The 57,671-nt window shown below is 57.2% G+C and carries 50 protein-coding genes (2 of these 50 running past the window's edge); 45 read left to right on the top strand and 5 right to left on the bottom strand.

Translation table 11 applies throughout. The annotated features are described in order from the left end of the window. Both A3709_RS18700 and A3709_RS18705 read right to left on the bottom strand, forming a co-directional pair. Nucleotides 1–823, bottom strand: partial view of a S8 family peptidase gene (locus tag A3709_RS18700; protein WP_066058121.1) — the beginning only. Its footprint begins 1,148 nt before the window's first position; the window shows 823 of its 1,971 coding nt (coding positions 1–823); its start codon is at nt 821–823; the stop codon falls past the left edge of the window. 8 nt (nt 824–831) lie between these two features. After that, nucleotides 832–2,643: a bifunctional diguanylate cyclase/phosphodiesterase gene (locus A3709_RS18705; protein ID WP_082850214.1), complete on the bottom strand. Its 1,812-nt coding sequence runs from the start codon at nt 2,641–2,643 to the stop codon at nt 832–834. Nucleotides 2,644–2,773: 130 nt separating this feature from the next. Between A3709_RS18705 and A3709_RS18710 the strand changes: the two genes are divergently transcribed. Then, nucleotides 2,774–4,018, top strand: a complete 1,245-nt coding sequence (locus tag A3709_RS18710) for a diguanylate cyclase (RefSeq protein ID WP_066058126.1) — start codon at nt 2,774–2,776, stop codon at nt 4,016–4,018. Here A3709_RS18710 and A3709_RS18715 read toward each other — a convergent pair whose 3' ends face one another. Next, nucleotides 4,019–5,725, bottom strand: a complete 1,707-nt coding sequence (locus A3709_RS18715; protein WP_066058129.1) for a bifunctional diguanylate cyclase/phosphodiesterase — start codon at nt 5,723–5,725, stop codon at nt 4,019–4,021. A 250-nt stretch (nt 5,726–5,975) separates the two neighbouring features. Between A3709_RS18715 and A3709_RS18720 the strand changes: the two genes are divergently transcribed. Continuing rightward, nucleotides 5,976–6,800, top strand: coding sequence for an enoyl-CoA hydratase/isomerase family protein (locus tag A3709_RS18720; protein ID WP_066058630.1), 825 nt, complete (start codon nt 5,976–5,978; stop codon nt 6,798–6,800). A gap of 50 nt (nt 6,801–6,850) precedes the next feature. Here A3709_RS18720 and A3709_RS18725 read toward each other — a convergent pair whose 3' ends face one another. Further along, on the bottom strand, nt 6,851–7,339 hold the full coding sequence (locus A3709_RS18725; protein WP_066058132.1) for a nitroreductase family deazaflavin-dependent oxidoreductase: 489 nt from the start codon (nt 7,337–7,339) through the stop codon (nt 6,851–6,853). Nucleotides 7,340–7,446: 107 nt separating this feature from the next. Between A3709_RS18725 and nadA the strand changes: the two genes are divergently transcribed. Beyond that, nucleotides 7,447–8,520, top strand: coding sequence for a quinolinate synthase NadA (gene nadA, locus A3709_RS18730; RefSeq protein ID WP_066058134.1), 1,074 nt, complete (start codon nt 7,447–7,449; stop codon nt 8,518–8,520). 13 nt (nt 8,521–8,533) lie between these two features. Here nadA and A3709_RS18735 read toward each other — a convergent pair whose 3' ends face one another. Then, a complete protein-coding gene (locus A3709_RS18735; RefSeq protein ID WP_229801666.1) occupies nt 8,534–10,021 on the bottom strand; it encodes a M48 family metalloprotease in 1,488 nt (495 codons plus the stop codon). 168 nt (nt 10,022–10,189) lie between these two features. On the opposite strand from A3709_RS18735, the gene A3709_RS18740 reads away from it, so the two are divergent. The 42 genes from A3709_RS18740 to A3709_RS18945 form a co-directional block, all read left to right on the top strand. After that, nucleotides 10,190–10,420 (top strand): sulfurtransferase TusA family protein, encoded by a 231-nt coding sequence (locus A3709_RS18740; protein ID WP_066058137.1) that lies wholly within the window; start codon nt 10,190–10,192, stop codon nt 10,418–10,420. A gap of 15 nt (nt 10,421–10,435) precedes the next feature. Further along, on the top strand, nt 10,436–11,533 hold the full coding sequence (locus tag A3709_RS18745; RefSeq protein WP_066058139.1) for an AI-2E family transporter: 1,098 nt from the start codon (nt 10,436–10,438) through the stop codon (nt 11,531–11,533). A 3-nt stretch (nt 11,534–11,536) separates the two neighbouring features. After that, nucleotides 11,537–14,401, top strand: coding sequence for an insulinase family protein (locus tag A3709_RS18750; RefSeq protein WP_231871245.1), 2,865 nt, complete (start codon nt 11,537–11,539; stop codon nt 14,399–14,401). Nucleotides 14,402–14,631: 230 nt separating this feature from the next. Then, nucleotides 14,632–17,283, top strand: coding sequence for a pyruvate dehydrogenase (acetyl-transferring), homodimeric type (gene aceE / locus A3709_RS18755; RefSeq protein WP_066058142.1), 2,652 nt, complete (start codon nt 14,632–14,634; stop codon nt 17,281–17,283). 15 nt (nt 17,284–17,298) lie between these two features. After that, complete coding sequence (gene aceF / locus A3709_RS18760; RefSeq protein WP_066058146.1) at nt 17,299–18,921, top strand: dihydrolipoyllysine-residue acetyltransferase; 1,623 nt, start codon at nt 17,299–17,301, stop codon at nt 18,919–18,921. A gap of 95 nt (nt 18,922–19,016) precedes the next feature. Then, nucleotides 19,017–19,913, top strand: coding sequence for a hypothetical protein (locus tag A3709_RS18765; RefSeq protein WP_066058148.1), 897 nt, complete (start codon nt 19,017–19,019; stop codon nt 19,911–19,913). After that, nucleotides 19,910–20,740, top strand: coding sequence for a mannosyl-3-phosphoglycerate phosphatase (locus A3709_RS18770; RefSeq protein ID WP_066058151.1), 831 nt, complete (start codon nt 19,910–19,912; stop codon nt 20,738–20,740). The genes A3709_RS18765 and A3709_RS18770 overlap by 4 nt, the downstream gene beginning before the upstream one ends. Nucleotides 20,741–20,756: 16 nt before the next feature. Beyond that, nucleotides 20,757–21,986, top strand: coding sequence for a glycosyl transferase (locus tag A3709_RS18775; protein WP_066058153.1), 1,230 nt, complete (start codon nt 20,757–20,759; stop codon nt 21,984–21,986). 8 nt (nt 21,987–21,994) lie between these two features. Then, entirely contained in the window at nt 21,995–23,770 is a 1,776-nt protein-coding gene (locus A3709_RS18780; RefSeq protein ID WP_066058156.1) for a sugar phosphorylase, read from the top strand. Between the two features lie 73 nt (nt 23,771–23,843). Then, complete coding sequence (fabV, locus tag A3709_RS18785) at nt 23,844–25,034, top strand: enoyl-ACP reductase FabV (RefSeq protein WP_066058159.1); 1,191 nt, start codon at nt 23,844–23,846, stop codon at nt 25,032–25,034. 2 nt (nt 25,035–25,036) lie between these two features. Next, nucleotides 25,037–25,873, top strand: coding sequence for an MBL fold metallo-hydrolase (locus A3709_RS18790; protein ID WP_066058162.1), 837 nt, complete (start codon nt 25,037–25,039; stop codon nt 25,871–25,873). Between the two features lie 161 nt (nt 25,874–26,034). Further along, entirely contained in the window at nt 26,035–27,612 is a 1,578-nt protein-coding gene (locus A3709_RS18795) for a FadD3 family acyl-CoA ligase (protein WP_066058638.1), read from the top strand. After that, on the top strand, nt 27,609–28,103 hold the full coding sequence (locus A3709_RS18800) for an Lrp/AsnC family transcriptional regulator (protein WP_066058164.1): 495 nt from the start codon (nt 27,609–27,611) through the stop codon (nt 28,101–28,103). The genes A3709_RS18795 and A3709_RS18800 overlap by 4 nt, the downstream gene beginning before the upstream one ends. Then, on the top strand, nt 28,093–28,557 hold the full coding sequence (locus tag A3709_RS18805) for an Lrp/AsnC family transcriptional regulator (RefSeq protein ID WP_066058167.1): 465 nt from the start codon (nt 28,093–28,095) through the stop codon (nt 28,555–28,557). The genes A3709_RS18800 and A3709_RS18805 overlap by 11 nt, the downstream gene beginning before the upstream one ends. A gap of 14 nt (nt 28,558–28,571) precedes the next feature. After that, entirely contained in the window at nt 28,572–29,444 is an 873-nt protein-coding gene (locus tag A3709_RS18810) for a CoA transferase subunit A (protein WP_066058170.1), read from the top strand. 17 nt (nt 29,445–29,461) lie between these two features. Continuing rightward, complete coding sequence (locus A3709_RS18815) at nt 29,462–30,262, top strand: CoA-transferase subunit beta (protein ID WP_066058173.1); 801 nt, start codon at nt 29,462–29,464, stop codon at nt 30,260–30,262. A gap of 3 nt (nt 30,263–30,265) precedes the next feature. Then, the gene (locus A3709_RS18820) at nt 30,266–31,330 is read left to right on the top strand and encodes a nitronate monooxygenase family protein (protein WP_066058176.1); all 1,065 of its coding nucleotides are present in this window, start codon (nt 30,266–30,268) and stop codon (nt 31,328–31,330) included. Between the two features lie 12 nt (nt 31,331–31,342). Further along, complete coding sequence (locus A3709_RS18825; protein ID WP_066058179.1) at nt 31,343–32,098, top strand: enoyl-CoA hydratase family protein; 756 nt, start codon at nt 31,343–31,345, stop codon at nt 32,096–32,098. 9 nt (nt 32,099–32,107) lie between these two features. Continuing rightward, nucleotides 32,108–33,274 (top strand): acyl-CoA dehydrogenase, encoded by a 1,167-nt coding sequence (locus A3709_RS18830; protein WP_066058182.1) that lies wholly within the window; start codon nt 32,108–32,110, stop codon nt 33,272–33,274. 3 nt (nt 33,275–33,277) lie between these two features. Beyond that, nucleotides 33,278–34,324 carry an acyl-CoA dehydrogenase family protein gene (locus A3709_RS18835; protein ID WP_066058185.1) on the top strand — a complete coding sequence of 349 codons (1,047 nt, stop codon included), beginning with the start codon at nt 33,278–33,280 and terminating at the stop codon, nt 34,322–34,324. A gap of 15 nt (nt 34,325–34,339) precedes the next feature. Further along, nucleotides 34,340–35,488, top strand: a complete 1,149-nt coding sequence (locus A3709_RS18840; protein ID WP_066058188.1) for an acetyl-CoA C-acetyltransferase — start codon at nt 34,340–34,342, stop codon at nt 35,486–35,488. 14 nt (nt 35,489–35,502) lie between these two features. Continuing rightward, nucleotides 35,503–36,390 (top strand): SDR family oxidoreductase, encoded by an 888-nt coding sequence (locus tag A3709_RS18845; RefSeq protein WP_066058190.1) that lies wholly within the window; start codon nt 35,503–35,505, stop codon nt 36,388–36,390. 74 nt (nt 36,391–36,464) lie between these two features. Continuing rightward, on the top strand, nt 36,465–37,637 hold the full coding sequence (locus tag A3709_RS18850) for an acyl-CoA dehydrogenase family protein (protein ID WP_066058193.1): 1,173 nt from the start codon (nt 36,465–36,467) through the stop codon (nt 37,635–37,637). Next, nucleotides 37,634–38,836: an acyl-CoA dehydrogenase family protein gene (locus tag A3709_RS18855; RefSeq protein ID WP_066058196.1), complete on the top strand. Its 1,203-nt coding sequence runs from the start codon at nt 37,634–37,636 to the stop codon at nt 38,834–38,836. The genes A3709_RS18850 and A3709_RS18855 overlap by 4 nt, the downstream gene beginning before the upstream one ends. Further along, nucleotides 38,833–39,624, top strand: coding sequence for an SDR family oxidoreductase (locus tag A3709_RS18860; RefSeq protein WP_066058199.1), 792 nt, complete (start codon nt 38,833–38,835; stop codon nt 39,622–39,624). Before A3709_RS18855 ends, A3709_RS18860 begins: the two co-directional genes overlap by 4 nt. Nucleotides 39,625–39,650: 26 nt before the next feature. Then, entirely contained in the window at nt 39,651–40,853 is a 1,203-nt protein-coding gene (locus A3709_RS18865) for an acetyl-CoA C-acyltransferase (protein ID WP_066058202.1), read from the top strand. Between the two features lie 106 nt (nt 40,854–40,959). Continuing rightward, on the top strand, nt 40,960–42,696 hold the full coding sequence (gene gspE / locus A3709_RS18870) for a type II secretion system ATPase GspE (RefSeq protein ID WP_066058205.1): 1,737 nt from the start codon (nt 40,960–40,962) through the stop codon (nt 42,694–42,696). 3 nt (nt 42,697–42,699) lie between these two features. After that, nucleotides 42,700–43,908, top strand: coding sequence for a type II secretion system F family protein (locus A3709_RS18875; RefSeq protein WP_066058208.1), 1,209 nt, complete (start codon nt 42,700–42,702; stop codon nt 43,906–43,908). A gap of 11 nt (nt 43,909–43,919) precedes the next feature. Then, nucleotides 43,920–44,363 carry a type II secretion system major pseudopilin GspG gene (gene gspG / locus A3709_RS18880; protein ID WP_082850217.1) on the top strand — a complete coding sequence of 148 codons (444 nt, stop codon included), beginning with the start codon at nt 43,920–43,922 and terminating at the stop codon, nt 44,361–44,363. Nucleotides 44,364–44,386: 23 nt separating this feature from the next. Beyond that, entirely contained in the window at nt 44,387–44,851 is a 465-nt protein-coding gene (locus tag A3709_RS18885) for a Tfp pilus assembly protein FimT/FimU (protein ID WP_066058211.1), read from the top strand. After that, nucleotides 44,841–45,218, top strand: a complete 378-nt coding sequence (locus A3709_RS18890; protein ID WP_082850218.1) for a prepilin-type N-terminal cleavage/methylation domain-containing protein — start codon at nt 44,841–44,843, stop codon at nt 45,216–45,218. The genes A3709_RS18885 and A3709_RS18890 overlap by 11 nt, the downstream gene beginning before the upstream one ends. Beyond that, nucleotides 45,215–45,820, top strand: coding sequence for a prepilin-type N-terminal cleavage/methylation domain-containing protein (locus tag A3709_RS18895; protein ID WP_066058214.1), 606 nt, complete (start codon nt 45,215–45,217; stop codon nt 45,818–45,820). The genes A3709_RS18890 and A3709_RS18895 overlap by 4 nt, the downstream gene beginning before the upstream one ends. Beyond that, on the top strand, nt 45,817–46,674 hold the full coding sequence (locus A3709_RS18900) for a general secretion pathway protein GspK (RefSeq protein ID WP_066058217.1): 858 nt from the start codon (nt 45,817–45,819) through the stop codon (nt 46,672–46,674). The genes A3709_RS18895 and A3709_RS18900 overlap by 4 nt, the downstream gene beginning before the upstream one ends. Before the next feature lie 13 nt (nt 46,675–46,687). After that, nucleotides 46,688–47,698: a PilN domain-containing protein gene (locus A3709_RS18905; protein WP_066058220.1), complete on the top strand. Its 1,011-nt coding sequence runs from the start codon at nt 46,688–46,690 to the stop codon at nt 47,696–47,698. A gap of 11 nt (nt 47,699–47,709) precedes the next feature. After that, nucleotides 47,710–48,267: a type II secretion system protein GspM gene (gene gspM / locus A3709_RS18910; protein ID WP_169843887.1), complete on the top strand. Its 558-nt coding sequence runs from the start codon at nt 47,710–47,712 to the stop codon at nt 48,265–48,267. Continuing rightward, nucleotides 48,264–48,968, top strand: a complete 705-nt coding sequence (locus A3709_RS18915; RefSeq protein ID WP_066058223.1) for a hypothetical protein — start codon at nt 48,264–48,266, stop codon at nt 48,966–48,968. The genes gspM and A3709_RS18915 overlap by 4 nt, the downstream gene beginning before the upstream one ends. A gap of 29 nt (nt 48,969–48,997) precedes the next feature. Continuing rightward, nucleotides 48,998–51,193 (top strand): type II secretion system secretin GspD, encoded by a 2,196-nt coding sequence (gene gspD / locus A3709_RS18920; protein ID WP_066058226.1) that lies wholly within the window; start codon nt 48,998–49,000, stop codon nt 51,191–51,193. A gap of 252 nt (nt 51,194–51,445) precedes the next feature. Then, nucleotides 51,446–51,886, top strand: coding sequence for a hypothetical protein (locus A3709_RS18925; protein ID WP_156507852.1), 441 nt, complete (start codon nt 51,446–51,448; stop codon nt 51,884–51,886). A gap of 97 nt (nt 51,887–51,983) precedes the next feature. Then, nucleotides 51,984–53,492: a hypothetical protein gene (locus tag A3709_RS18930; protein ID WP_066058229.1), complete on the top strand. Its 1,509-nt coding sequence runs from the start codon at nt 51,984–51,986 to the stop codon at nt 53,490–53,492. Between the two features lie 85 nt (nt 53,493–53,577). Continuing rightward, nucleotides 53,578–54,498, top strand: a complete 921-nt coding sequence (locus A3709_RS18935; RefSeq protein ID WP_066058231.1) for a peptidylprolyl isomerase — start codon at nt 53,578–53,580, stop codon at nt 54,496–54,498. 2 nt (nt 54,499–54,500) lie between these two features. Then, a complete protein-coding gene (locus A3709_RS18940; protein WP_066058657.1) occupies nt 54,501–55,421 on the top strand; it encodes a glycosyltransferase family 2 protein in 921 nt (306 codons plus the stop codon). 69 nt (nt 55,422–55,490) lie between these two features. After that, nucleotides 55,491–57,671, top strand: partial view of a glycosyltransferase gene (locus A3709_RS18945; RefSeq protein ID WP_066058234.1) — the 5' portion only. Its footprint extends 1,428 nt past the window's final position; the window shows 2,181 of its 3,609 coding nt (coding positions 1–2,181); it begins with the start codon at nt 55,491–55,493; the stop codon falls past the right edge of the window.

Below are 57,671 nucleotides of genomic sequence, written 5' to 3' on the forward strand. Positions count from 1 at the left end.
CCCGGGGTTGTCCCTGGGTGTTCAGTGACAGACGATCGTGTTCCCAAAGCCCTGAGTCGAGCACGGCAACGGTGACACCCGCGCCGCGAATATCGTGCAGATGCAGGCTGTCTGCCCCTGCTACGGTCGCGTAGTAGAAGTCATTGTGGTTATCCGGGTACGCGGGCGGGCTTTCAACTTTACAATTCTCACCAAAGTGGATGGCGGCGCTTACTTTGTTCTGGCGCTCAGGGGAGGGGGCATCATCTTTATTGGCGAATTCGATCTCCAGGTGAGCCATGCCCGAAAAGGGGGTAGTAGTGGTTTGGCTGAGGGCAAGTGACATTTTGCCTGGCGTGTTGGGCAGCGTGTCGGCAGCTACGTTACTGTCACCGACGCTCGCGCGGGTGATGACTCCCCAGGCGGCAGGCCAGGTCATGTCTATCTGCGTTGCTTTCGCGGGGGCGTCACTTTTGTTGATTAAGCGCCAGCGCATGCTGTCAGGTGAAAACTCGAGCTGCAGGTAGCCGGCTACGTTACAGTCCGAAGAAGGCTCGGTGTCCTCATCGGGGGGATCGAACGCCAGGTCATCGATGTATCGATGTACTTTGTCTGAAACCAGTATGGCTTCCAGTTGCTGGCGATGAAGCTGCGCCCCAACGGCATCAATGATGGGTAGATGATGGGTGATCTCGCCCTTATGGGTAGCCACCAATGCAGCCATGGCGTCGGCGGATTCGCCCTGCAGCATCACGTCCAGAGGCTGTTCTTCGCTATTGGCGGTGAAGCTCACAGCACATGTCATGGCAATCAATGTCGCCCGCATCGGCGCCAAATATTTCATGCCGTGAATCAGTCTTGTGGTTTGGGCGTCAGGTCAGCAGAGAAGTCTTGCTGCAGCGTGTCGGGAACATCTTCGGGGTACAGCGGTCGGGCGAAATAGTATCCCTGGAGCAGATGGCAGCCTTTGGCCACGAGGTAGTCGAGCTGGTCTTTCTGTTCAATGCCTTCTGCGATCACGCGTAAATTGAGGGTGTTCGACAAGGCAATAATGGCGTCGACTATCGCGGCACCATCGGTGGTGTCGAGGTCAGCGACAAAGCTCTGGTCGATTTTCAATGTGTCGATCGGGAAGCGCTTCAAATAACTGAGCGAGGAATAGCCGGTGCCGAAGTCGTCTACCGCGACTTCCAGTCCAAGCTCCTTGAGCTCGCTCAGCTTTTTAATGTTGGCTGGCGCATCGTTCATGATGGCGCTCTCTGTGAGTTCCACTTCCAGGCGATTGGCGGGTATGTGAGCGCTTTCGAGGAAAGCGCGCATGCGCTTGGGTAAATCGTCCTGATTGAACTGAATCGGTGAGATATTCACGCACACCCGAAACGGGGTGAGTCCCAGTGAATCCCAGTAGCGACAGTGGCGGTTTATCTCACCGAGCACCCAGTCGCCAAGCTCTATAATCTGGCCGGTACGTTCGGCCACCGGAATAAATTCCAGGGGTGAAATCATCCCCCTGTCGGGGTGCTTCCAGCGTACCAGGGCTTCCATGCTGACCACGGTGCCAGTCGCGGTATCAATCTGGGGCTGGTAGCGCAGTTCCAACTGGTTGCTGCTCATGGCGTAGCGCAGCTCTTCTTCCATCTTGAGCTGTTCGACTGCCCGGGCGTTCATTTCTTCATCATAGAAGCGAAAGCAGGCTCGACCTGCCGCCTTGGCTACATACATTGCGGTATCCGCATTGCGAATCAGTGCATCAGGATCCTGGCCATCTTGCGGGAAGACAGCTATGCCAATGCTGGGAGTAACCACCGGGTTATGTGATTGCAGAGCAATGGGTTCGGACAGCGTGTTGAGAATGCGCTTAGCCACTTTCTCGATATGCGCGCTGTCTTTTACATCCGATAGCACAACCGTAAATTCGTCGCCACCCAGGCGCGCTATTTCGGTGTTGCTGGTGTATTCGTGTTCGTCGTTGGCGCTGTTCTCAGTGTAGTAGTTGATCGCATCATCTTCGCGCAACTCCACGGTGAGTCGCTTGGCGATCTCTACTAGCAGACGGTCACCGCGACTGTGGCCGATGGAGTCGTTGATGCGCTTGAAGTGGTCGAGGTCGATAAACAACAATGCAGCACCGGTATCGTGACGGCGACAACGCTTGAGAATTCGATTGAGCTGCTCGTTGAAGCTACGTCGGTTGGGCAGGCTGGTCAGTGGGTCGTAGTAAGCCAGATAGCGCAGCCGGTCTTCCTGGCGCTTGAGCGCGTTGAAGGCGTCTGAGGCGCGCAGCATGTACTGCACATCCCGGCCCAGCAGTGACCAGTTCACAGGTTTGGTTTTGTACTGAGTGGCGCCCGCCTGGAATCCCTGGTCAATAGATTCGCGATCGTCCGAACCAGTGACGATCATGATAGGGATGGATTCCCCCTGGGGCATCTGGCGAATTCGCTGGCACACTTCCAGGCCCGTCATGCCGGGCATTTCTACATCCAGGAAAACAAGGTCGGGTCGCTCGCGGGCGAAGACGTCGATCGCTTCGGTACCATCGGCGGCTTCAACCACCACCATGTCTTCTGCCTCAAGGCATTGGCGAGTGAGCAGACGAACATTGAAGTCGTCATCGCATACCAGAATTTTCGCGCGATAATGCGCTCGATCTTCACTGATCATTATCAGAAGCAGAAAAATTTTTGAGAGTGCGGTAGGCTATCATCACTGACTACGTCCGCCTAGCCCGAATCATAAATGCAGTGGGTTTATTGGCGGAAAGGGACGATCAAGGGGGTGTAACGGACTGGGCATGCGAGTACATCTGTCTGCGGTATACAGGCTGGTGGTTCCTTTTATGCTCGTTGCCTTGGCAATGTGGGCGCGTGGTTTCGCTCCCTCGCTGGATCATGAAGCCAGCATTCTGCTGGAAAATCTTCCCTACCTTTTGTGTGCTATCTGCTGCGGTCTGGCGTGGATGTTCAATCGTCTGCGATTGGCCCTGGCGGCGTTGGCCTCCACGGGTTTGTACCTGCTTATCAAATTGCACCTTCAGGTCAGCCTTTCCGAGTCGCCCGCGGGTGAATTGTACCTCTTTGCTGGCCTCGCCCTCGCAGTGGGAGTGGCCTACCTCCTGGTCGTGCGCGATTACGGCTTGCTGACGCTGCGCAGTTTGTTGATGGTGATCATATTTGCGGGGCTGTTGGGTCTTTGTTATGGAGCCGCGGAGTGGATTGGCGCGACGGATGCCGCATGGTCTGCGCGTTTCGCTGCGCCCACCCACGACGATTATATTCTGTCCCATGCGGTGTCGTGGCTGATCGCCGGTGCGGCGCTGCTGGCTATCTTTTTGGTGCTGGCGCGCGATGATGAAACGGAGGGTGCGCTGTTTGGCGCGCTGTTGGCAGGGTTTTGTGCGCTGGCGTTTTTGCACCTGGAGCAGATCTCTGTGGTGATGGCCTGTGCGGGCCTGCTCAGTGTGGGTTGGGGGCTGATCCGCGGCTCGCACGCGATGGCTTATCGCGATGATCTCACCAGCCTGCCGGGCCGGCGGGCCTTAAGCGAGCGCTTGCAGAGCCTGGGGCGGCATTATGCTATTGCCATGCTCGACGTGGATCATTTCAAGAAATTCAATGACACCCATGGCCACGATGTGGGCGATGAGGTGCTGAAACTGGTTGCGTCGCGCATCCGGCAGGTGGGTGGTGGCGGCACTGCCTACCGCTACGGCGGCGAGGAATTTTGTGTTGTGTTCCCGCGCAAGTCCGCGGAGGAGTGCGCGGAGGTACTCGATCAGACGCGCGAGCGTATCGCTAACTATGAAATGTCCATTCGCGACCAGGGCAGGCGTCCGGTCAAGGCGAAGGAGGGCACACGACGTCGTGGCGCCACTCGATTGTCCGCGGCGTCCGTTTACGTCACCGTCAGTGCCGGCATAGCGGAACGGGATGACAAGCTGCAGACGCCGGAGGAGGTTATGGCCGCCGCAGACAAACAGCTTTATCGAGCCAAGCGCGGTGGCCGCAATCGGGTGGCATGGCCGGGCTCTAAAAAGTAGTCAAGAAAATAGTGGGTCGTTGCGCTTGAGGCGCTGTTCTTCGACAAAACGGGGAAGTTGCTGCAGTGGAATGGCCGGGCTGTAGTAAAAGCCCTGCACTTGCTGACAGTTTTTCTCGCGCAGGAATTCCACCTGCTCGTAGGTCTCGGCACCTTCTGCCACCACCAGCATACCGAGACGGCGAGCCATCTCGATAATCATGGTGCACACCGCCTCCTGGTGTGCGTTGTGCGGCAGGTCGCGCACAAAGCAAGCGTCGATCTTGAGTGCGGAGATCGGTAGTTCGGTCAGGTGTGAGAGCTGTGAGAAGCCGGTGCCGAAATCATCCAATGAGAAGGACACACCCAGCAGTCGCAATTCGTCCATGCGGGCTTTAATGGCCGCCGGGCTCTTGAGAATGGTGCTTTCGGTCAGTTCCAGCTCCAGCCTCGAAGCATTGGTGCCGGTGCGGCTGATGATGTCTTTGACGATCTCAACAAAGCGGTCGTCCTGGATTTGCGAGAACGAAATGTTCACCGCCACATCGACGTTGCGAATGCCCTGTTCTTCTATCCATACCTGCGCTGCACATGCGTGCTGGATAACCTGGTAGCCGATCGTTTTCATCAGCCCCATATCTTCGCAGGCTGACAAAAATTCGCCGGGGCATAGCAGGCCACGCTCGGGATGGTTCCAGCGCAACAGGGCTTCAAGGCCCACCAGTGCGCCGGTGTTGAGATCTACCCGGGGCTGGTAGTGCAGTTCGAACTGATTTTTGCGCACAGCGGTACGCAGTTCCGCGGCCAGTGAACTGGCACCAGAGTCGTCGAAACTGATCTGGTTGGAGTAGCGGATAAACTTGTTGCCATCGACGGTCTTGGCCTGTTGCATGGCGCTGCGTGCGCACTCAACCAGTTCGGCAAAGTCTTTGCTGTCGTCGGGGAACATGGCGGCGCCGATGCTGGCGTCGATCGAAACCTGCTGTTCGCTCAGAATCATCGGTGCCGCAATCGATTTGAGCATCTTCTCCGAGATGAGCTCCACGTCGGCGAAAGAGCTGACATCTTCCAGTACCACGGCAAACTCATCGCCACCCAGTCGGGCGATGCTGTCGGTGCTGCGCATCTTGTTCAGTAGACGCCGCGAAATAGTCTTGATCAGCAGGTCGCCGTCGGCTTCGCCGTAGTGATCGTTGATGTTGGCGAACTGATCCATGTTGATGTAGAGCAGTGCGGTGTTGAAACCGTAGCGTGATGAGCGCTCCATGGCCCGCTCCAGGTGAGCGCGAAAGCCTACCCGGTTCAGCGCGCCAGTGAGTCCATCGCGGTTCGACAGTTGCTGGATCTTATCGCGTGCCTGCTTGAGCTGGATGCAGTAGTCCAGAATGCGGTGAACCAGTGCATCCTGAATCTGGCCGCGCACCAGGTAGTCCTGAGCGCCCAGATCATTGAGTTGTTCCAGCGTGGTTTGCTCTGCGTCATCTAGCAGCAGAATCAGGGGAACGGTGGCGTTGTTCTTTTGCGCCAGTCGCAGCAGGTATTCGGTTTGTGGGCCGTAGGCCATGATGACAGCATCAATGGCAGGATCCAGCAGGGCTTCCAGTGGCCGCTCCATCGACTCCGAGCTCGCCAGTTGGAACTGCTGCAGCGGCGCTCGCTCAAGACAAGCTGACAGCACCAGATGATCTGCCTGGTGTTCAGAAATAATGAGTACGGTGTTTTGTTCCACCTATTCGCCCTGGGTGCCCGACAATGGTCTTGGCAGTCCGCGTCAGGGGAATCCCCAATGCCTGACTGCTTATTCTTTATATAACATGAAGTTATACGGAATAACTCATAGGAATTCTAGTGCTTGTTTATGAAATATTTCCGATCTTGGGGCTGGTGAGCTTTGGCGATAGCGATTCGTAGCCTGCCCAGGCATTGCTGCGGGCCGGCTGTGTATTATGCTGAGCGAGTCTGTCCCTGTAGAAATCAAAATGACCCAAGAATTACTGCTCGATGTGACTGAGGGCGTTGCTCTGATCACGCTCAACCGCCCTGAAGCCCACAATACCCTGACCTCAGGGCTCATCGCGGGACTCGGCGCCGCCTATCAGGAATGTGATCAAAACGATGCTGTGCGTGTTGTGGTGGTCACAGGTGCCGGCAAGAGCTTTTGTGCCGGCGCTGACATGAGTGGCGGAGGGACGACGTTTGACAGCGAGGCGGTGGCGATGGAAGTGGACTCCTGCCCACTCAGCATGCAGGCCTGGGATGTGCGCAAGCCTGTTATTGCAGCGTGTAACGGCCACGCGGTCGGCGCAGGTCTGGGCATGGCAATGCAAACCGATATGCGGGTATTCGCGGATGAGGGCAAATACGGCTTTCTCCAGGTGCGCCGGGGTGTGGTGACAGATTTTGCGATGGAGTACGTGCTGCCGCGGGTCATCGGCATGGAGCGCGCATTGGAGTTGCTCATGCGCGGCCAGCGGCTGACCGGCCAGGAGGCAGTTGAGTGGGGCCTGGCCGGACGCAGCGTGCCGGCTGATCAGGTCCTCGATACGGCCATGGACATTGCCCGGGATATTGCCGTTAACAGCGCGCCGTTGGCCATGGCGTTCCACAAGCGCCTGCTTTGGCGGGGCATGGATATGTCTCTGAGCGACTTTGCGGGGTTGGAGAGTCGGGCACTTAACCTGAGCATGACGCGCCCCGATGCCATCGAGGGCGGCATGGCCTACTTTGAGCGACGCTCCCCCGATTGGCAGGGCTCGGTAAGCTCAGAATGGCCCGACTGGATGGCGGAAGCAGGGGACGACTAGCTCAACCCGGTTTAGTCGAGGCTGGCACGTCCACCTGCCGGGCGCGACGCTTACAGCGGCTCGCAGCTGAACACCGGGATATTGCGATCCGTCCTGGCCTGGTACTCATCAAAGTCTGAGTATGTCTCTACCAGCAGGGGCCAGAGCGCGGCTTTTTCTTCGTCGCTGACCTGGCGGGCCACGTACTCTCTCTCTTCACCGTCCGCCATGATCTTGATTTGGGGGTGCGCCTTGAGGTTGTAGTACCAGACCGGGTTCTTTGGCATGCCGCCGCAGGAAGCCACCAGCACCTTGTTCTCGCCGTCGCAAATATGAATCAGCGGAATCTGGCGAGTCTTACCGGTTTTGGCGCCGGTCATGGTGACCAGGCATACCGGGCCACCAAGAAAGCTTTTCATGAGTCGGCCTTTGCTAAGGCGGAAGATCTTCGCCTGCGCCCGGCTGCCAAATTTCAGAAAAGCCTTAATCATTGGCAGCTGGCTTTCCTTATACTGAACCACGTCTTCGCGGCGAGTTTTTACATAATCGTATTTTGTCATGGTGAGCTGTTCCCCTGATTCGAGGGCACAGCTTATCGGACGATTTCCCCGGTGCCAATCTGTGCTAGAATCGCCGCCTCTTTTTGCCCCACCATGCCCAAGAAAGTATGAGTATAGCGACCGACAAACTGGAAACGATTCGCCAGCAGGTACAGCATCATCTGGACCACGCCGAACAGCATCGTCTGGATCCTGCCCGTGAGGCTGCATTGATTGAGCAGATCAAAGCGCGGCTGATCGAGGAAAACGCTGTAATAGTGGCCCACTACTACACATCCCCCGTCGTGCAGGCCCTGGCTGAAGAAACCGGTGGTTGTGTCTCGGATTCCCTCGAGATGGCACGCTTCGGTAATGAGCATCCGGCGGACACGCTTGTGGTCGCTGGGGTCAAGTTCATGGGCGAGACCGCGAAAATCCTGACGCCGGAAAAGCGCGTACTCATGCCCACACTGGAGGCCACTTGTTCTCTGGACCTGGGCTGTCCCATCGATGAATTTTCCGCATTCTGCGACCAGCACCCCGATCGCAAGGTTGTGGTCTACGCCAACACCTCGGCGGCCGTAAAGGCCCGCGCCGATTGGGTGGTCACTTCCAGCATTGCGCTTGAGGTGGCGGAACATCTGGCCGAACAGGACGAGAAAATCATTTGGGCGCCGGATCAGCACCTGGGTGACTATGTGCGCCGGGAAAGCGGTGCCGACATCATTATGTGGGACGGCGCCTGTATCGTGCATGAAGAATTCAAGGCGCGCGGTATCGCCGATCTTAAGGCGGTGTACCCCGACGCTGCCGTGCTGGTGCATCCAGAGTCACCGGCAGCGGTGCTGGAGCACGCTGACCGAGTGGGCTCTACGACCCAGATCATTCGCGCGGCCATGGAGATGGACAACAAGCAGTTCATCGTGGCAACGGATCAGGGCATCTTCTACAAGTTGCAGCAGATGGCACCGGACAAGGAATTCATTATTGCACCCACTGCGGGTGAGGGCGCTACGTGCCGCAGCTGTGCCAATTGCCCGTGGATGGCCATGAATGATCTGGAAACACTCGCAAGGGTGTTTGATCAGTCAGACAACGAAATCTTTGTCGACCCGGCACTGGGTGAGCGGGCCATGGTGCCGCTGACGCGAATGCTGGATTTCGCCGCCGACCTCAACCTGAAGGTCAAGGGCAACGCCTGATCCGTAAACCGGGTTAGAAGCTTTCCATCTGCTGGCGCAGTAGCGCCACATCCCGCAGGCGCTGTTGCACCTGCGCTGTGGTGTGGTAGTCGTTGCGAGTGAGCTTCAGGGCGTAGCTAAGCTGCCGTTCTGCCTCGTCGAGAATACCATTGAGAATAAAGTACTCTGCACGCGACTGGTGGAGGCCCGCGATATTGCCCGACAGTCCCTGAACCTCTGCCAATAGATACCATAGCCCCGGGTCAGTGGGCCGGCGCGTGCTCTGCGCCAGCAGTACTTCTTCGGCAATGTGCGCTTCACCGTTGGCCATGAGTGCCTTGGCGTAGGTCATGGTGAGCGGGTGGTTGCCGGGGCTGAGCGCCAGGCGCTTACGCAGTTTTTCCGCCGCTTTCTCCGGCGTATTGCGCGCCATGTCGATCTCGGCATCGGCAATGACATATTCCAGGCGATCGGGATTGCCCGACCAGATGCTGTCCAGGGCCAGCGCTGCCTCATCGGCGCGGCCAGCTTCGGTCAGCGACAGCACCAGCCCGTACTGTGCCGCCTCACGCGAGCGGGGTGTGCCGCCAAGCTCACCCTTGAAACGCTGTACCGCTTCTTCGGGTGTATTGGCCAGCTGTACATAGGCTCTGGCGCGCATCAACTGATAATCCAGGCTTACCGGGCGAATGGTTTTCGGGTACTGGCGAGCGCGGTTGCGGGTGTCGGCTATCCGGTTTTCAGACAGCGGGTGAGTGCGCATGAACTCTGGTATGCGTTCGCTGCTGGAGTAGCGCGAGGCTTGCAACATGCGCTCGAACATGGCCGGGGCAGCGTGGGGGTCCATGCCGGCCTCTACCATGGTCTGCATACCGATTCGGTCGGCTTCCTGTTCGTTGCCGCGACTGTAGCGCAAGGCATTGTTCTGGGCCGCGGCCTGGCTTGCCGCCAGAGCCGCCATGCCGGCATCGCCGCCGGCGGTGGCCATTAATACCAGGCCGGCAAGCATGCCTGCCAGGTTCATGGGCGTCTGGGATTTCTGAAACTCCACGCCCCTGGAGAAGTGACGCTGGCTCAAGTGAGCAATTTCGTGGGCCAGAACGGTGGCGAGTTCATCTTCTGTCTGGGCGTATAGCAACAGCCCGTTGTGTACCCCGATAACGCCGCCCGGTACCGCGAATGCGTTAATGGTCGGATTGTCGACCACCACCAGTTCCAGTCGTCGATCTTCGAGTTTGCTGTGTGTCGCCAACTGGTAGGTCAGGTTCTCAATGTAATCGAACATCAATGGGTCGGTGACGGTGGACACCTGGCTGCGAAAAATCTTCAACCAGGTGCGGCCCAATTGGTGTTCGAATTCAGCGGAGAAAAGGCTGGTGCTGGATTCGCCTAGATTGGGCAACTTGAGCTCTTCGGTATTGGCCCGGGCAGGCGCTGCCAGCAAAGACGCGGTCAGCAGCGCGCAGAGGAGCGTTGCCGTGGCGCGCAGCGAAGGAGTTGCCGGTTGGCGATTAAATTGCACTAACACAGACCAGATATCTTGTGAACTACAGTTGCCGAGCATTGTACTGCAATCAGTTACCCTTGGGGCAATGCTCCCCTTGAGCAACTTAGAGCACATCGAGGGAGCGAAGTTCATTCGCACTTGCGTAATGCGTATACTTGGCCATCCTGAAAGTGTGGAACAAACATGACGGCAACAATAGAACTGGACGCAAAGGGGCTGGATTGCCCGATGCCACTGCTCAAGGCGAAGCGCGCCTTGAACAACATGTCGACGGGCGAGCGGCTGCGAATTACGGCGACCGATCAGGGGTCCATGCGCGATTTCAGGGTGTTCGCCGAGCAGTCCGGTCATCGACTGTTATCGTCGGAGGAATCCGCCGGCGGCGTTTATATCCACCTCATCGAAAAGGCCTAGGGACGGAACTGACGAATGTTCGACACTTTCAACAAATGGTATAAGCGCTACCTGTTTGAGGAGGAGGCCATCCTCCTGCTGGTAATGCTGGTGATTTCCGTCACGCTGGTAGTGACCATTGGCGATATTCTCGCGCCGCTGCTGGCGGCCATGGTGCTGGCGTTTCTGATGCAAGGTCTGTCGTCCAAGCTGCAGGGCTATGGGTTGCCTAAATGGGTTGGTGTGAGTGTCTCATTCCTTGTTTTTGTCGGTGCCTTCTTCGGCGTTACCCTGGGGCTATTGCCGCTGGCCTGGCGACAGTTCTTAAGCCTCGCTTCTGAATTACCCGCCATGTTGGGGAAAGGCCAGCAGCTGCTGGCGGTGTTGCCGGAGCAATACCCCGAGTTGTTCAGCAAGCAACAAATGAGCGACTTCGTCAGCATGGCGCAGGCGGAGGCTGCAACGCTGGGACAATTCGTGGTGACCCAGGGGTTGGCCGGTATCAGTGGCCTGTTCGCATTTATGGTTTACATGATTCTTATCCCGATTCTGGTGTTCTTTTTCCTGCGTGACAGAGAACTCATCCTGAGTTGGCTGGGCGGCTTCCTGCCTGAAGAACGCCCGCTGTTAACCCGCATCTGGACCGAAATGAACCTGCAGTTTGCCAATTATGCGCGCGGCAAAGTGATCGAGATTATTGTCGTGGGTGCCGTCAGTTACGCCAGCTTCTCTTGGATGGGGCTGAATTACGCCGCGCTGCTGGCACTGCTGGTTGGACTGTCGGTCATCATTCCCTACATCGGCGCTGTAATCGTGACGCTACCGGTAGTGCTGGTGGGCTTTTTCCAGTGGGGCTTTGCCGGTGAATTTTATACGCTGTGTGTGGTCTATATTGTAATCCAGGCCCTGGATGGCAACGTGTTGGTGCCTTTCCTGTTTTCTGAGGCAGTGAACCTGCATCCTGTGGCCATTATTCTCGCCATTCTGTTTTTCGGCGGGATCTGGGGTATGTGGGGGGTGTTTTTCGCGATTCCCCTGGCAACTCTGATTAAGGCGATTATCTACGCCTGGCCAAGTGGGGAGGGTGACCCGACGGAATTGCCCGCTCCAGACATCGAAACTGCTGTGGAGTAATTCATGCCGCTTTCTCACTTTGGGCGCCAGTATCTGCTGCTGCCCCTGCTGTTTGCTGTTGTTTTTGTCGTGGGCTGTGCCGGCTCGCCAGACCCGGACAGCATGCAGCCAGTGCAGAGTCCCAATGACGACCGGCAGTATCGGTTGCTGACGCTCGACAACGAGATGCAGTTGCTCTTGATCTCTGATCCGCAGACTCCCAAGGCGGCGGCCTCGCTGGACATTAATATCGGTAGCGGTGATAACCCCGAAGGCCGTGGCGGCCTCGCTCATTTTCTGGAGCACATGCTGTTTCTGGGGACCGAGAAGTACCCGAACCCCGCTGAATACGAACAGTTTATTACCGAGCACGGCGGCAATCGCAATGCCTACACCAGCATGGAGCACACCAACTACTTTTTTGATGTAGATGCTGCATACCTTCCCGAGGCGCTCGATCGGTTCGCCCAGTTCTTCATCTCGCCGCGTTTCGATGAGGCCCTTATCGATAAAGAAAAGAACGCGGTGCAGTCCGAGTATCAAATGGGATTGAAGAGCGATTCGCGCCGCGGGCTTGATGTACTGCAGCAGGCGATGAACCCGGAACATCCTTTTAGCCAGTTTGCGGTAGGTAGCCTGGAGACGCTTGCTGATCGTCCCGACTCGAGTATCCGCGATGATTTGCTGGCGTTCTACGATAGCCACTACTCGGCCAATATCATGCGCCTGGTCGTGCTTGGGGAAGAGTCGCTGGATGAGCTTGAGGCCATGGTCGTGCCCATGTTTTCACCGGTGCCGAACAAATCGTTCCAGCATCAAAATATAGATGTACCTCTGTTTGCCTCAGGCGAGCTGCCAGCACTGTTACAGATTCAACCACAGGCGACGCGCCGGTTGCTCCAGGTACTGTTTCCACTGGGAGATTACCGCGACGACTACCAGGCCAAGCCCATGTCCTACCTGGGGAATCTGGTGGGCCATGAGGGAGAGGGCAGCCTCTTATCCCAGCTCAAGGCCGAAGGTCTGGCTGAGTCTCTGGCAGCCGGATCCGGCCTGGGTTGGCGCGGCGGCTCATTGTTCAGCGTGTCCGTAACGTTGACCGAGCAGGGCGTCGCCAACTATGACCGCGTCGTTCAGCTCTTGTTCGCTTATCTGGAGGTGGTTCGTGAAGCGGGCCCTAAAGAGTGGCTGTATGACGAGCAGGCCCGCGTGGCTGACCTGGCGTTCCGTTTCAAAGAGCGCGCCGAGCCGATCAATTACGTTGCCTCACTGGCCAGCAGCATGCACTACTTTGCGCCAGAGGATGTGTTGCGCGGTAACTACATGATGACGGATTACCAGGCGCAGATGCTTCGGGAAGTGGTTGCTCAGCTGACCCCGGACAACGCACTCGTGGTACTCGATGATCAGAGTGTGAGCACGGACAAGGTCTCGCCGTACTACGGTGTTCCCTATTCGCTGGCTCCCGCGTCTGCGGCGCAGCTCGCTGGGTGGGAAGCAAGCCCGGGGGATGTCGCGCTGGCCCTACCAGAGCCCAATGAGTTTATCGTCGACAATGTGGCGCTGGTTGATGTCGGTCAGGAGATGGTCGGTAATCCGCAGCGCGTGTTGAATGAGCCGCGCAAGCGGATCTGGTTTGCTCAGGACGATGAATTTCGCATTCCCAAGGGGGCTTTGTACGTTAATTTCCGCTCGCCACTCGCGGGCCAGAGTGCAGAGCAGGCTGCGCGGGCATCGCTATACACCGCGGTAATACGCGATCAGGTAAATGAATACACCTATCCGGCCTTGCTGGCGGGTTTGAATTTCAGCTTCTACAAGCACGCCCAGGGGATTAGCCTGCGCATCAGTGGCTATACCGACAAACAGTTTGTATTGCTCAAAGACATCCTCGAAGACATTGCTGAGGGTGACTTTGAAACGCAGCGGGTTGAGAACATTCGAAAGGATATGATCCGGGGTTTGGAAAACGCGGTTGCCAAGCGACCTTCCAGCCAGGTGTTCGACGATTTACGAGAATCACTGTTGCACGGAGAGTGGGGTGAGCAGGCGCTGATCGATGCCCTGCGCAATACCGATCAGGCAACGCTGGGCAACTATGCCGAGGCTTTCTGGCAAAGTGCCACCGCCGAGGCGCTGGTGTACGGAAATTATGAGCTGCCCGCTACCAAAGAACTGGCGAAGATGCTCGATATGGTTGTGCCCGAGGGGGCGCCACCGCAGTTGCCTCCGCTGCAGGTGACCAGCCTGACTGAAGGTGAGCAGGCGTTATACCCGGTGACTGTGCAGCATGACGACTCCGTGCTCGCGTGGTACCTGCAAGGGGCTGGGAATAGCTGGGATGATCGCGCTGCGACGGCGCTTACTGCCCAGATCATGAAGTCAGGCTTCTTCCAGCAGCTGCGTACCGAGCAACAATTAGGCTATATCGTCCAGGCATTTTCGTGGCCGCAGTTTGACGTGCCCGGCCTGGTGATGCTGATTCAGTCACCGGTGGCTGACGGTGCCAGCCTCGCCTCCGCCATGCAGGCCTTTATGGCCGGAGTCGAGGGTGATCTGGATGAGGCCCAGTTTGCCCGTCATCAACGCGCGCTGGTGAACGAAATCAATCGCCCACAGAAGAACCTGTGGGAGCGGGCCGAGTTCTACTGGCAGTCTATTGCCAAAAAACGCTTCGAGTTTGATGGTCGTGAGCAATTGGCGGCCGCGGTTGAAGCGCTGACCATGGAATCCTGGAGCGCTTACTACCAGGAACACTTCCTCAGTGAGGCGCGTTCACTGCAAGTTGTCGCGCCCGGCAAGTGGGGCAGATTACCCGCTGGTGAGCAAACTCGGTACTCCTCGGCTGCCGATATCAAGGCATCTCACGGTTATTACCAGGTTCAGTGATTCTTGTAACAAAACTACAGAATCGACAATAAATGCCGCTATTTTGCATGCCAAAATAGAACTAATATTCCATTTTAGTCGCACATAGAGTAATATTTTTACAAAAAAGGCCGCCCGGAAGCGATTTCCCGGCGGCTTTGTTCGTATTTACTATACTGGGATGGCGGCTATTTCTTTATTAAGTTCTAAAAAGATACCCTCAAGATCCCCCATATTTGCAGGTGTAGGGCATGGCAGACGATAAAGATCCGATTGAAACCAAAGAGTGGCTGGATGCCCTCGATGAAGTGATTCGCAATAGTGGTCCGGAAAGGGCTAATTACCTGATGATGGCCCTGGGACGCCATGCACTGGATAACCGGGTCAAGCTGCCTGATTCGATCACCACGCCCTTTGTGAACACGATCTCCGCCGACGACGAGAAGCGGATGCCAGGTGACTTGTTCATGGAGCGGCGCATTCGCTCACTGGTGCGCTGGAACGCCCTCGCCATGGTGATGCGGGCCAACGACAATGACGAAGGTCTGGGCGGCCATATCTCCAGCTTCTCGTCCAGCGCCACCCTCTACGATGTGGGTTTCAACTATTTTTTCCGTGGCAGTGACGGCGATCACCCCGGAGATCTTGTGTTCTACCAGGGCCATTCAGCACCGGGCATGTACGCCCGCTCTTTCCTGGAAGGGCGCCTGAGTGAGGCGCAGCTGGATAATTTCCGCCGTGAAGTCGACGGCAATGGCCTGTCCTCTTATCCGCATCCCTGGTTGATGCCCGACTACTGGCAGTTTCCCACCGTCTCCATGGGGCTGGGCCCCATCCAGGCCATTTACCAGGCGCGCGTCATGAAGTATCAGCAGCACCGCGGTCTGGTGGATCACGGTGATCGCAATGTCTGGTGTTTCATGGGCGACGGCGAGTGTGATGAGCCCGAATCTCTGGGCGCTATCTCTCTGGCGGGCCGCGAAAAAATGGGTAACCTCAACTTTGTCATCAACTGCAACCTGCAGCGCCTCGATGGCCCGGTGCGTGGCAACGGCAAGATTATCCAGGAGCTCGAGGGCGTGTTCCGCGGCGCTGGCTGGAATGTGATCAAGGTCATCTGGGGTCGCAAATGGGACTCACTGCTGGCCAAGGACGAGTCCGGTCGCCTGCGCCAGCGTATGGATGAGGTTTGCGACGGTGAGTTGCAGAACTACAAGTACAACGGTGGCGCCTACACACGCGAGCATTTCTTCGGCAAATACCCTGAGAGCCTTGAGTTGGTGAAGGACCTGTCAGACGAGGAGATTATGTACCTCAACCGTGGCGGTCACGATCCCTATAAGGTTTACGCCGCCTATGCCCAGGCCGTGGCGGAGACCGAGCGCCCCACGGTGATTCTGGCCATGACAGTAAAAGGTTATGGCATGGGTGAAGCCGGCGAGGCGAACAATGAAACCCACTCGCTTAAAAAGTTGGATATGGACAGCCTCAAGGCCTTCCGCGACCGTTTCGGTATTCCTATCGGCGACGAAGCCCTCGCCGACGTACCTTACTACAAGCCTGCCGAAGACAGCCCCGAGATGCGTTATATGCGCCAGCGCCGAGAGGAGTTGGGGGGCATGATTCCCGCGCGCCGCAGCGAGATGGAGCTGCTGCAAACACCGCCGCTGGATGCGTTTGCCAAACAACTGGAAAGCAGCGGCAAACGCGCTATTTCCACCACCATGGCTTTTGTCAGGCTGCTCTCCAACCTGGTCAAGGACAAGGCCATTGGCGAGCGAATTGTGCCCATTGTGCCTGATGAAGCACGCACTTTCGGCATGGAGGGCATGTTCCGTCAGCTGGGTATTTATTCGTCTGTGGGGCAGCGTTACACGCCCCATGACGCCGGCCAGATCATGTTTTACAAGGAAGATATCAAGGGCCAGATTCTCGAGGAGGGCATTAACGAAGCTGGCGCCTTCTCCGCCTGGCTGGCGGCGGCAACGTCCTACAGCACCAGCGCCTACCCCATGGTGCCGTTCTATATTTACTACTCGATGTTCGGCTTCCAGCGGATTGGCGATCTGGCCTGGGCGGCGGGCGATTGCCAGGCCCGGGGCTTTCTTATTGGTGCCACCGCTGGACGCACCACGCTAAACGGTGAGGGTTTGCAGCACCAGGATGGCCACAGTCATTTGCAGGCCAGCACTATCCCCAATTGCGTCAGCTATGACCCAGCTTATGCCTACGAACTGGCAGTTATTATTCAGGACGGCTTGCACCGCATGTACGAACTGGGTGAGAACAAGTTCTATTACATCACCACCATGAACGAAAACTACGTGCAGCCGGCTATGCCTGAAGGCGTTCAGGAAGGCATTATCAAGGGCATGTATAGCCTGCGCAAAAGTGAGGCAGGGCACTCGCTGAGTGCTCAACTCATGGGTGCGGGGACCATTCTGCGCGAGGTGGAAGCTGCCGCAGAGATTCTCGAATCCAGGTACAACGTTAATGCGGATGTCTGGAGCCTAACCTCCATCAATGAGCTGCAGCGCGAAGGCAAGGCGGCGACGCGCTGGAATATGCTGCACCCGGAGGAGGCGCCGCGTGTGCCCTACGTTACTCAGCTGCTGGACGGCACGTCAGGTCCGGTCGTGGTGGCCACGGATTACATGAAATCCTATGCCGACCAGATTCGCGAGTTTATTCCCGGGCATTTCACGGCATTGGGGACCGACGGCTTTGGCCGTTCCGATACCCGCTCACGCTTGCGTGATTTCTTCGAGGTAAGCCGCGAATTTGTCGTGCTGGCAACGCTCAAGGCACTGGCGGATGAAGGTGCTATCGAGGCGTCGGTGGTCACCGCCGCCATGGCTGATCTCGGTATTTCCGCCGATAAATTTGACCCCCTCACGGTATAAGAAAAGGATAATCACGTGGCTAAGCAACAAGTAACAGTACCGGATATTGGCGGCGCCGAAGGGGCTGAGGTTATCGAGCTTCTCGTCGCGGTTGGGGATGCAGTTGAGGTTGATCAGGGCCTCTGTGTGCTGGAATCCGATAAGGCTTCCATGGAGATTCCGTCGTCGGCGGCGGGAGTGGTTGTGGAAATTCTGGTCGCCGAAGGTCAGGAATTAGCTGAGGGCGCACCGGTCGCGGTTATCGATACCGGCGCTGAGGCGGAGGCAGAACCTGCTGAGCCGGCGCCGGCGGATACTCAGCCTGAAGCAGCGCCCACGGCTGAGCCTGCTGCTGTACCTGCAGCCGCCCCTGCGGCTACAGAGGTGGCGTCCGAAGTCGTCCCTGTGCCAGATATCGGCACTGATGACGCGGTGGAGCTGATCGAGATCGCAGTCAGCGTTGGCGATGATGTGTCTGAAGGTGATTCGCTGGTCGTGCTTGAATCTGACAAGGCCTCCATGGAGGTTCCCGCACCCTTTGCCGGTGAGGTGGTAGAGATCCGCGTCAATGAAGGTGACCAGGTCAAACAGGGCGACGAACTGGTCGTGCTGAAGGGCGCGCAAGTTGTAGCTGCACCCGCGTCCGCGCCGGCTCCAGCGCAAGAAGAGGCACCGGCAGAATCACCCGCGGCGCCAGCGCCTGTCGCCGCGGCAGTGCCCCCGGCAACCCCGGCGGTGGCCCCGGCTTCGGGTGGCAGTGTTTATGCCGGGCCCGCAGTACGCAAGTTGGCCAGGGAATTTGGTGTGCCGCTGGGCGAAGTGACCGGAACCGGTCCGCGCGGCAGGGTGCTCAAGGAAGACTTGCACAGCTTTGTGCAGCAACGACTCAAGGCGCCTGCGGCGGCATCTACCAGTGGAGGCGCCGGTATTCCCGACATTCCGGAAGTAGACTTCGGACAGTTCGGGGAAGTCGAGACCACCGCGCGCTCAAAAATGGACAAGGTTACCGCCAGCAACATGCAGCGCAGCTGGCTGAATGTGCCCCATGTGACGCAATATGACGACGCCGATATCACCGATCTGGAGGCGTTCCGCGCGAGCATGAAGGCTGAAGCCGAGCGCCGTGGCACTAAACTCACACCCATGCCGTTTATTCTGAAAGCCTGCGCTGTCGCACTGCGGGATAATCCCAAGTTCTGTTCCTCTCTGGCCGACGGCGGTGAGTCACTGGTGTATAAAAAATACATCCATATCGGCATGGCCGTGGATACCCCGGCCGGGCTGGTGGTGCCCGTGATTCGAGACGTCGACAAGAAGTCGATCTGGGAACTCTCCGAAGAAGTGCTGGCCATGGCAGCCAAGGCGCGTGACCGCAAGCTGCGCCCTGTTGATATGCAGGGCGGATGCTTCACGGTGTCCAGTCTGGGTGGTATTGGCGGTACCGGATTCACGCCCATCGTCAATGCACCGGAGGTAGGTATTCTCGGCGTGTCCCGGGCGGACATGAAGCCGGTTTGGAATGGCAGTGAATTCGCTCCGCGCAAAATGCTGCCCTTGTCGCTGTCCTATGACCACCGTGTGATTAACGGTGGTGATGGCGGCCGGTTCATGAGTCAGCTGGTGTCGCTGTTGGGCGATATTCGTCAGATCATCATGTAGCCACTCCCCGTTCTGGTGCCAGTGGCCGATTTTGGTGCTATTGGCACAGAACCTGCTACATTCGGGGTAATTCCATTGTGCAAGGTGGCTAAACCATGGCAGAGCGAGGGCAAGACTGGCAGCAGGCGTTTTTGCAAGCGCATGCCCTGCCGCCTGACTACCTCCCCTCTGCACTGAAATGGTTCGCGCCGGTGGCCCAATTATTGGTCGAGCACCAAGGTAGTGCAGGGCGATCCATTCTTGTAGGGATTAATGGCAGTCAGGGCTCTGGCAAAACCACGCTATCGGATTACCTGGTGGCGCATTTCAGGGCTGAATACGGTCTTGAGGCGCTGGCCCTGTCTCTCGATGACTTCTATCTAACGCTCGCTGAGCGGGAATCCCTGGCAGAGCACAGTCATCCGCTGTTCCTGACCCGTGGTGTACCCGGCACCCACGACATGGCCCTGCTGCAGTCGACGCTGCAGGCGCTGCTGGCCGGTGAGACTCCGGCGGTTCCCCGCTTTGACAAAGCCATCGACGATCGTCGCCCCGAATGCGATTGGGATCAGCCGGCGCGTCCGGTCGACATTATTCTACTAGAGGGCTGGTGCCTGGGGGCGCAAGCTGTCGAGAAAGACGCACTGGTCGCCCCAATCAATGCGCTTGAGCGTGAGCAAGATGCTGACGGCCAGTGGCGCCGCCGGGTCAATAACGTCCTTGCCAGACCCTTTCCTGAGCTTTATGCACTGGTGGACCAGTGGTTGATGCTCAAGGCCCCCTCATTTGATTGCGTTTATCGCTGGCGGCTTGAGCAGGAGCAGAAATTGGCTGCCTTTCGCTCTGGCCGCGGGGTGATGTCCGCCGAAGGTGTCGCCCAGTTTGTACAGTTCTATCAGCGGATTACTGAACAATGCCTCGCCGATTTGCCCGGGAAGGTGAATCACCTGTTCACGCTCGATGAGGCGCGGCGAATTGAAAGCTACCTGGCGGCACCGGGAGTGCGGCTGTGACCCCGAGGCTGGTGTTTACCGATCTCGATGGGTCGCTGCTGGATCACGATACCTATAGTTTCGAGCCGGCCTTGCCCGTGCTAGCCATACTGCTAGAGCAGGGTATTCCGCTGATTCCGGTCACAAGCAAGACCCGTGCAGAGGTAGAGCGCTTGCGCCAGCACCTGGACAACGCCGATCCGTTCATCGTGGAAAACGGTGCCGCGGTGATGATTCCCGTTGGCTATTTCGCGCAGCAGCCAGCAGATACTGAAGTCCGTGGCAGCTACTGGGTTCATGAACTGAGTGCACCACGCGAGGTTTGGCAGGCGCAGCTGCAGACGCTGCGGTCGGACTACGCCGGACAATTTGAGACCTTTGCAGATATGGGGCCATCAGGCATTGCCCAGGGGACAGGGTTGGCATTGGCTGACGCTGAGTTAGCCAATTGTCGTGAGTACAGTGAACCGCTGCGCTGGTTGGGCTCGGTAGAGGACCGCAGCGAATTTATTGAGCGATTACGTCACGCGGGTGCCACGCCATTACAAGGAGGGCGCTTTCTGTCCGTGGCCGGGGCCTGCGATAAGGGGCGGGCGCTGCGCTGGTTGCGCGGTGCTTATCAGCAGGCTCTCGAGGCGTCTACCGTGGACGACCTTGCTGCTGGCGACAGTGGCAATGACGTGGCAATGCTGGAGGCGGCGGGTACCGCGCTTGTCATCCGCTCTCCGGTACATGATTTTCCGGTGGTTAAACGCGACAACCAACTCATGCACAGTCGGGCTTTTGGCCCGGCAGGCTGGGCGGAAGGTGTGCTTGAGTGGCTGGCTATTGCTGACCACAACGATTGATTAAGGAACGAAATACATGGGTGATTTTTACCAGAACGGCATCATTACCACGCTGCATAACCTCTCCGATCGACCGCTCAAAGAGTTGGAGGCGGATCTGCAGGCGTTTTCTCGCGAACGTCCTATGGGGTTGATTCTGCCGTCACTGTATTCGGAGTTGGAGGGCGAGGCGATGCCCAAGATACTGGACGAACTCCAGGGCGCCGGTTATCTGTCGGAAATTGTGATCGGTCTGGATCGGGCGACCGAGGACCAGTATCGCCAGGCACTGGGTTTTTTTGAACAATTGCCGCAGCGCCACCGGGTGCTCTGGAATGATGGGCCGCGTCTTAAAGCACTGGACGAGCAGCTCCAGGCCCAGGATCTGGCGCCCAAGGAATTGGGCAAGGGGCGCAATGTCTGGTATTGCATGGGTTATACGCTGGCATCCAATCGCACCGAATCTGTGGCTTTGCACGACTGTGACATCGTGACCTACGAACGCTCCATGCTGGCACGGCTGATCTACCCGGTGGCCCATCCGCGATTCAACTATGAGTTCTGCAAGGGTTATTACGCCCGGGTTGCCGGCGGCAAGATTAACGGTCGTGTAAGCCGTCTGTTGGTGACACCGCTATTGCGCGCATTGAAAAAATGTCTGGGTGATATGGAGTACCTGGATTACATGGATAGCTTCCGTTATCCGCTGGCGGGGGAGTTCTCCTTCCGTCGAGATGTGCTCAATGACATTCGTATTCCCAGTGACTGGGGGCTAGAGATCGGCGTTCTGTCCGAGATGTATCGCAACTACGCCAACAATCGCCTGTGCCAGGCAGACATCGCCGATGTATATGATCACAAGCATCAGGAACTTTCCGCCAACGATGATCAGGGTGGGTTGTCGAGAATGTCCATCGATATCACCAAGGCGTTAATTCGCAAGCTGGCGACCCGGGGTGTGACGTTTAATACAGAGTTGTTTCGTTCCCTGAAGGCCACTTACTACCGTATTGCCCTGGATTTTGTGGAGACCTATCACAACGATGCAGTAATGAATGGCCTAACATTGGATATTCACAATGAGGAAAAAGCGGTGGAGATGTTTGCCGAGAATATTATGAAGGCAGGCGAAGCGTTTCTGGCGCGGCCCATGGAGCGTCCCTTTATTCCCAGTTGGAGCAGGGTGATCAGCGCCTTGCCTGATGTGCTCGAACAGCTTCACGAGGCGGTTGAGGCCGATCACCGCGATTTCGGGCAGGGGGGCTAGCGGGCACCATGCAACAGCGCGACAGCGATCAGGCCCATTTACTGGACCGGGTTCAACACCATGTTGACCTGATATACCGAACCAACCCACTGTCGGTGAACCTGGACAGCCTGGCTACATCACTGCTGGAACTGATGCGCCTCGATCCTGCTGCAGCACCACCGCCGCAGTACGTGAATCACTGGAGCCAGCGCGACGCCATTGCAATTACCTACGGCGATAGCATTCTCAGGGAAGGTGAAAAGCCCCTGGTGACATTAAAACGTTTTTTCGATCAGCACAGCGAGGGCTTGCTGACAGGAGTGCATATTCTGCCGTTTTGTCCCTGGAGTTCAGACGATGGATTTTCGGTGCTCGATTATTCCAGCGTGAATGAAGCATTGGGTACCTGGGATGACGTCGAAGCCATCGCTGGCAGTTACGACCTCATGGCGGACCTGGTCATTAACCACTGTTCTGCGCGCAGCCTGTGGTTCCAGAATTTTCTCAAGGGTGAAACGCCGGGCAAGGGGTACTTTTTTACCGCATCGCCGGAGGATGATCTGAGTCAGGTGGTGCGGCCGCGCACGTCCGAGCTGCTGCGTGAAGTGGAGACCAGCGAGGGTACGCGGTACGTTTGGTGCACGTTCAGTCACGATCAGGTGGACCTGGATTTTCGCAACCCTGAGGTGCTCAGGCAGTTCGTCAGTATTGTCCGTCATTATCTCGACAACGGCGTGCGAATTTTCAGGCTAGATGCGGTGGCGTTCCTGTGGAAAGTCGCCGGTACCACCAGTCTTAATCTGGAGGAGACACACGAGGTAGTGCGGCTGTTGCGCACTTTGGTCGAGCACGCGGTTCCCGGTGCGCTGCTGATTACTGAAACCAATATCCCCAACCAGCAGAACCTGTCTTACTTTGGTAACTCCAATGAAGCCCACTGTATCTACAATTTCTCGCTGCCGCCGCTATTGGTCAACACGCTGGTCACCGGGAATTGCCAGCATCTGAAGATGTGGATGATGAGTATGCCTCCAGCCCAGAACGGCACGGCGTATTTCAATTTCATCGCCTCGCATGATGGTATTGGCTTGCGCCCTGCAGAGGGTTTGCTCAGTGATGCCGAGCTCACGTCATTGGTCGAGACCATGGGGCAATTTGGTGGTCATGTGTCTTACCGTGCCCTGGAAGATGGGCAGAGCAAGCCCTACGAGATCAATATCTCGCTGTTTGATGCCCTGCAAGGAACGACATCGGGGACTGATGAGTGGGGCGTGGAGCGCTTTGTGTGTGCGCATGCCATCATGCTTGGCCTGGAAGGCATACCGGGCATTTACATCCACAGCCTGCTGGGTACGCGCAATGACTATGACCGTGTAGAGAATGCCGGGCACTATCGCGCGATCAATCGGCATCAGTGGGACGATGAGGCGCTGGAGTCGGTGCTGTCGCGCGAGGATTCCAGTCACGCTCAAGTGTTCGCCCGTATCAAGGCGCTGCTGGCGATTCGCCGTGAGCAGGCAGCATTTCACCCCAATGCCACGCAGTTTACGCTGCATCTGGGTGATGCCGTTTTCGGTTTCTGGCGCCAGAGTATGGATCGCCGCCAGAGTGTGTTCTGTATCAGCAATATTTCCAATGCCGCTATACCATTGGCATTGTCGGATATTAACCTGATAGGCACCGATGATTGGGTGGACCTGATCAGCGGGACCCACTATCACGGCCGCGATGAGGTCATCGACGTGCATCCCTACCAGACAGTGTGGATTACTAACCTGGAGGGTCACTCCGGGGCCCTGTAACTGCATTTGTGCCAGCGAAGCTGTGTTAAACTCCCTGACCAGATAATGACGCAATTTCAGGGACCTTTAGCCAATGATCATCAAACCACGTGTGCGCGGTTTTCTTTGTATTACCACTCACCCCACCGGCTGTGAAGCCAATGTCAAAAAGCAGATCGACTATGTGAAAGCGCAGGGCCCGATTGAAGACGGCCCCAAGCGTGTGCTGGTGATTGGCGCTTCGACCGGTTATGGCCTGGCTTCGCGCATCAGCGCTGCTTTCGGTGCGGGCGCTTCCACCCTGGGTATTTTCTTCGAGAAAGAAGGCACCGAGCGCAAGCCCGGCACCGCCGGCTGGTATAACTCCGCGGCGTTCCACAAGTTCGCTGAAGAAGAGGGCCTGTATGCCAAGAGTATTAATGGCGACGCCTTCTCCGATGACATCAAGCAAAAGACGATTGAAACCATCAAGGCTGATATGGGCCAGGTGGATCTTGTGGTTTACAGCCTGGCCGCCCCGCGTCGCCAGCACCCGGTTACGGGCGAGGTTCACAATTCCACGCTTAAGCCGATCGGCAAGGATACCGTGCAAAAAGGTGTCAACACCGATAAGGAAGAAGTACAGGACTTCCATATTGAACAGGCCAACGATGACGAGATAGCCAACACCGTTGCCGTCATGGGCGGCGAAGACTGGCAGATGTGGATTGAAGCGCTGGATGCAGCGGGCGTGCTCGCTGATGGCGCCAAAACGACTGCTTACACCTATATCGGTGAAAAGCTGACCTGGGATATCTACTGGCACGGCACCATCGGTGCTGCCAAGAAAGATCTGGATAAGCGCGTCATCGATATTCGCGAGCGTCTGGCGGCCCAGGGTGGCGATGCCCGCGTCTCAGTGCTTAAAGCGGTAGTGACCCAGGCCAGTGCAGCTATTCCGGCCATGCCGATTTACCTGGCGTTGCTGTTCAAGGTGATGAAAGAAAACGGCACCCATGAGGGATGCATTGAGCAGGTTGATGGCCTGTTCCGCGATTCGCTCTATGGCGCTGAACCCTATCTCGACGAAGAGGGTCGTCTGCGGGCAGATCGCAAGGAGCTCGAACCCGCGGTGCAGGCGGCGGTAGCCGATCTTTGGCAGGATATTAATACTGACACGCTACACGATCTTTCCGACTTCGCTGGCTACAAGCGCGAATTCCTGCAGCTGTTCGGGTTCGAGGTTGACGGTGTTGATTATGAAGCCGATGTCGATCCAGTTGCGCCCATCGAGAACCTGGTGTAATCGTGCTTGATCACGGCGTACCGTTTCGTCTGAACGCCAGGGTCAGGCGTATTGTGGCTCCCAACCCCGGGGTGATGACCGGTGCGGGAACCAACACGTACCTGCTGGGGGATGAGCAGATTGCCGTGCTTGACCCTGGGCCGGCGATTCCCGAGCACATTGATGCCATCCTGGAAGCTGGCGGTGACAAGATCAAATGGGTGGTATGCACTCACACCCATCCGGACCACTCGCCCGCCTGGAAAGCTATTGCCGACGCCACCGGCGCCAAGCCCCTGGGTATGTCGCCAGAAGATAAAATGTTTCAGGATGAGACATTCAAGCCGATCTGGGAGCTTGAGCACGACGATGTGTTACGCAGCGACGAGTTCACGCTGCGGGCGGTTCATACGCCGGGTCATGTGAGCAACCATTTCTGCTTCTTTCTGGAAGAAGAGCGTATGTTGTTTGCTGGTGACCATATTATGAACGGTTCCACGGTTGTTATCGTACCGCCCAGCGGCGATATGAAGGCCTACATCGAGTCACTGCAGCTGTTGCTGGAGTACGATCTGGAGCTGATTGCACCGGGACACGGTGAGGTGATGGAAAATTCCAAGGCCATCGTGGAGTGGCTGGTGAACCATCGCCTGCAGCGTGAGGCTAAGGTCATCAAGGGCTTGCAGCACACCGGTCGGGCCAATCTCGATACGCTGGTCAAGGTGGTTTACGACGATGTCGATGAAGGTCTGCACGAGATGGCCAAACTGTCGATGAGTGCCCATTTGATCAAGTTGCAGCAGGAGCAAAAGGCCCTGCAGCACGCGGATGACGACAGTTGGGAGCTGGTCAACAGCTAAGTCTCTGTTTTCTTAGAACTTCTACGGATAGTGGGCGCTATTCTTAGAATAAATGGCGCTATTCGTAGAAAATTGAACCAATAGCTACGAAATCCGGTTGTTGGCCCCGTCGAAGGCGCCTATGATGCATCTCACTCGAATGCAGAGGGATGCCCGCAATCATGTCGGACGCCTACCAGCCCCGAACCCTGCCGCAGCTGGTCACCCAGGCCGCTGCCACTCATGGCGCACGCACGGCCATTACCGATGGCGATGTAACGCTTAGCTACACCCAGCTCGATGAGGCCCGGATTGCGGCCGGCCGGGCATTTATTGCTGCCGGGCTTGGGAAGGGCGACCGCATTGCCATCTGGGCTCCCAATATCTATCAGTGGATTATTGCCGCGATCGGTGCGCAGTCAGTAGGCGGCGTGCTGGTACCGCTGAATACCCGCATGAAAGGGGCAGAGGCGGCCTATGTGCTGCAAGCCAGCGGCGCGAAATTACTCTTTACCGTTGGCGACTTTCTGGGGGTGAACTACCCAGCACTGCTGCAGGAGCAGGCACTACCCGCGCTGGAGCAGGTGGTGATGCTAGACGGGGGTGACGGTGGAGTGTCTTGGGAGGTATTTCTGGCCGAGGGCGATTCTGTGGCTGCCCAAGAGGTGGCGGCCCGTGCCGATGAACTGACGCCAGATGATGTGCTCGACATCCTCTTTACATCCGGTACGACAGGCAATCCCAAGGGCGTGGTGACCTGTCATGGCCAAAATATCCGGACCTTTGAAAACTGGAGTGCTACGGTCGGTCTGCGCGCTGATGACAACTATCTGGTCATCAATCCCTTCTTCCATTCCTTCGGCTATAAAGCTGGCTGGCTGGCCTGCATTATCCGCGGCGCTCATATGTTGCCGGTAAAAAACTTCGACCTCGATGCGGTGATGGCGCAGATTGCCCGCGAACGTATCTCCATGATTCCCGGGCCGCCAACGATTTACCAATCGTTGCTGGCGCACCCGCAGCGCGCTGACTATGACTTGTCCAGCCTTCGCCTTGCAGTGACTGGTGCTGCACCGGTCCCGGTTTCGCTGGTCGAGCAAATGCGTGAGGCGTTGGGCTTTGAGGTGGTCGTCACCGCTTATGGACTCACGGAATCCTGCGGCGTGGTGTCGATCTGTAGGGCCGATGACAGCGCGGAGCGCATTTCCCACAGTTCGGGAAAAGCCATGGACGGTGTTGAGATGAAATGTGTCGACGCCGCCGGGACTACTGTGGCAGCTGGCCAAGAGGGCGAAATTTGGTTCCGCGGCTTCAACATGATGCGCGGCTATCTCGATAACCCCGAGGAGACTGCGAAGACCGTGACCGTCGATGGTTGGCTCAAAACCGGTGACGTTGGCGTGATGGACGCAGAAGGTTATGTGCGCATTACCGACCGCATCAAGGACATGTTTATTGTCGGTGGCTTCAACACCTATCCGGCAGAGATCGAAAATATTCTCTGTGGCATGCCCGGCGTAGCACGCGCTGCCGTCATTGGTGTGCCCGACGAGCGTATGGGTGAGGTCGCCCGGGCGTATATTGTGCGCGAGGCGGGTGCCGACCTTGATGAGGCCGCGGTCATTGCCTGGTCCCGCGAGCAAATGGCGAATTATAAAGTGCCCCGCAGCGTCGGATTCCTCAACGAGTTTCCCATGAACGCCGGTGGCAAAATCTTGAAGAATAACCTGCGCGACCTGGCGGCAAAGGAGCTGGCATGAACCTCGCCGCGACCAGCGACCAGTCTGCGCCGATTGAGCTCGACGCCACCGATGTGGGCATCATCGAGCTGCTGCGAAAAGACGGTCGCATGGCGTTCCGCGCCATTGCGCGAGAGCTGAATATTACTGAGGCCACCGTGCGCAGCCGGGTGCGCCGCCTCGAAGAATCAAACACCATGCGTGTCGTCGCCGTGACAGATACCCAGGCCGCTGGCTTTGACATGCTGTTGGCCGTAGGTGTGCAGGTAGAGGGCAGGGCGCCGGAAGAGGTTGCCCGCGACCTGGCCAGTATTCCTGAGGTGTTCTCGGTGAACGCAGTAGTAGGCGCTCACGATATAGAGATTCTTGTTGTGGCGCCTGATCAACAGGGCCTGAATGCACTGCTCAGTGACACCCTAGGTACCTTACCTGGTGTGCGCAAGTTAACCCCATCACTGGCGGTCGATGTACTCAAGAATCAACCGGACTGGGNGCCGTTTCATGACGCGTAGGCTGGACGAGGTGGATGCCGCCATTGTTGAGCGTCTGGCGCCGGACGCCCGCATCAGCAATCGTGAAATTGCTGAGAGCCTGGGTGTGAGTGAAGGTACCGTGAGGGCGCGTATCAAGCGCATGGAAGAAGAACGCCAGGTGCGCATTACCGCGGTCACCAATATCGATCGCTTTGACAATCACGCGCTGGCCTATATCTGGATCGAGGTAGAGCGCAGTGACCAGGCGCGCGAGGTAGCGAGCCGACTGGCCGAAGTGGGAGAGCTGGGTTTTGTCGGCGTCATGCTGGGGCGCTCTGACATCCTGGCGATCACCATGGTCCGCAATGCCGAGCACCTCGCGCACTTTATTCACGACCGAATTACCAGCATCGAGGGCGTGCGTCGCACTGAAAGTACCCTCGGCGTCAATTTCATCAAACACGATTACCGCATGGCGCGGATCGTTAGTTAAGTAAGGAAAACGACATGAACAAGCAGATGACAGCGGCTGACGTCGTCGCTCAACTGGAAGATGGCATGACCATCGGCATTGGCGGTTGGGGGCCGCGGCGCAAGCCGATGGCGCTGGTGCGGGAAATTCTGCGCTCTGNCCTCAAGGATCTCACCGTGGTGTCCTACGGTGGCGCCGACGTGGGCATGCTCTGTGCGGCCGGCAAGTTGAAAACGGTGGTATTCGCGTTTGTGTCACTGGATTTTATCCCGCTGGAGCCTTACTTCCGTCAGGCGCGTCAGTCAGGTGCCATCGAGGTGATGGAAATTGATGAGGGCATGATGTTGCTGGGGCTGCGCGCCGCTGCCTGGGGTGTGCCTTACATCCCCACCGAGGTTGGTCTGGGTACAGACATCGTGACCAAGAACCCCGACATCAAGGTGATTGATAGCCCTTACGATGACAAAGAGTGGGTCGCCATGCCGGCACTGAAGCTCGACGCGTCATTGATTCACGCTGACCGCGCTGACGAGCGCGGGGTCTGCCAGATCGCCGGCCCCGATCATTATATGGACGACTGGTTCGCTCGCGCCGCCGAAAAGACCTTTGTCTCCTGTGACGAGCTGGTTGCCACCGAATACTTCCACGACCCTGCCCAGGCTCGCCTGGTGCACTGGGAACGCTCGCAGACGACAGGTGTGGTGCCTATTGCCGGTGGCGCGCACCCGACCTCTTGCTCACCGATGTATGGCTTCGATGTGCCCCACTTCAAGGCCTACACAGGCTCTGCGAAAGAGGGCGGTATCCAGGCGTACTTCGATAAGTACCTGGGTGCCTCTGAGGAGGAGTACCAGCAGAACGTCGGTGGCCTCGACGCCATCCGCGCCATTGAATTGCCCACTTACTGATCGGCGAGGAGATCAACATGACTGTAGCAAGTGATTACACCCTGGCCGAACTCTGCATCGTAGCGGCGAGCAAGGCTTTTGCCGATGAGGGCGAGGTTCTCGCGACCGGTATCGGCGTGATTCCCCGCCTGGCCGCGAGCCTGACGATGAAAACCACCAACCCCGACCTGATGATGACGGATTCAGAGGCCTGGATGCTCAGCGAGCCCAATCCGATTGGCAAGCGCGGCGAACACCATATGCAAGCCAACGAGAGTTGGATGGGCTTTTCCCGCATTTTTGACAACGTCTGGAGCGGCAAGCGTCACGCCATGCTCGGCCCCACCCAGATCGACAAGCACGGCCAGACCAATACATCTGCGCTGGGCGGCACCTATGAGGCGCCCAAGGTGATGATGCTGGGCGCCCGTGGATTCCCGGGTAATTCAATCTCTCACCCCAACAGCTTCTTTGTGCCCAGCCACAATACCCGCGTGTTCATGGACGGCGAGTGCGATTTCGTTTCCTCCATCGGCTACAACCCCGAGCGCCTGCCCAAGGGCCACAGCCTGGACGATATCGATATCCGCCTGATTGTGACCGACCTGTGTGTTATGGATTTTGGTGGGCCGGATCACCAGATTCGCCTGGTATCCCTGCATCCCGGCGTCACCGCCGAGCAGGTGCAGGAAAACACGGCGTATGCCGTGCATATCGAAGGCGACATTCCCACCACCGAAGCGCCCACTGAGGAGCAGCTGGCGATCATCGCGCAAATGGACCCGCACAATCAGCGCGCTTACCAGATCAAGGACAATCCTCCGGGCGTTCGGAGCTAGGCCATGCTGCAAACGCGACTGACAGAACTGCTGGGCTGCCAATATCCCATCGTGCAAACCGCGATGGGGTGGGTGGCTGATCCACGCCTGGTAGCCGGTAGCTGTAATGCCGGTGGCTTTGGTTTTCTCGCCGGGGCGACGATTCCCGCCGACGAAATGGAGCGCGATATCCTGCGGGTCAAGGAGCTGACCGACAAGCCCTTTGGTGTGAACTTCCATATGTATCAGCCGAATGCGGCTGAGATCGTGGATATGGTGATACGCCACGGCGTGAAGGCAGTCAGTTATTCGCGCTCACCGGGCCCGGACATGATTGCCAGGCTCAAGGACGCGGGCGTTATCTGTATGCCTACAGTCGGTCTGCCCAAGCACGCCATCAAGGCGGTGGAGCTCGGGGCTGATGTGGTCACCGTGCAGGGCGGTGAGGGTGGCGGCCATACCGGTGCCATTCCCACCACATTGCTGATTCCCCAGATTGTGGATGCGGTGGGCGACAAGGTGCCTGTGGTCGCAGCCGGTGGCTTCAAGGACGGCCGTGGCCTGACGGCAGCGCTGTCCTGGGGCGCCGATGGTATTGCCATGGGAACACGCTTCCTGATGACAGAGGAGAGCCCGGTTCCCCGGGAGACACTGCAGCGCTATATCGATTGTCGCAACCCCGGCGAGATTATTGTCTCTAAAGCCATGGATGGGTTGCCGCAACGCATGATCATGAATGAGTTGCTCACTGATCTTGAGAAAGCCGGGCCATTTAAAAAGCTGATGATAGCCCTGCGCAATGGTCTCGCGTTTCGCGAGCATACCGGCGCCACGGTCACCAGTCTGCTGAAGTCTGCCTGGCAAATGCATAACGATTCAGATCTCAGCACGGCCCAGGCAATGATGTCGGCCAACGCCCCGATGATTATTCAGAAAGCCATGGTTGAGGGACACCCCTCTGAGGGTGTGCTGCCCTCCGGCCAGGTGGCCGGCGTGATTGACGAACTGCTCAGCTGTGAAGAGCTGATTCATTCCATTGTGAGCCAAGCCGAAGCGCGCCTCACAGCGCTCGCCCAGCGTGTTCAATAACAGGAGCTGAAGATGTCCAAGCCCTTTAATACCAGTATCGAGAACGGCATTGCCGAAATGATTCTGGATCATCCCCCCGTCAATGCCTTTGACAGCGCAGGCTGGTTTGCGATTGCCGACGAGATCGACGCACTGGGCGTTAACGATGATGTTCGCGTGATTATTATCGGCTCTGCCAGCAAAGGTTTTTGTGCCGGCGTTGATATCAAGGAACTTGCCGCCGACGGCAGCAAGATCGTTGATGTGAACAAGGGGAATTACGAAACTTTTCGCGCGATTCATCGCAACCCCAAGCCGGTCATCGTTGCGCTACACAATTTTGTGCTCGGCGGTGGTATCGGCATGGCGGGCGCTGCGGACATCATTGTCTGCTCCGAATGTGCGCGCTTTGGTGTGCCTGAGATTGATCGCGGTGCCATGGGCGGTGGCGCTCATCTTCAGCGCATGTTCCCCGTACAAAAAGTGCGCTACATGTATTTCACCGGTGAATTTATTGATGCGCAGGAGGCCTATCGCCTCGGTGCGGTCGAGAAGGTAGTTCCCCTTGAGGAATTGCTGCCCAACGCACGGGAGATTGCCGCAAAAATTGCCGACAAATCCCCCGCCATGGTCCGGCTCGCCAAAGAGGCGCTGACCGGTATCGAGGATGGCAATCTGGAAGACAAGTATCGTTGGGAGCAGGGCTTCACGCTCGAGGCCTACACGATGGGCGATTCGCAGGAATCACGCGACGCCTTTGTTGAGAAGCGCGACGCGAAATTCGATTGAGAGTAAAGAATGGACCTGAATTTTACTGAAGAGCAAAACGCATTTCGTGAAGAAGTGCGTAGCTGGCTGGCGGCCAATGTGCCGGCGCAGCCGCTGACAACCTTTGATACAGCCGAGGGCTTCGCGCAGCACCGCGAGTGGGAGGCCAAACTGAACGAAGGCCGCTGGGGCATGGTGACCTGGCCTGAAGAACTGGGCGGCCGCAGCTGCGACCTGATCGAGTGGCTGATTTTCGAAGAAGAATACTACAAGGCGCGCGCGCCGCTGCGAGTGAACCAGAACGGTATTTTTCTGCTCGGCCCTACCCTGATGGAGTACGGCACCGAAGAACAAAAGGCGCGCATTCTGCCGAAGATGGCGACCGGTGAAGAGGTCTGGGCCCAGGGTTGGTCTGAGCCCAATGCTGGATCAGACATGGCGGCTATTCGCTCCACTGCGCGCCTGGAAGGGGATAAGTACATTATCAACGGCCAGAAAACCTGGTCTACCCGGGCGGTCTGGGCTGACTGGTGTTTTGGTATGTTCCGCACCGATCCTGATTCGGAACGTCATCGCGGTTTGACGTTTATTCTGGTGCCGCTGGATTCACCGGGTATTACGGTGCGGCCCATCCCCCAGCTGGACGGCCTGCCGGGTTTTGCAGAAATATTCTTTGATAACGTGGAAGTGGATGTTTCCAATCGCCTCGGTGACGAGGGCGCTGGCTGGAGTGTGGCTATGGCGACCGCAGGTTTTGAACGCGGCTTGATGTTGCGCTCTCCTGCGCGGTTCCAGGAAACCGCCCGTCGCCTGGTAGAACTCTACAAGGAAAATCGCGCCTCGGCGGATCGCGATCCGTCGGTGAAGGGTGCCGTGTTGCGTGCCTACATGGACGCAGAGAGCTATTGCCTCACCACCTATCAAACTGCCTGTCGCCTGAACAAAGGCGGCAAAATTGGTGCAGAGTCCTCAACGAACAAGATCTTCTGGTCTGAGCTCGATCAAAACATGCACGCGACTGCTATGAGCATTCTCGGTGCCCGGGCAGAGCTCTTGCCACATGCGCCAGATGCGCAAGGGGTGGGTACCTGGTTGGATGGGTGGCTGTTTTCCCAGTCCGGTCCCATTTATGCCGGGACTAACGAAGTCCAGAGAAACATTATTGCCGAGCGCATGCTCGGTATGCCGAGGAAGTAAGTCATGGATTTCACTTTTAGCGAAGATCAATTGCTGTTCCAGGATTCCGTGCGCGACTTTCTAGTCAACGAAATTACGCCTGAGCGCATTCGCTCAAGCTGGGATACCGAGACGGGTCGCAGCCAGGAGCTATGGGCGCAGCTCGCGGAGTTGGGTCTGACGGGGCTTACTGTCCCGGAAGCCTTCGGTGGGCTGGGCATGAGCGAACTCGATTTCGTATTGTTGGCACAGGAGTGCGGCTACGTGGCCCTGCCGGAGCCGCTGGTTAACAGTGTGCTTGTAGCGGTGCCGCTCCTGAAGACCATCGGTGGCGACCTGGCGGAACAATGGTTGCCACAGGTGGCCACTGGCGAGGCGCGGGTTGTTGCCGGTATTGAGCAAAATTTGCTGGCGGAAGACGCACATGTGGCTGACCTGGTGCTGTGGTACACAGAAGGTAGCTGGTATGCGCTGACCCAGGAGCAGATGACGCTACAACACAACGAGTCGGTTGACCCCTCACGCAGGCTATTCAGTGTGAGTGTGAATAGCGACGTCGATGCGGTGGCAAATGGCGAACAGGCAGCGACGCTGCTGGAAGCTGCTCTCAATCGTGGGGCGCTCGGCGCCGCGGCGCAAGCGCTTGGTCTGGCCCAGCGCATGATCGATATCTCTGTTCAATATACCAGCGAGCGGCAGCAGTTCGGCAAGGCCATCGGTACCTTTCAGGCTGTCAAACATCACATGGCCAATGTTGCTGTGCGCCTTGAATATGCCAAGGCGCCAGTGCATCGCGCGGCTTACAGCATTGCTCATGGCGAAGCCGTTGCAGCCCATGCGGTGTCGCAGGCCAAACTGGTGGCCTGTGAGGCGGCCAATCTTGCTGCCAAGAACTGTATTCAGGTGCATGGGGCCATGGGTTACACCTGGGAAGTTGATCTGCATATCTTTATGAAAAAAGCTTGGGCAATGGCCAATACCTGGGGCGACGCTGCGTATCACAAAGAGCGCGTGGCAGAACACATTTTTGCGGACGGTGCGGCACTCGGTGCCGACGGCACGCTCGGCTAAGTAAGGAGATTAGAAATGGCAGATGCTTATATTGTAGATGCGGTGCGTTCACCTACCGGGCGACGCAAGGGCGGGCTGGCTCACGTGCATGGCGCCGACCTGGGCGCGCATGTGCTCAAGACACTGGTAGCGCGCAACAGTATTCCCGACGATGAGTATGACGATGTGATGTTTGGCTGTGTCGACACGATCGGGCCGCTGGCGGGCGATATTGCCCGTACCTGCTGGTTGGCTGCCGGTCTTTCCGATGTGGTGCCGGGAACCACGATTGATCGTCAGTGTGGTTCGTCACAGCAGGCTGTGCATTTCGCCGCACAGGCCATTATGGCCGGCATGAACGATGTTGTGATTGCCGGCGGTGTGCAAACCATGACGCAGATTCCGATCTCGTCTGCGATGATCGCGGCTGAGCCGCTGGGCTTCAGCGATCCTTTCACCGGTTCCAAGGGCTGGGTAGAGCGCTACGGCGATGTACCCCCGACCCAGTTCCGCTCGGCGCAGATGATAGCGGACAAGTGGGAGTTGTCGCGCGAAGATCTCGAAGTCTATTCGCTTGAATCCCACACCCGTGCGCTGAAGGCAATTAAAGAAGGTCGCTTTGATCGCGAGATCGCGCCGCTGGAAGGGGTGACCATGGACGAGACACCGCGCGAATCCACCCTCGAGAAAATGGCGGAGCTGGGCTATCTGTTTGGCTGCGACAAGGTCACTGCGGGTGTGTCCAGCCAGACCTGCGATGGATCTTCCGCCATGTTGATCGTGTCAGAAGAGGCGCTTAAGCGCTACAACCTGACCCCTCGTGCACGTATCGCGCATATGAGTGTGCGCGCTGCGGATCCTATCTGGATGCTGACTGCGCCGATTCCCGCCACGGAATACGCTTTGAAAAAGACCGGCATGAGCATGAGCGATATCGATCGTGTGGAAATCAATGAGGCGTTTGCCTCTGTGGCCATGGCCTGGCTGAAGGAAACCGGTTACGACCACGAAAAAACCAATGTGAATGGCGGTGCGATTGCCCTTGGTCATCCGCTGGGTGCCACGGGAACCAAGCTGATGACCACATTGCTGCACGAACTCGAGCGCAGCGGTGGTAAGTACGGCCTGCAAACCATGTGTGAAGGGGGTGGTCAGGCCAACGTCACCATCCTGGAAAGATTGTAAGAAGGAATAGATTGATGAGTGGAATTCTCGAAGGACGCGTCGCGATTGTCACTGGTGCTGGTGGCGGCCTGGGTGCTGCCCACGCAAAGGTCTTTGCCAGCGAAGGCTGCGCCGTGATCGTTAACGACATTAACACTGATGCCGCTCAGGCGGTTGTCGATGACATCGTTGCCGCTGGCGGCAGGGCGGAGGTCAACAGCTCCGACATTACTCACTACGACGACAGCCTTAACGCTATCAAGCAGGCTATCGACAGCTTTGGCGGCCTGCACATTGTGCTTAACAACGCCGGCATCAACCGCGACCGTATGTTCGCCTCCATGACCGAGGCAGAGTGGGACGCGATTATGAGTGTGCACCTCAAGGGGCATTTCTGCATGAGCTCGCATGCTGTGCACTACTGGCGCGGTCAGGCCAAAGAAGGCAATACCGTTGATGCTCGCATTATCAATACCACTTCAGGGGCCGGTCTTCAGGGCTCTATCGGTCAGTCTAACTACGCAGCCGCCAAGGCGGGTATTGCCGCGCTGACCTTGAACCAGGCTGCGGAGCTGGGACGTTATGGTATTACAGCGAATGCGATCGCGCCCTCTGCGCGTACTGGCATGACCACCGCAGTGCCGGAAATGGCCGAGCGCATGAAGAAGCCCGACGACGGCAGCTTTGACCACTTCGCACCTGAGAATGTTTCCAACCTGCTGGCCTGGCTGGCATCGCCCGCCGCGGCGAACGTGTCCGGTCGTGTATTTGAAGCTGAGGGTGGCCGCATTTGTATCTGCGACGGCTGGCGCACAACCGACGGCGTCGATCGTGGCGCTGCCTGGGCGCCCGCCGAGATCGGCGAGGCGATGGAAGAGCTGCTGGCCAAGGAATCCCCCGCGCAAAAAGTCTGGGGTACCTGATCCAAAAATGGGGGACAGACCCCATTTTTTTTAGAGCAAAAAACGGGGTCTGTCCCCCCATTTAGAGAACGACGATGGAATTTGCATTTACTGAAGAGCAGGAAATGATCCGCGATACCGCGGAGGCTTTCCTTGCTGAGGTGTCTACCAGCGAGGCTGTGCGTTCAGCGATGGCCACTGAAGCCGGTTATGACGCCGAGCTATGGCAGCGTATCTGTGGCGAAATGTACTGGCAGGCTATTCACATTCCCGAAGAGTACGGGGGTATGGGGCTGGGGTATGTCGAAGTCGTTGCGATGATGGAACAAATGGGCCGCTACCTGCTGTGCTCGCCATTTTTTGCCACGGTCTGCCAGGGAGCGAATGCGTTACTGCTGGCCGGCAGCGATGAGCAAAAAACGCATTGGCTGGGCAAGCTTTGTGAAGGTGGGCTCACAGCCACCATCGCCAGCAATGGTGGCGTAGCAAGTTGGGGGCCGGAGTCGGTGACAGCCACCTGGCGACGCGATGGCGATGCCTATGTTCTTGATGGCAGCTATCGCTATGTGATCGACGGCCATACAGCACAGTTGATTGTGGTCGCTGCTCGTGAAGTAGGCAGTGAGGAAGAAAGCGGTATCAGTCTTTTCCTGTTGCCCGCAGATACCCCGGGACTGAGCCGGGAATGGCTGCCCACCATGGACCAGACACGCAAGCAGGCGGCACTGTCTTTGGATGGCGTGCGCCTCGAAGCCGATGCCCTGCTGGGCGACGCCGGCTCTGGTTGGGCAGTGCTGAGCCAGGTGCAGGATTTGGCGGCCATTGCGCTCGCGGCAGAGCAGGTTGGTGGCTGCCAGCAGTTGCTCGACAGCGCGGTTGAATACACCAGTGAGCGGGTCCAGTTTGGCCGTACCATTGCCAGCTTCCAGGCCGTGAAGCACAAGGCTGCTGACATGATGCTGCTGACCGAAGTAGCGCGCTCGGCGATTTACTACGCCGCCTGTGTTGCACAGGAGGCACTGCAAGGCACAGAGCTGGCTGCGGAGTTGCCCGAGGCGGCGAGCGTGGTTAAGTCCTATTGTTCCGATGCCTACTTCGCTATCGCCGGTGACACGCTGCAGTTGCATGGCGGTGTTGGTTTTACCTGGGAATACGACGTGCACCTGTATTTCAAGCGAGCGAAGTCGTCCGAACAGTTCTTGGGTAATGGTACGCAGCATCGCGAGCGCCTGGCCGCACAACTGCTGGACGCGGAGGACGCGGCATGAAACTGAGTTTTAGCCCGGAAGATGAAAAGTTCCGTGAAGAGATTGCTGGCTGGTTGAGCCAGAACCTGACCGGTGAGTTTGAGAAACTGAAGTATCGCGGCGGCCCTGGTGATGAGCACATGTATCCGCAAGAGCGTCAGGGCTGGGAAAAGAAACTAGCCGAGGGCGGCTGGACCTGCGTGGGTTGGCCCGAGGAGCACGGCGGTCGCGGCTGCAGTATCGAGCAGCAGGTCATCTTTTTTGAAGAGTATGCCCGCGCCGGTGCGCCGGGCCGCGTCGGACACATTGGCGAAGGATTGGCCGGTCCTACCATTATTGCCTTTGGTACCGAAGAGCAGAAACGTAAGTACCTGCCAGGTATTGTGGCCGGTACTGAGCTGTGGTGTCAGGGATACTCGGAACCGAGTGCCGGTTCAGACCTGGCAAACGTGAAAACCAAGGCCCGCTTTGACCAAGCAAAGGGCAAGTGGATTATCAATGGACAGAAGGTGTGGACCTCATTGGCGCACGAGTCCGACTACTGTTTCGTCATCGCCCGAACAGACCCGGATTCTGTGGCGCACAAGGGCCTGGGCTTCTTCCTCATCAAAATGGATCAGCCGGGAATCGATGTTCGTCCTATTGAGCAAATCACGGGCACCTCCGAATTCAACGAAGTGTTTTTTGACGACGCCGAATGCGACGCCACGGATATAGTTGGCGCGCCCGGCGAGGGCTGGAAGGTGGCCATGGGGCTGCTCGGCTTTGAGCGTGGCGTCTCCACCCTGGGCCAGCAAATGCAATTCCAGAACGAGCTGGATGAAGTCGTCAAAGTTGCGAAATCCAATGGCGCCGCCAGTGACCCTGTGATTCGCCAGCGAATTGCCAAGGCACACGCTGAACTCAAGATCATGCGCTACAACGCCATGCGTATGTTGTCGGGCCAAAGTGGCTCAGATGGTTCGCTGCAGAAAGAAGCGCTGATATACAAGTTGTTCTGGGCTACGTGGCACCGCAGTCTGGGTGAACTCGCTATGGATGTGATGGGCCCTGAATGTGAGATTCTGGAGGGCGGCCCGTATGAGCTGAGTCGCCTGCAGTCCATGTATCTGTTTGTGCGCTCCGACACGATTTATGGCGGCACCAATCAGATCCAGAGAAATATTATCGCCGAGCGCGGTTTGGGCATGCCCAAGGAACCAAAGGGAAAAGCAGTATGAGTCTTAAAAAGCCGGAGTATGTCCCCGGGCATGGCCTGATCAAAGGTAAGTCTGTACTGATTACCGCAGCAGCCGGTGCTGGTATTGGTTTTTCTGCTGCAACCAAGGCCGCAGAGGAGGGCGCTCGCGCCATTGTGCTGAGCGATATCCACGAGGGGCGCCTGGAAGCAGCGGTCGAAAAGCTCAAGCAGGATACAGGTCTGACCGAGGTTTATGGCAAGACCGGTAACGTCGCCGTAGAAGAGGATGTACAGGCGCTGGTCGATTTTGCCGAGGAAACACTCGGCGGGGTTGATATCCTGATTAACAACGCCGGCCTAGGCACGTCAAAGCTGCTGATCGACATGGAAGACGACGAGTGGCACAAGGTGATTGACGTCACGCTTAACGGCACCATGCGGATGACGCGTTACATGATGAAGGTGATGAAGGCCCGGGACGACGGCGGTGTTATCGTTAACAACGCTTCGGTGCTGGGTTGGCGGGCACAAAAAGAGCAGGCGCATTACGCCGCGGCCAAAGCCGGTGTTATGGCACTGACTCGCTGCGCCGCGCTGGAAGCTGCAGAGTTTGACGTGCGGATTAACGCTGTATCGCCGTCGATTGTATTGCATCCCATGCTGCGTAAGTCAGCCTCCGAGGAACTTCTCGAGGAGCTTGAGTCCAAAGAGGCCTACGGTCGCGCAGCAGAGGCCTGGGAAGTCGCCAATGTCATGATGTTCCTGGCTTCCGATTATTCAAGTTATATGACTGGCGAGATTGTCTCTGTGTCCAGTCAGCGTTCCTGATCCATTTATCTCAAGGGGAGAAAACCATGAGAGATGCAGCTATCGTATCCACCGCCCGCACCGGCCTGGCGAAATCATTCCGCGGTGGTTTTAACAACACTGAAGCGCCGGCCATGGGTGGTCACGTCGTGCGCGCTGCCCTAAAGCGGGCCGGTATCGAGGCCGCTGAAGTCGACGATTGTATTTTCGGTGCCGCCGCTCAGCAGGGTACCCAGGGCTACAACATTGGCCGCCTGTGCGGCGTTGCCGGTGGCCTGCCTGAAACAGTGGCAGGGATGTCCATGGACCGCCAGTGTTCCTCCGGCCTGATGTCGATCGCCACTGCCGCCAAGAGCATTATGTGCAATGAGTACGACATTGCTGTCGCCGGTGGTGTGGAGTCCATCTCGCTGGTTCAGACCAAGCACAAGAATACTTACAAGGCGGTCTCTGAGACTGTTACCGCTATCGACCCCACGGCCTACATGCCGATGCTGGAAACCGCTGAGGTGGTCAGCGATCGCTACGGCATCAGCCGCGAGTCCCAGGATGAGTACTCGTTGCAGAGCCAGCAGCGCGTTGCCGCTGCCCAGGAAGCCGGCCTGTTTGCCGATGAAATTGTGCCTATGAATGCCACCATGGCCGTGTTCAATCGCGAGACCAAGGAGACGACCTTCCAGGAAACGGTGGTGGACCGTGATGACTGCAACCGCCCCAGTACGACTCTGGAAAGCCTGGCTTCATTGGAGCCGGTCTTCAAGGATGGCCAATGGGTGAAAGAAGGCCGCTTTATTACGGCGGGTAACGCCTCCCAGCTCTCCGATGGCGCCTCAGCCTGTGTAGTTATGGACAGCAAACTGGCTCAGCAGAAGGGGCTGGCCCCACTGGGTATTTATCGTGGTCTGGCGGTGGCTGGCTGCAAATCCGACGAGATGGGCATCGGTCCTGTGTTCGCCGTACCCAAATTGCTCAAACGCCACGGCCTGAGCATTAATGACATTGATCTGTGGGAACTTAATGAGGCGTTTGCTTGTCAGGTTATCTACAGTCGTGACCAGTTGGGCATTGACAATGACAAGCTGAACGTGAATGGCGGCTCTATTGCTATCGGCCACCCCTTCGGCATGAGCGGGGCGCGTATGGTCGGTCACGCCCTGATCGAAGGTAAGCGCCGCGGAGCAAAATACGTGGTTGTCACCATGTGTATTGGTGGTGGCATGGGTGCTGCAGGCTTGTTCGAGGTCGCCTGATACCTCCCATTGTCATTGCATCTACTGCTACAATGGCGGCTATTCCATCCGGGGTGGCCGCTTTCCGGTCGCGCTGATGAAATTTTAAACAGCTGCCTGGAGCACAATGAAAAAAATCGGCGAATTGCTGGTAGAGCAGGGAAAACTATCAGAGCGCGATGTAGAGCGGGCACTGCTCGCCCAGAGTGAAATGGGCGAAATGTTTGGCCAGGTCCTGGTCAAACTCGGCCTGGTATCTGAGCTCGACTTTGCCAATGTGCTCTCGACCCAGATTGACATCCCCCTGCTCAGCGCCTCGGATTACCCCGAGGAACCCGTGCAACTGGACGCGCTCGCCCAGGATTTCATGTTCAGCCACCACGTGGTGCCGCTGGCAAAAAGCGATGCCGGCGTCAGCTTCGCCGCGGCTGTTCCCCAGGACCCGTTCCTGGCGAAGGCGCTGCGTATGGCACTTGATTGCCCGGTCGACATATCCCTGGGGCTGGAATCTGACATCAACCGTGCCCTGCAGCTGTATTTGCAGCAGGACGAGAGTGAAGATGAGGTCTTCGACCAGTTTGGCGGGCAGAGTGACGATGAATTTATCGAGCACCTGAAGGATCTCGCCAGTGAAGCACCGGTCATTCGTCTGGTGAACCAGATTATCCACCGGGCCGTGGACATGCAGGCCTCGGATATCCATATTGAACCCTTCGAAGACGGGCTGCATCTGCGCTACCGCATTGATGGCGTTCTGCAGGATCACCCGGATCCCCCAGCTGCCAATCTGTCTGCCGCGATCGCATCCCGTATCAAGCTGCTGTCACATATGAATATTGCCGAGCAGCGCTTGCCCCAGGACGGCCGGATTATGACTCGCGTCAAAGGCCACGAACTGGACCTGCGTGTCTCCACTATTCCCACCGTGCATGGCGAGAGCATCGTCATGCGTGTGCTTGATCGCGAGAGTATTCGCCTGAGCCTGCCCGACATGGGCTTCTCGGAAGATACGCTGAGTAAGTATCAGGATTTGCTGGCCCGCCCCCATGGGGTATTGCTCGTGACCGGTCCGACCGGCTCAGGTAAGACCACAACGCTTTACGCCTCGCTGGCATCACTGGATTCCGATCGGCTCAAGATCATCACGGTTGAAGACCCGGTCGAATACCAGTTGCAGGGGGTGAATCAGATACAGGTTCAGGCCCAGATTGAACTCACCTTCGCGCGGGCGCTGCGAGCTATTCTGCGTCAGGACCCGGACATCATCATGATTGGTGAAATGCGCGATACTGAGACAGCACAAATCGGCGTGCAGTCTGCGCTTACCGGTCACCTGGTGCTCTCTACGCTGCACACCAACACCGCGGCAGGTGCCATTACTCGCCTCGAGGACATGGGGGTTGAACGATATCTGATTACCTCGTCAGTCAATGGGGTACTTGCGCAGCGCCTGGTGCGGACTCTGTGCAGTCACTGTAAGGAAGAAGTGCCTCTGGGCAGTGCGGACATGGAGGCGTCGGGGATTGCCGCATTCCTCGAGCCTGGCCAGAAAACGGTGTATCAGGCGGTGGGTTGCGATCACTGCATGCACACCGGTTACTCCGGCCGGACCTCTATTCACGAGCTGTTCTCCCTGGACGATGAAATGCACCGGGTCATTATGATGGGCGCCGACGCAACCACGCTGCATGCGGCGGCACGACGCCAGGGTATGTATACGCTGTATGAAGACGGCCTGCGCAAAGTGGCGAAAGGGCTCACATCTATGGAAGAGGTGCTGCGTGTCACCCAGGATCAGAGCGATGATGTTGTCGAGGACGTCGCCGCTGTCGAGAGCCTGGATGTCGAGCAGGCGGTGATTTAAGCGGTGGCAACCTATAGTTACAAGGCGGTCGGACGCGACGGCAAGCCTCGCGATGGCCTCGTAGAAGCCGATGGCCTGGAGCTGGCGTCACGCCAGTTGCGAGCCCAGGGCCTGACCCTGCTCAAGCTTGAAGCCGGCGACAAACTGGCAGGTTCCGCCAAGAAAGTAGCGACCAAGCCCCCTGGCAGGCAGGAAGTCCTGTCGATGACAACCGAACTGGCGGTGCTGTTGCGCGCCGGCCTGCCGCTGGATCGCGCCCTCAAGGTGCTGATTGATATGGCGTCGCATCCTGCCATGGAAGCCCTGCTGCAGGATTTGCTCAAAAACGTGAAGGGTGGTAAGCCGCTCAGTGCCGCGCTTGAGCCACACGAGAGTGTCTTCGGGTCGTTTTACATCAGTATGGTGCGAGCGGGCGAGGCCAGCGGTCAGCTGTCTGCGGTGCTCGATCGTCTGGTCGAATATCTGGAAAACGCCAAGGCCAATCGCGACAGCGTCATTTCTGCACTTATTTATCCCACTATTCTGCTGGTGGTTGCCGTGCTGTCTGTAGTGCTCATGCTCGGCTTTGTTGTGCCCCAGTTTGAGGCCCTGTTCGAGGATATGGGCGACGCATTGCCGTTACTCACCCAGTGGGTGCTTGCGGGGGCCGACTTTATCAAGTCCTGGGGGTGGTTGCTGGCGCTATTGGTTGTCGGTGGCGGTATAGCGTTTCGCAACTGGGCCACTTCTGATGCGGGCAAGATGTCGCTGGATGAGCGGATGTTAAAATTACCACTGGCTGGCGGGATCGTCTTCGAATTTGAGATGTCGAAGTTCGCTCGAACGGTGGGAACCCTGCTTGGCAATGGGGTGTCGCTGCTGAAAGCAATATCCATCGCGATTGATACCGTCGACAATAGGGTCATGCGCGATTCCCTGCAGGTGCTGCCACCTGCGGTCAAGGGCGGCCAGCGGATGTCGGTAGCCCTGGAAGATTCAGGTAAGTTCACGCCCATGGTGATACAGATGGTGCGGGTGGGCGAGGAATCGGGCAGCCTTGATACGATGTTGCTGGAACTCGCCAAGGTGTTCGATGATCACGTGCAGTCTGGCGTTAAGCGCGGTCTGGCGTTGCTGGAGCCGGTCCTGATTCTCACCATGGGATTTGTCATCGCGATTATTATTATTGCCATTCTAATGGGCATTATGTCGGTCAATAACCTGGCCATTTAGAGGAAAAAAAGATGGAACTGAACAAGCAAGCTCGCCTGGGGCGGCGCCGTCAAAGCGGCTTTACCCTGATGGAACTGCTGGTGGTGCTGGCTATTCTTGGCCTGTTGATGGCGCTGGTAGGCCCCAATGTACTCAACCAGTTGGGCGGGGCAAAAACCAAGACCGCGGGTATCCAGATCAAGGACCTAGAGCAGGCGCTGGAGATGTATAAATTGGACGTCGGCCGTTATCCCTCGACTCAGGAAGGCCTTGAGGCATTGGTGAGCAAGCCCGGCAGCATCACCGGCTGGAATGGCCCCTACCTCAAATCCGACGTGCCCATGGATCCCTGGAATCGTCCCTATAATTACAAGTACCCCGGTGACAACGCCGAGGTCGACATCTTTACCTACGGCGCCAATGGTACGCCGGGCGGTGAAGGTGAAGATCGCGACGTGGGTAACTGGAAGCAATAATCCAAAACCGGCGCCTGGCGGGTATGAACCTCGCGACGAATCGCAATCCGGGCGCTGGTTTCACCATGGTGGAGCTGCTGGTGGCTATCGCCATCGTCGGCCTGCTCATGGCAGTGTCGGTACCTGCCACACTTAATTTCTACGAATCTGTTCAATATCGTCAGGCGGTGCGTGACGTCATCACCACGTTGGGTACCGCTCGCCAGCGCGCCCTCGATACCGGCCAGGCGCTGGATGTTGCGTTTGACCCGGAGCGGATGACCTTTGGCCTCGGCGATGACCAGCGACCGCTGCCCGAAGGCTTTAATCTCGGGGTATCTACCGCGGCCGAGGTCAATCGCAAGGGCATTGGCATTATCCGTTTCTATCCAGAAGGCAATTCCAGTGGCGGCGATGTCGTGCTTGAGTCGCCCACCGGGCGCGGCGTAAGAATCTCAGTGGACTGGCTGCTTGGTGGTGTGAGTCAGGAGACGTTTGATGCGCCCTGATGCACGCGGTTTTTCGCTGCTGGAAATGCTGGTGGCGATCGTCATTTTGTCGCTGTCGTTGGGCGCACTTTATCAGGCCGCCACGGGCGCTACGCGCAATGTCCGTACTGCAGAACGCTATGCCTATGGGGTGGAGTTGGCGCGCTCGCTTTTGGCGCAAAATGCGCAGGTGCCCGCCAGTGGCGTCGGCGAAGCCGGTGAAACTGCGAGCGGATATCGCTGGGAAGTGAGTAGCGAATTGCGCGAGCAGGCGCGTGGTAGTCGGATGCGCGCTCAGCTTCATGATCTGAAGGTCGTTGTTACTTGGGCGGATGGCAGTAAGACTCGGCAAATTGTTCTCGATTCTGTGGTCGAGGCTTATCGATGACCACTTCACCGCACCGAGCAAAGGGTTTCACCCTGGTGGAAGTCATGGTGGCTATCAGCATTTTGTCGCTGGTGATGCTGGCCGTTGTGACTGGATTGCGCACGCTGGGAAATACCCAGGTAGCACTGGAGCGAAAGACGCAACGCGTCGATGAAATTCGTACGCTCAGCGGCTTTTTGCGCGATCTGATGGAGTCCGCCGTGGTGGGTGAAGAGAGAGGTGGCCTCACGCTGGGTGGTGGTGGTCGTGACTCAACTTATTTCCGCCTCCGTGATGGTGGCGTTGAATGGAAGTCGACCATTCTCTTTGGTGAGGCTTATGGTGGGTCACATGTTGTGCGACTGGCGCTTGAGGGCGACGAATTGGTCTTGCGTTGGGCAGAGCCGACTGAAACCGGCGATGCCCCCGATAAGTGGGATGAAAGCCCATCGCGAGGTTTGTTGGCTGGGGTAGAGGAATTTACTTTGGCTTTTCGCCCTGAATTCAAGGAGGACTGGGTTGATCGCTGGGACGAGGAAAACGTGGCCCCGGCACTGGTGAGGTTGAACATCAAGTCCGGCGGTCGATACTGGCCACCGCTGATCATGCAGGTGCAGCGATGAAAAGGCAGCAGGCGGGTGTCGCGCTGGCCTTGGTGGTCTGGTTTCTGGCGGGCATGTCCCTGCTGGTCGCAGGGATTGTGTCGATAGCAAGGGTGGACGCCGGCATGACCCAGTTACATCTGGCCCGAGCCAAGGCCGTCGCTGTAGGGGATGGGGCAATCTCTCTGGCAATGGTTGAACTTACCCAGAATCGCACGGGCAGCGCAATGCAACCGGTTGTGACGCAGAGCAGTCATTCGCTCGGCGATGTGCAGGTCCAGGTGCAGTTGATTCCCTCGAATGGTCTCGTCAATCTCAACAATGCACCGGATAAAATTCTCGCGGGGCTGTTCGCGATCGGCGGTGCGATTGACCCCAGCGATGCGCAAATACTGGCAGACAATGTGGTAAAGTGGCGCCAGCCAAAGGTGACTGGTCGTAATCTGCGCGTTGCCAGCGCAAAGCGTTTCTATGCGCCCGAAGATTTGCTGCGGGTAGACGGGGTTACACGTGGCCTACTGGATTCCATTCGAGATTATGTCGTGGTCGGGCCCTGGGCCTCTGGTGGGATAGATTGGAACTCCTCACCTGAGGCGATCATGGGCTTTCTTGATGATGTGAATCCAGGGCGCGCCAAAATGCTCCGGGACAGACGTGAAAATTTGGCACGAACGGACGGCGCAAACGCGGGTCTCGGGAGAGGTGGAAGAGCAGACTCTTACCGTGCAGACGCTCTGGTAGAGTATGGTGGTCGTACCTGGTTGCGGCGCCGCTGGATTAGTATGACTCCCGGCAATAAGTCGGCTCTGCCGTGGCGCGTGGTGCGTACCGAACCTCCCAGAGTGGTGGAGGCAGGGATACGGGATAGAGAATAAATGAGACGGATTGATGTTTGAGTCGGAACAGAATTGGGAACTGTTCGGCTACGATATGCGCAACGTGGGGCGGCATTTCAGTGCTGCCTGGCGAGATTTTCTATGGGCGTATGATTCTCCTGTAAGACACCGGTTGGATGAAGCGGTGCGCCTGCAGTCAGCAGATGGCGTGTCCTTCTATCAAGCCGGCGACGTCTGTGATGATGTTTCCGCCCAATGTAGCGCGGTACTGTTGCCCGACGACCTGGTGCTCGATCGGTTGCTGCGCATGCCGCTGGCCGTTGAGAGTGAGCTGCCGTCTGTCATCGCCCTCGAAGTCAACGCCAACAGCCCTTTCTCCGCCGACGATACCGCCTATGGCTGGCGTGTTGTGGGCCGTGACGAGCAGAATTTGCAGGTGGCTCTGGCGATTGTTTCCCGCAGTGCTGCCATGACTTATGTGGCTCAGCAATATGGCAGTCACGATCCTCACGCCCAGGAACTCTGGGTGAATAGCAACGGGGTTAAAGTGGTGATCGAAGGCTTTGGCGAAGGTAAGCGACTGGAGCGCTATCGTCGCCGGCTGTTGCGGGTCAGTGGTTTGCTCGGTGGCGCAGCAATGGTGTTTTTGTTGGCTATCGCGATATCGGCGGGTCTTAAGAATATCGAGCTGGGCGCTGTTCAGGAAATTGCCCAGACAACCCAGCGCGACACAGCCAATGCCTCGCAAATGCGCGCTGCCCTGGGGCAGGCCAACGAGGCTATTGCTGTTATCAATGAGTTGCAGATTGCCCATCCGAGTGCACATTTGGAGCTGGCGCGCTTAACGGCACTGGTCGGCGATGACGCCTATATTGAACGGTTTTCGATGAACGGGACGATTATTGATCTGCGGGGCCGGGCCGTCGATGCCTCGAGCCTCATGCAGTTGCTCACGGAGCAGGGCGTTTACCGCTCTGTATCAGCCGCCAGCCCTATTCGCCGCGCACCGGGCCAGGAAAAAGAGCAGTTCCACCTGAAAATCAGCATGGGAGAACCGGGTTAATGATTGCCTGGGTGAAAACACACCAACGCAGTGCGGCTATTTGTGGCGCGACTCTGCTGATACCGGTACTTATCTACCTTAGCCTAGTTTTTGATGCCTGGGGACTTCGCGCCTCCTACCAGGAGGATATTGAGCGCCTGCAACCCCGCATCGCTCGCATGCAGGGCGTACAGGCTTTTGAGGGTGAACTCAGTGCATCGGCAGGAACCGTGCAGGATCAGATTTCCAGCCTCGTTTATCCGCCCACCATCGACGCTGCCTCAGCGGGCGCGTCACTGCAAAAAGATATTCGCCAATTGATGGCCACCGCTGGGCTGACCGTGAGCAATAGCCAGCTGCTGCCGGTGCGGGAAGAAGAAAAGTTTGATTACATCAGTCTGAAATTGACGGTGGCCGGAGAAATGCCTGCTTTTGATGCAGCGCTGGCTTCACTGATGGAATTCTCCCCGCGGGTGACGTTGGCGATGCTCGATACCTGGCCCACACGCCAGCGCCGTAGTAAAGGGGCGCCACAGGCTCAACAGGTGACGGCCACCATTGAGCTGGTCGCGCTGAGGGCGTTGCTATGATGTCTTTGCGACAGCGGTATTCGGTTGCCCAGGAGCCCCTGCGCAGTGAGCGGCGTGCAGAGCTGGTATTGTTGGTCAGCGCGGCTGTGCTGCTGCTGTTGTTGATCTGGGGTGGCTACCGAGCGGTGTCGCCAGCCCTGGCTGCGCCCATTCCGCCCTCCAGTGATTCACTGCTGGTTACTCCCGTCAGCGATGCTGGTGAACCGACACTTGAGCAACGTAAAGAAATTCAAGCCCGCCCCCTGTTCTGGGAGAGTCGGGCGCCGCTGGAACCGGTCGCTATTGAAGTGGTCGAAGAAGCACCGGTTGTCGCTCAGGCAAAGCCACTTAAGGGCGTAACGCTCAAGGGTGTCTTCGGCGCTGGCGAGGACGCTGGTATTATTGTTCTGGCCAAGGGCAAGAAACGCCGCCTGATGGTCGGTGACGATGTTAACGGGTGGACACTGGATTCGGTAGAGCCGACCCAGGTACGCCTGGTTGACGGTGCCCGGGAGGCGGTTCTGGAGCTCAAGCGCGGCAAACTCGTGGCGCAGGTGACTGAATCTGCCGGAAACGGTGGTAACAAAAAGAACGCTGCATCCAAAGCAGGGACGCCCCCATCAGAAGGGGGGCGGCAGCGCGCCGCATCTGGCGGAAGCGCTGCGCGATCAAGCCTGGGACTGGGCGGTGGGGACCGCGACAGACAGGGCGATAAGAAGTGAAACAGACTAAAAATCAAAGGCCTATAGGGATGAAAACAGTGAGATATTCTTTGTCGATGTTGCTGGTACTGGCGCTAGCCAGTTGTGCAACCCTCGACGAAAGTGCGGATACGGAGAGCGCTTCGGCGCCTTCGTCCGCCGAGCCCCAATTGGCCACAACGGCCGAGGATCTTGCCGAAGCCGCGGAACTGGAAGAGCAGGAATCCAGCGAAGAAAGAGAAGCGGTCGTTTACAAGGGTACCGATCGAGTGGTCAGGCTGCCCGCCAAGGAGGATGCGGTGCGCTTCCTGGGCGATGATGTCAGCCTGAATTTCGAGCAGGCTCCGCTCTCCGAGGTTACCCATGCCATCATGGGCGATATTCTCAAGCTCGACTACGTCGTGGATCACCAGATCCAGGGTCAGGTGACCCTGCGCACGCGCACGCCGATTCCCCGTAACCAATTGCTGAACGTGCTGGAGTCGCTGCTCAAGGCGAACAACACGATTATGATACGGGACAGCGACGGCCGCTATCTCGTCACGGGTGTCGGGCGTGGTACCAAACTCAATCCCACTGTCTCGAATGCAGGCAACAGCGCAGCCGGCTACTCCACCATTATCGTGCCGCTGCGCTATATCAGTGCCAACAATATGGCTGAAATCCTGCGCCCGGTCGCGGAAGAATCTGCTTTTGTGCGGATCGATACCAGCCGCAATCTGCTGATGCTGGCAGGTACGCGCAGTCAGCTGGATGGCTGGCTAGATATCGTCAGCACCTTTGATGTCGATCAGCTGCAGGGCATGTCAGTGGGTCTCTTCCCGCTGGAGAACTCCAGCGTAGAGGAGGTTAATACGGCCCTGGAGACCCTGCTAACCAGCGAGGGTAGTAACCTCAAGGATCTGATTCGTGTGGTGCCGGTGGAGCGCCTGAACAGTATTCTGATTGTGACGCCACGCTCCCACTATCTCGATACCGTACAGCAGTGGATCAAGCGCCTTGATGAGGCTCACTATTCAGAGCTTTCCTCGCGATTGTTCGTTTACCCCGTTCAGAACACCACGGCCAGCCGCCTTGCTGACCTGATCAATAGCCTCTACATGGGCCAGAGCAGTTCTCGTCAAAACAACCAAGGGGTGGGTGATGCCGGTGGCGTTGCACCTGGGCTGACGTCCGAGAATCTCGGTTCTACCCGCAGTGGCAGCCTCTCAAATAGCAGTTTCCCTACCCGCAGCAGTGCGCGCAATACGGGTAGGAGTGTCGCCGCGACGACCTCCAGTTCCAGTATCTCCATGGACGCCGGTGGCGGTCTGGGCGGCGCAGAGATGGTTGGCGATGTGCGCGTCGTCGCCGATGAAGAAAACAACTCCTTGATGATATTCGCTACCGCAATGCAGTATCGGATTATCGAAGCCGCACTCAAGCAGCTGGATGTGGTGGCGACTCAGGTCATGATTGAGGCAAGCATCGTTGAGGTCAGCCTCACTGACGAGCTCAGCTATGGTCTGGAATGGACCTTTAAGAACAGCCTTGGCAATGATTACAGTGGCACTGGCTTTCTCTCGAGTGTTGACGGGGCAAATTCGCCAGCCTCGATTGTTCCTGGTTTTTCATACACCATCACAAATAGTGCCGCGCAGGTGAGTGCAGTGCTCAACGCCCTGGCGAAGGAAAGTCTGCTAAATATCATTTCCACGCCATCAGTCATGGTGCTGGATAACCACGAGGCCTATATTCATGTGGGCCAGCAGGTTCCGATTGTTGATTCCCAGACAGAGTCGTTGGCAACCGACAATGATCGCGTAACCCAGTCGATATCCTATCGCGACACGGGTGTGAAGCTCACAGTAAAACCGTCGGTTAATGCCGGTGGCCTGGTAACGATGGATGTAGAGCAGTCAGTTACCGATGTTGGCCCGATTGACGATGCCTCCGGCCAGCGCCGCTTTTTGGAGCGCAATATACAGAGCCGGGTCGCTGTCCGCTCAGGTGAGCCAGTGGTGCTGGGTGGGCTGATTCGTGAAAACTCAGGGACTGCGTCGCAAGGTGTTCCATTTCTACATAGCATACCGGTAGTGGGTAGCCTGTTCGGCACCGACACCGACACCACAGACCGTACCGAGCTCCTCGTGATTATCACCCCGAAGGCAATCTACAACGAATCAGAGCTGCGCGACGTCAGTAAAGAGCTGCGTTCGCGGATCCGCAACCTGGATCTCATTGAACCTGAAACCGGGCCGCTGTAAGGCCCTGAGGGTAAATTGGTATTTTTTACACATCGGCGATTATCGCGCTCATGCGGCGATGATCGCCACCGTTTCTTCGGGCTTAGTCACTAATTTGCGGTGGACGAAAGCCGCGGGTGATCCGCGCCGATTCACGTCTATGCCCCATAACTGTGCACGGTCAGCGTTGGGTATGCACTGCTCACATATCATTTTTTTATTTCATCGCGTATAATCGCGCCCCTCTCTAGTTAAATGATCAAGAAAAACAGTATGTTAGCCAAGATTTTGCGGCCTCTGATGCTGCTGCTTACCGTCTTTTTGGTGGCTTGTGACCAGCCCGCGGAGGAGTCAACGGAGCTCAATGATGCGCAGCGTAATGCGCTTGAACTCCGAGTCGAAGAACGGTGGCGAGCAAGGATTGCACACGACTGGGAAAAGGCCTGGGAATACACCTCTCCCGCTTACCGAGAAGTTTTTCCTAAACACCTGTATGTAAAAAAGTTTTCATATACGGCGAACTGGGAGTTGACAGGTTTGGAAGTCACCAATTATGATCCCTCTGCAGCTGTGGCAAGTGTGGTGGTGCGGGTCATGTCCTCACCTACCAAACAAACCTCTGCAGCGGCTAAAGCGATTGGTACGATGCCACGCGAACTGCACGAAAGGTGGATCCTTGTCGACGGTGAGTGGTGGTTCAGTGCTAATTATTAGTTGTTTATGTAAGTTGACAGCTGGCTGCAGCTAGCAATAATAGCGCTAGCAACTTTTACTTTAGGTTGTAAACAAGACTAAACATTAGGAGTCTCCTATGAACGCAAACTTTAAGCCTCTCGGCCTTGCTGCTGCAGTTGCAACTGCAACCGCTGGCTACGCAGGTGTTGCGAATGCACAGTCCTACGCATCTGCGACTGAGCTTGGCGACCTGGCTATCGTTCCTTACTACACAGTACTGGAAGGCTATGCCACCGGCGTAAACATCATCAACACTTCTGAGCAGACCCAGGTCATCAAGTTCCGCTTCCGTCGCGCGACTGATTCCATGGACGCTCTGGACTTTAACGTTGTACTGTCGCCTTACGACATGTACACCGGCTTCCTGTCCGCTGCTGGCGACGATATCACCTGGACGTCTAACGACAACAGCTGTACCGTGCCTGCGATGAATGGCAACACTTTCACAATGCCTGGCATCTACCGTGCAGACGCCGACACTGGTTACATCGAAATCATCTCCATGGGTTCTCCCGCAGATGAAAGCATGAACCTGGCTGTCAACGCTTTGCACGATTCCGACGGCATGCCCGAAAACTGCGACGCGGTTCGCGAAAACTTCTTCGACATGGAAGGCGAGGACTACGGTAACATTGACAGCGCGACCACTATGGATAATTCCACTCCTAGCGCCACCAATGATCCTGTCACTACTTACGTAGCGTCTCCTGACTCTCTGAAGGTTTCTTACTTCATCAAGTCTGACGAAACTGGTGTTGAATTCGGCGACAACGCTGTACACGTTGCTGGTTTCCTCGATGTGCCTGCGATGACTAACCAAGAGAAAGGTATCTTCTCCGGCGACCTTACCGGTTTTGACTACCCAGACCTGAACGGTGGTGTGCCGACTGATCCGGCAAGCCGAGGCAAGTACAATGAGCTTCGTGGGATCCTCGCTGCAGAGCAGCTGATCAACGACTGGTCCAAGAACTCTGCTGGCGACTTCACCGTCGACACTGACTGGGTTATCACTTACCCCGGCCAGTACTCCATGCTGGCTCTGCCGACTTACCTGACTAGCCTGATTGACGAAGACGTTGACTGTAAGCGTACGTCTGACCTCACTCTGGGTACCGCGGCTCCTTGTGACTTCCGTGACATCCCCATGACCGCTTCTATCACTGTTTACGATCGTGAAGAGCAGGGCATCGTGGTTGAAGATGGCGAGCTGGTAGTTTCTCCTCAGCCTCCCATCGACACTCCAACTCTGGAACTGCCTTACGAGGTTAACGTAATCCAGTGGGGCGAGACTCCTGTACTGAACGCTCCCGTAGCGATCACTGGCCTGGCGACTCCTCCCGGTGCAGTCTTTGGTTGGGCGTCTCTCGAGACTGAGCCTGCTGAAGGCATGCTGATGGTATGTGATTGGGATCTGGCAGGCCTCGTTGGTACTCCAACTGATGTGTCAGATGACTACACTTGTGCCGCCGCCGAAGGCGACGCTGCAGTCGTTGGTTTCGTAGCTTGGCAGCGTGCTTTCGCTTCCCTGCCTTCTGCAAACTACGGCCGCATCGTAGAGCACAGCCGCGTTCAGTCTGCCAGCTAAGCTGTAGGCTATTCGCTTCAAAAGCCGACGCCTTAGGGTGTCGGCTTTTTTGTACCCCCCTTTTACGAAACAGATTGGTTTAACAATGAAATTTCTCAAGATAACAGTCCTGCAGCTGCTTGTTCTTCTGTCCGCAAACACAACGGCCTCTCCCCAGCAAGACAACCCGGTTGCGGTACAAGACGGTGATGTGGTGATCACAGAACAGGAATTGGCGTATCTTGTGACGACATGGACAGGCCAAATGCGCAGCGTCGCCGCTGAGGATGAAGGCGATCGCCTGGAGCTGCTGAATTTGATGATGGCCAACAAGCGCGTCGCCGCTGAGGCGGATGAACTCGTGAACGATAACCCCGAGCTGTACTATCAATACCAGCATGCGCTTGAGGGCTTCAAGCGTGACTTTGTACTGCGGACCTACAAAGACAGCATCGAGAGTCCAGATTTTACCGATCTGGCTAGAGAGCAGTACGTCGTTAATAAAAACAAATATGCGCTTGTTCCAGAAACCCGACTATCGTCTCATATCCTTTTTGAGGTTCGGCCTGGAACATCTGCTGACATCCGCAATGTGGTCAGGGAAGAAGCTCAGGCCGTACTCGATGAACTGCGTGCTGGCGCCGATTTTGAAGAGATGGTGACGCTTCATTCTGACGAGCCCGGTGCCTCACAGCGAAAGGGCAAGTTCGACCGCTGGATTCGGTACGGAGACGCAGGTGTAAGTGCCCCTTACGTGGAAGGATTGTTCGCAATTCAGGGCGTGGGTGTCTATTCTGACCTGGTTCAAACCCAGTTTGGCCTGCACATCATTCGCCTCGACGGTATTCAGGAGAAAAGCTACAAGCCTTTTGAAGAGGTGGCTGGCAAGATCGTGACTGACCTCCAAAACGAATTCATCAAGCTCTCTATGAAGGACTTTGTTACCAAATTTAATTTTAGTGACGATGTCATGGTTGACGAAGAGGTCGTCACTCGCGTTCTGGCGCCTTACCAACCACAGCAGTGATCTTGGAGCTGCCTCGCCTTGCCGTCCTTCTGTGTACTTACAATGGGGGGCGGTATCTGGCGGAGCAACTGCACTCCATAGCAATCCCGGACAGTTACTCCGGTGCTGTCTTTGCGTCGGACGATGCTTCCACCGATAACACACTTGAGGTGCTGGAGCGCTATGCCAGAGGTTCCTCGCTGCCGCTCGAGGTGAGGGCAGGGCCAAGAAGCGGGCACGCAGCCAACTTTCTATCGCTGGTATGCGCGCCCGGCATTGACGCTGACTACTTTGCCTACGCCGACCAGGATGACCTTTGGGACAGTGACAAACTGGCCCGGGCGCTCGAGTATCTCTCCCGGCTGGACGCGCGAGAACCCGCGCTCTACTGCGGTCGCACCAGGACGGTTTCGGAGAGAGGTGATATTGAGGGCAATAGTCCGCTATTCACGCGTCCGCCGTCCTTTGCCAATGCGCTGATCCACAATATCGGTGGCGGCAACACTATGGTCTTTAACAGGGCCGCTCATGAACTGCTGCAGCGCGCTGGTGTGGTCGACGTGGTAAGCCACGACTGGTGGACCTATCTGCTGGTGACCGGTGCTGGTGGCAAGGTTATCTACGATCCGTCGCCGTCTCTTTCCTATCGACAGCACAGCGCCAATTCTATTGGTGCCAATACGGGCATGCTCAACCGCAGCCAACGCTACCTCTGCTTTCTCTCAGGCCGCAATCGAGGATGGAATGCGCGCAATCTGCAAGCGCTTTCGTCTGTCAGCGGCTTGCTTACCGATGAAAATCAACACCTGTTAGAGGTCTACACTGAGATGCGTGAAGGTGGAGTGCTCAGTCGAATGAAGGCATTGCGCAGCGGTGGCTTCTATGCCCAAACCAGTTGGGGTAATTTTGGGCTTCTTGCCGCCACTTTGTTAAAGAAAATCTAAGCAGTTTGCGTATAATGCGTGGGCATAACTAATGGTTAATTCCCGCTCTTTGTCCTAGTTTCTGAATATATGTCCAACCCAGAAAAGCTGATTGTGGTGCTGGGCGCACACCGCTCTGGTACGTCGCTCTGTGCAGCTGCGATAGAAGCCCTAGGCGCGAGTGCCTGCCTGGGCGAGCACTATGCCAATGCTGAAAACAGCAAAGGTTTTTTCGAACATCCTGATATTATTGCTTTTAATGACCGGCTGCTCAATCACCTGGGGGGAAGCTGGGACAACCCCTTGTTCGAGGGCAGTGAGGCTATCGCCGCTGCCAAACTTGACGACTGGGTTGAGGAAGCCAGGGCCTTGTTTACTGAGATTTACGGCGCGGCTGAGGCTGTGGTTCTCAAAGACCCCCGTATTTGCCAGCTGCTGGATTTCTGGAAACCGGTATTCATTGCAGCCGGCGTTGCCCCGCAAAATACTTTCTACGTTCATACGCTGCGCGACCCGGTTGAAGTCGCGCTTTCGCAGCGTAGCCGGGCACAGTCGAATCTGGACTTCTATGAATTCGGCCGAGAACTGGCCGAGGGCGCTGCACTGTGGCTTGCACTCACGACCCAGGCGATGGCGGCCACTCGCGATGATGCGGTTTACTACGTGTCTTATGCGGGGCTTATGACGAGCCCTGACGAAGTGCTGCAAGGTCTGGCGGCGTTCACGGGCTTGCAGGCGGATTCCGACAGCGTTCGCGACTACTGTGAAGGGTTTGTCGACAGCGCGTTGTATCGCAGCAGCGCCAGTGACGATGCTCGCGAGCAGGTTCGCGCAACGCTTCCCCAGGTGTTTGCATACGAATCAACTCTGCATCCGGTTCTCGATACGGGTAAGCATGCCCCGGCATTGGTAGATGCCTGCCTTGCAATCGCCAGCGATTCGCAAACCCGGGCGGCGATGGTGGCAGCGGTCAGCCCTGCACTGTCGCGATTGAGCGAGGCATGTAGAGGCGACAGGCTGGAGCGCAGGCGCGGTGAGGAAGTCATCGCCGACCTTGAAGCGCAGGCACGCGAATTGAATGACAATACGGAGCGTATGCGCCTTGACCACCAGGCAGTGCTGGAGCCGCTGGAGGTCGAGGTAAAGAGCCTGCAGGATGGCACCCGCCAGCTCAAGTCACAATTGAGCGAGCAGCACACTGAAATTACCCGGGTTAACCAGGTTGCCGAGGAGCACTGGGCGAACATAGGCAAATTGGAGACGACCCTGGAAGAGAGCAGGGCGGAATGGTCAGGCAAGGTCGAAGAGTGGTCGCGCAAGGCCGATGAGCTGGGGAACGAGATCACCGTATTGGGTGAAGAGCGTGACTACCTCGGTGAACGCATTCACGAGATGGAACACTCCAGCTCCTGGCGTTTGACCCGCCCGTTGCGGAGCGCGAGTTTCCGCATTCAGCGCCTGAGGGCCTGGAGCGCCAGTCAATGGGTGCAGTTCCGATTAAAAGCTATCCTGATTTATCACCGCATGAGTCTGCGTTATCCGGCGCTGGCCTGGACTATTCGTCGTCTGGTAAGGCCGTTCTTCCGGCTGGCCAATCGCCTGACCAATGTGGAAGCGCGTGACATGCACACGTCTGCGAGTCCTGGTTTGCTAACCCCTATGCGCTACCAGCAGCAGGAGCAGAGTGAAGGATATGCGCCGCTGGTATCTGTGATTGTGCCCAACTTTAATCACGCGCCGTACTTGCCGCTGCGGTTAGAGTCCATTTTCTCCCAGTCATACGAAAACTTTGAGGTCATTCTGCTGGACGACGCCTCCAGCGATGACAGTGCCAGAGTGCTGCGGGAATTTCACGATCGCTATCCCGATAAATCCACGCTGGTCATCAACGAGCAGAACTCTGGCGGCGTATTCCACCAGTGGGAGCGCGGGCTTAATCTGGCCAAAGGCGACATCGTCTGGATCGCGGAGAGTGACGACTGGTGTACCGAGAATTTTCTCGAAACGTTGGTGCCGTATTTCGAAAACGAGGCCATTACCCTGGCCTATGCTCGCACCGTGTTCATGGACGGTGACGGCGAAAAACAGATTTGGTCGATTAACGAGTACCTGCACGATATCGATCCGCAGCGCTGGAACGCGCCGATCATCGAAACAGGACCGGCTATTGTGCGTGAGGCTTTTGCGGTCAAGAACATTGTGCCGAATGTTAGCTCGGCGTTGTTCCGCACCCCGCGGCAGTTGGAAATTCTCGACGATCCTGAATGGCGC

This window comes from Halioglobus sp. HI00S01 (assembly GCF_001635445.1).
GTDB classification, from domain to species: domain Bacteria; phylum Pseudomonadota; class Gammaproteobacteria; order Pseudomonadales; family Halieaceae; genus Halioglobus; species Halioglobus japonicus.

Bases quoted from the DNA above. Each gene is read 5' to 3' on its own strand.
- A3709_RS18705 (WP_082850214.1), bottom strand. From the start codon at position 2,643: ATGATCAGTGAAGATCGAGCGCATTATCGCGCGAAAATTCTGGTATGC.
- A3709_RS18710 (WP_066058126.1), top strand. From the start codon at position 2,774: ATGCGAGTACATCTGTCTGCGGTATACAGGCTGGTGGTTCCTTTTATG.
- A3709_RS18720 (WP_066058630.1), top strand. From the start codon at position 5,976: ATGACCCAAGAATTACTGCTCGATGTGACTGAGGGCGTTGCTCTGATC.
- A3709_RS18725 (WP_066058132.1), bottom strand. From the start codon at position 7,339: ATGACAAAATACGATTATGTAAAAACTCGCCGCGAAGACGTGGTTCAG.
- nadA (WP_066058134.1), top strand. From the start codon at position 7,447: ATGAGTATAGCGACCGACAAACTGGAAACGATTCGCCAGCAGGTACAG.
- A3709_RS18740 (WP_066058137.1), top strand. From the start codon at position 10,190: ATGACGGCAACAATAGAACTGGACGCAAAGGGGCTGGATTGCCCGATG.
- A3709_RS18745 (WP_066058139.1), top strand. From the start codon at position 10,436: ATGTTCGACACTTTCAACAAATGGTATAAGCGCTACCTGTTTGAGGAG.
- A3709_RS18750 (WP_231871245.1), top strand. From the start codon at position 11,537: ATGCCGCTTTCTCACTTTGGGCGCCAGTATCTGCTGCTGCCCCTGCTG.
- aceE (WP_066058142.1), top strand. From the start codon at position 14,632: ATGGCAGACGATAAAGATCCGATTGAAACCAAAGAGTGGCTGGATGCC.
- A3709_RS18765 (WP_066058148.1), top strand. From the start codon at position 19,017: ATGGCAGAGCGAGGGCAAGACTGGCAGCAGGCGTTTTTGCAAGCGCAT.
- A3709_RS18775 (WP_066058153.1), top strand. From the start codon at position 20,757: ATGGGTGATTTTTACCAGAACGGCATCATTACCACGCTGCATAACCTC.
- A3709_RS18780 (WP_066058156.1), top strand. From the start codon at position 21,995: ATGCAACAGCGCGACAGCGATCAGGCCCATTTACTGGACCGGGTTCAA.
- fabV (WP_066058159.1), top strand. From the start codon at position 23,844: ATGATCATCAAACCACGTGTGCGCGGTTTTCTTTGTATTACCACTCAC.
- A3709_RS18795 (WP_066058638.1), top strand. From the start codon at position 26,035: ATGTCGGACGCCTACCAGCCCCGAACCCTGCCGCAGCTGGTCACCCAG.
- A3709_RS18805 (WP_066058167.1), top strand. From the start codon at position 28,093: ATGACGCGTAGGCTGGACGAGGTGGATGCCGCCATTGTTGAGCGTCTG.
- A3709_RS18815 (WP_066058173.1), top strand. From the start codon at position 29,462: ATGACTGTAGCAAGTGATTACACCCTGGCCGAACTCTGCATCGTAGCG.
- A3709_RS18820 (WP_066058176.1), top strand. From the start codon at position 30,266: ATGCTGCAAACGCGACTGACAGAACTGCTGGGCTGCCAATATCCCATC.
- A3709_RS18825 (WP_066058179.1), top strand. From the start codon at position 31,343: ATGTCCAAGCCCTTTAATACCAGTATCGAGAACGGCATTGCCGAAATG.
- A3709_RS18830 (WP_066058182.1), top strand. From the start codon at position 32,108: ATGGACCTGAATTTTACTGAAGAGCAAAACGCATTTCGTGAAGAAGTG.
- A3709_RS18835 (WP_066058185.1), top strand. From the start codon at position 33,278: ATGGATTTCACTTTTAGCGAAGATCAATTGCTGTTCCAGGATTCCGTG.
- A3709_RS18840 (WP_066058188.1), top strand. From the start codon at position 34,340: ATGGCAGATGCTTATATTGTAGATGCGGTGCGTTCACCTACCGGGCGA.
- A3709_RS18845 (WP_066058190.1), top strand. From the start codon at position 35,503: ATGAGTGGAATTCTCGAAGGACGCGTCGCGATTGTCACTGGTGCTGGT.
- A3709_RS18850 (WP_066058193.1), top strand. From the start codon at position 36,465: ATGGAATTTGCATTTACTGAAGAGCAGGAAATGATCCGCGATACCGCG.
- A3709_RS18855 (WP_066058196.1), top strand. From the start codon at position 37,634: ATGAAACTGAGTTTTAGCCCGGAAGATGAAAAGTTCCGTGAAGAGATT.
- A3709_RS18860 (WP_066058199.1), top strand. From the start codon at position 38,833: ATGAGTCTTAAAAAGCCGGAGTATGTCCCCGGGCATGGCCTGATCAAA.
- A3709_RS18865 (WP_066058202.1), top strand. From the start codon at position 39,651: ATGAGAGATGCAGCTATCGTATCCACCGCCCGCACCGGCCTGGCGAAA.
- gspE (WP_066058205.1), top strand. From the start codon at position 40,960: ATGAAAAAAATCGGCGAATTGCTGGTAGAGCAGGGAAAACTATCAGAG.
- gspG (WP_082850217.1), top strand. From the start codon at position 43,920: ATGGAACTGAACAAGCAAGCTCGCCTGGGGCGGCGCCGTCAAAGCGGC.
- A3709_RS18885 (WP_066058211.1), top strand. From the start codon at position 44,387: ATGAACCTCGCGACGAATCGCAATCCGGGCGCTGGTTTCACCATGGTG.
- A3709_RS18890 (WP_082850218.1), top strand. From the start codon at position 44,841: ATGCGCCCTGATGCACGCGGTTTTTCGCTGCTGGAAATGCTGGTGGCG.
- A3709_RS18895 (WP_066058214.1), top strand. From the start codon at position 45,215: ATGACCACTTCACCGCACCGAGCAAAGGGTTTCACCCTGGTGGAAGTC.
- A3709_RS18900 (WP_066058217.1), top strand. From the start codon at position 45,817: ATGAAAAGGCAGCAGGCGGGTGTCGCGCTGGCCTTGGTGGTCTGGTTT.
- A3709_RS18905 (WP_066058220.1), top strand. From the start codon at position 46,688: ATGTTTGAGTCGGAACAGAATTGGGAACTGTTCGGCTACGATATGCGC.
- A3709_RS18915 (WP_066058223.1), top strand. From the start codon at position 48,264: ATGATGTCTTTGCGACAGCGGTATTCGGTTGCCCAGGAGCCCCTGCGC.
- gspD (WP_066058226.1), top strand. From the start codon at position 48,998: ATGAAAACAGTGAGATATTCTTTGTCGATGTTGCTGGTACTGGCGCTA.
- A3709_RS18925 (WP_156507852.1), top strand. From the start codon at position 51,446: ATGTTAGCCAAGATTTTGCGGCCTCTGATGCTGCTGCTTACCGTCTTT.
- A3709_RS18930 (WP_066058229.1), top strand. From the start codon at position 51,984: ATGAACGCAAACTTTAAGCCTCTCGGCCTTGCTGCTGCAGTTGCAACT.
- A3709_RS18935 (WP_066058231.1), top strand. From the start codon at position 53,578: ATGAAATTTCTCAAGATAACAGTCCTGCAGCTGCTTGTTCTTCTGTCC.